Annotated in this window: 54 protein-coding genes and 1 tRNA gene (1 of these 55 running past the window's edge); 44 read left to right on the top strand and 11 right to left on the bottom strand. The window is 60.6% G+C overall.

What is annotated here, in order from left to right; genetic code table 11:
- From dnaG to queF, 6 genes are all read left to right on the top strand, one after another.
- On the top strand, positions 1-16 hold the 3' portion of the coding sequence (dnaG, locus tag ABIT12_RS00730) for a DNA primase (RefSeq protein WP_348044287.1). The gene continues 1,931 nt to the left of window position 1, outside the view; 16 of the gene's 1,947 nt are visible here — the last part of the coding sequence; its start codon lies off the left edge, out of view; the stop codon is at positions 14-16.
- Between the two features lie 183 nt (positions 17-199).
- Entirely contained in the window at positions 200-2,272 is a 2,073-nt protein-coding gene (gene rpoD / locus ABIT12_RS00725) for an RNA polymerase sigma factor RpoD (protein ID WP_348044285.1), read from the top strand.
- 102 nt (positions 2,273-2,374) lie between these two features.
- Positions 2,375-2,689 (top strand): DUF2442 domain-containing protein, encoded by a 315-nt coding sequence (locus ABIT12_RS00720; protein ID WP_348044283.1) that lies wholly within the window; start codon positions 2,375-2,377, stop codon positions 2,687-2,689.
- A gap of 3 nt (positions 2,690-2,692) precedes the next feature.
- Positions 2,693-2,986, top strand: a complete 294-nt coding sequence (locus ABIT12_RS00715) for an HlyU family transcriptional regulator (protein ID WP_348044281.1) — start codon at positions 2,693-2,695, stop codon at positions 2,984-2,986.
- Between the two features lie 91 nt (positions 2,987-3,077).
- On the top strand, positions 3,078-3,299 hold the full coding sequence (locus tag ABIT12_RS00710; protein ID WP_348044279.1) for a hypothetical protein: 222 nt from the start codon (positions 3,078-3,080) through the stop codon (positions 3,297-3,299).
- Positions 3,299-3,745, top strand: a complete 447-nt coding sequence (gene queF, locus ABIT12_RS00705; RefSeq protein ID WP_348044277.1) for a preQ(1) synthase — start codon at positions 3,299-3,301, stop codon at positions 3,743-3,745. The genes ABIT12_RS00710 and queF overlap by 1 nt, the downstream gene beginning before the upstream one ends.
- Before the next feature lie 5 nt (positions 3,746-3,750).
- Here the strand turns inward: queF and ABIT12_RS00700 are convergent, their stop codons facing one another.
- From ABIT12_RS00700 to ABIT12_RS00685, 4 genes are all read right to left on the bottom strand, one after another.
- Positions 3,751-4,788: an Atu2307/SP_0267 family LLM class monooxygenase gene (locus ABIT12_RS00700; RefSeq protein WP_348044275.1), complete on the bottom strand. Its 1,038-nt coding sequence runs from the start codon at positions 4,786-4,788 to the stop codon at positions 3,751-3,753.
- Positions 4,789-4,958: 170 nt separating this feature from the next.
- Positions 4,959-5,351 carry a hypothetical protein gene (locus ABIT12_RS00695; protein WP_348044273.1) on the bottom strand — a complete coding sequence of 131 codons (393 nt, stop codon included), beginning with the start codon at positions 5,349-5,351 and terminating at the stop codon, positions 4,959-4,961.
- Positions 5,352-5,754: 403 nt separating this feature from the next.
- A complete protein-coding gene (locus ABIT12_RS00690; RefSeq protein WP_348044271.1) occupies positions 5,755-7,866 on the bottom strand; it encodes an OmpA family protein in 2,112 nt (703 codons plus the stop codon).
- A gap of 182 nt (positions 7,867-8,048) precedes the next feature.
- Positions 8,049-10,271, bottom strand: coding sequence for an OmpA family protein (locus ABIT12_RS00685; protein ID WP_348044269.1), 2,223 nt, complete (start codon positions 10,269-10,271; stop codon positions 8,049-8,051).
- A 266-nt stretch (positions 10,272-10,537) separates the two neighbouring features.
- On the opposite strand from ABIT12_RS00685, the gene ABIT12_RS00680 reads away from it, so the two are divergent.
- Entirely contained in the window at positions 10,538-11,368 is an 831-nt protein-coding gene (locus ABIT12_RS00680) for a sulfite exporter TauE/SafE family protein (RefSeq protein ID WP_348044267.1), read from the top strand.
- A gap of 73 nt (positions 11,369-11,441) precedes the next feature.
- Here ABIT12_RS00680 and ABIT12_RS00675 read toward each other — a convergent pair whose 3' ends face one another.
- Complete coding sequence (locus ABIT12_RS00675) at positions 11,442-12,158, bottom strand: SIMPL domain-containing protein (protein WP_348044265.1); 717 nt, start codon at positions 12,156-12,158, stop codon at positions 11,442-11,444.
- A gap of 181 nt (positions 12,159-12,339) precedes the next feature.
- Here ABIT12_RS00675 and ABIT12_RS00670 point away from each other — a divergent pair, with 181 nt between their 5' ends.
- From ABIT12_RS00670 to ABIT12_RS00655, 4 genes are all read left to right on the top strand, one after another.
- Positions 12,340-12,705, top strand: a complete 366-nt coding sequence (locus ABIT12_RS00670) for a VOC family protein (protein ID WP_348044263.1) — start codon at positions 12,340-12,342, stop codon at positions 12,703-12,705.
- Between the two features lie 85 nt (positions 12,706-12,790).
- Positions 12,791-13,945: a fumarylacetoacetate hydrolase family protein gene (locus ABIT12_RS00665; RefSeq protein WP_348044261.1), complete on the top strand. Its 1,155-nt coding sequence runs from the start codon at positions 12,791-12,793 to the stop codon at positions 13,943-13,945.
- A 24-nt stretch (positions 13,946-13,969) separates the two neighbouring features.
- Positions 13,970-15,409, top strand: coding sequence for an aldehyde dehydrogenase family protein (locus ABIT12_RS00660; protein ID WP_348044259.1), 1,440 nt, complete (start codon positions 13,970-13,972; stop codon positions 15,407-15,409).
- On the top strand, positions 15,409-15,720 hold the full coding sequence (locus ABIT12_RS00655; RefSeq protein WP_348044257.1) for a hypothetical protein: 312 nt from the start codon (positions 15,409-15,411) through the stop codon (positions 15,718-15,720). Before ABIT12_RS00660 ends, ABIT12_RS00655 begins: the two co-directional genes overlap by 1 nt.
- 61 nt (positions 15,721-15,781) lie before the next feature.
- Here the strand turns inward: ABIT12_RS00655 and ABIT12_RS00650 are convergent, their stop codons facing one another.
- Entirely contained in the window at positions 15,782-16,228 is a 447-nt protein-coding gene (locus tag ABIT12_RS00650) for a hypothetical protein (protein ID WP_348044255.1), read from the bottom strand.
- Positions 16,229-16,352: 124 nt separating this feature from the next.
- On the bottom strand, positions 16,353-16,607 hold the full coding sequence (locus ABIT12_RS00645; RefSeq protein ID WP_348044253.1) for a TonB family protein: 255 nt from the start codon (positions 16,605-16,607) through the stop codon (positions 16,353-16,355).
- 50 nt (positions 16,608-16,657) lie between these two features.
- Between ABIT12_RS00645 and ABIT12_RS00640 the strand changes: the two genes are divergently transcribed.
- The 21 genes from ABIT12_RS00640 to ABIT12_RS00540 all read left to right on the top strand — a co-directional run bounded on the left by ABIT12_RS00640 (position 16,658) and on the right by ABIT12_RS00540 (position 37,664).
- Positions 16,658-16,861 (top strand): hypothetical protein, encoded by a 204-nt coding sequence (locus tag ABIT12_RS00640; protein ID WP_348044251.1) that lies wholly within the window; start codon positions 16,658-16,660, stop codon positions 16,859-16,861.
- 192 nt (positions 16,862-17,053) lie between these two features.
- Positions 17,054-17,758, top strand: coding sequence for a GntR family transcriptional regulator (locus tag ABIT12_RS00635; RefSeq protein WP_348044249.1), 705 nt, complete (start codon positions 17,054-17,056; stop codon positions 17,756-17,758).
- Positions 17,759-17,780: 22 nt separating this feature from the next.
- Positions 17,781-19,142 (top strand): mandelate racemase/muconate lactonizing enzyme family protein, encoded by a 1,362-nt coding sequence (locus tag ABIT12_RS00630; protein ID WP_348044247.1) that lies wholly within the window; start codon positions 17,781-17,783, stop codon positions 19,140-19,142.
- Between the two features lie 40 nt (positions 19,143-19,182).
- On the top strand, positions 19,183-19,509 hold the full coding sequence (locus ABIT12_RS00625; RefSeq protein ID WP_348044245.1) for an NIPSNAP family protein: 327 nt from the start codon (positions 19,183-19,185) through the stop codon (positions 19,507-19,509).
- A gap of 9 nt (positions 19,510-19,518) precedes the next feature.
- Positions 19,519-20,721: a mandelate racemase/muconate lactonizing enzyme family protein gene (locus tag ABIT12_RS00620; RefSeq protein WP_348044243.1), complete on the top strand. Its 1,203-nt coding sequence runs from the start codon at positions 19,519-19,521 to the stop codon at positions 20,719-20,721.
- Between the two features lie 32 nt (positions 20,722-20,753).
- Positions 20,754-21,800: a mannonate dehydratase gene (locus ABIT12_RS00615; RefSeq protein WP_348044241.1), complete on the top strand. Its 1,047-nt coding sequence runs from the start codon at positions 20,754-20,756 to the stop codon at positions 21,798-21,800.
- Between the two features lie 17 nt (positions 21,801-21,817).
- Positions 21,818-22,954, top strand: a complete 1,137-nt coding sequence (locus tag ABIT12_RS00610) for a lactonase family protein (protein ID WP_348044239.1) — start codon at positions 21,818-21,820, stop codon at positions 22,952-22,954.
- The gene (manD, locus tag ABIT12_RS00605; protein WP_348044237.1) at positions 22,951-24,162 is read left to right on the top strand and encodes a D-mannonate dehydratase ManD; all 1,212 of its coding nucleotides are present in this window, start codon (positions 22,951-22,953) and stop codon (positions 24,160-24,162) included. The genes ABIT12_RS00610 and manD overlap by 4 nt, the downstream gene beginning before the upstream one ends.
- Positions 24,163-24,172: 10 nt before the next feature.
- On the top strand, positions 24,173-25,330 hold the full coding sequence (locus tag ABIT12_RS00600; protein WP_348044235.1) for a mandelate racemase/muconate lactonizing enzyme family protein: 1,158 nt from the start codon (positions 24,173-24,175) through the stop codon (positions 25,328-25,330).
- 49 nt (positions 25,331-25,379) lie between these two features.
- Positions 25,380-27,230: a glucose/sorbosone family PQQ-dependent dehydrogenase gene (locus tag ABIT12_RS00595; protein WP_348044233.1), complete on the top strand. Its 1,851-nt coding sequence runs from the start codon at positions 25,380-25,382 to the stop codon at positions 27,228-27,230.
- On the top strand, positions 27,227-28,198 hold the full coding sequence (locus tag ABIT12_RS00590; protein ID WP_348044228.1) for a hypothetical protein: 972 nt from the start codon (positions 27,227-27,229) through the stop codon (positions 28,196-28,198). The genes ABIT12_RS00595 and ABIT12_RS00590 overlap by 4 nt, the downstream gene beginning before the upstream one ends.
- A gap of 453 nt (positions 28,199-28,651) precedes the next feature.
- Positions 28,652-28,969, top strand: a complete 318-nt coding sequence (locus ABIT12_RS00585; RefSeq protein WP_348044226.1) for a hypothetical protein — start codon at positions 28,652-28,654, stop codon at positions 28,967-28,969.
- Between the two features lie 27 nt (positions 28,970-28,996).
- A complete protein-coding gene (locus tag ABIT12_RS00580) occupies positions 28,997-30,442 on the top strand; it encodes an ABC transporter substrate-binding protein (protein ID WP_348044371.1) in 1,446 nt (481 codons plus the stop codon).
- A 72-nt stretch (positions 30,443-30,514) separates the two neighbouring features.
- Positions 30,515-31,513: an ABC transporter permease gene (locus ABIT12_RS00575; RefSeq protein WP_348044224.1), complete on the top strand. Its 999-nt coding sequence runs from the start codon at positions 30,515-30,517 to the stop codon at positions 31,511-31,513.
- Positions 31,514-31,522: 9 nt separating this feature from the next.
- Positions 31,523-32,428, top strand: a complete 906-nt coding sequence (locus tag ABIT12_RS00570) for an ABC transporter permease (protein WP_348044222.1) — start codon at positions 31,523-31,525, stop codon at positions 32,426-32,428.
- Positions 32,429-32,431: 3 nt separating this feature from the next.
- Complete coding sequence (locus tag ABIT12_RS00565; protein WP_348044220.1) at positions 32,432-33,484, top strand: ABC transporter ATP-binding protein; 1,053 nt, start codon at positions 32,432-32,434, stop codon at positions 33,482-33,484.
- On the top strand, positions 33,477-34,481 hold the full coding sequence (locus ABIT12_RS00560; RefSeq protein ID WP_348044218.1) for an ABC transporter ATP-binding protein: 1,005 nt from the start codon (positions 33,477-33,479) through the stop codon (positions 34,479-34,481). Before ABIT12_RS00565 ends, ABIT12_RS00560 begins: the two co-directional genes overlap by 8 nt.
- A gap of 65 nt (positions 34,482-34,546) precedes the next feature.
- Entirely contained in the window at positions 34,547-35,518 is a 972-nt protein-coding gene (locus ABIT12_RS00555) for a mannonate dehydratase (RefSeq protein WP_348044216.1), read from the top strand.
- A complete protein-coding gene (locus ABIT12_RS00550) occupies positions 35,515-36,357 on the top strand; it encodes an NAD(P)-dependent oxidoreductase (protein ID WP_348044214.1) in 843 nt (280 codons plus the stop codon). Before ABIT12_RS00555 ends, ABIT12_RS00550 begins: the two co-directional genes overlap by 4 nt.
- 36 nt (positions 36,358-36,393) lie before the next feature.
- Positions 36,394-36,891 (top strand): 2,4'-dihydroxyacetophenone dioxygenase family protein, encoded by a 498-nt coding sequence (locus tag ABIT12_RS00545; protein ID WP_348044212.1) that lies wholly within the window; start codon positions 36,394-36,396, stop codon positions 36,889-36,891.
- A gap of 14 nt (positions 36,892-36,905) precedes the next feature.
- Complete coding sequence (locus ABIT12_RS00540) at positions 36,906-37,664, top strand: SDR family NAD(P)-dependent oxidoreductase (RefSeq protein ID WP_348044210.1); 759 nt, start codon at positions 36,906-36,908, stop codon at positions 37,662-37,664.
- Between the two features lie 16 nt (positions 37,665-37,680).
- Here the strand turns inward: ABIT12_RS00540 and ABIT12_RS00535 are convergent.
- Both ABIT12_RS00535 and ABIT12_RS00530 read right to left on the bottom strand, forming a co-directional pair.
- Positions 37,681-37,756: transfer RNA gene (locus ABIT12_RS00535), tRNA-Ile, on the bottom strand.
- A gap of 47 nt (positions 37,757-37,803) precedes the next feature.
- Positions 37,804-38,838, bottom strand: coding sequence for a substrate-binding domain-containing protein (locus ABIT12_RS00530; protein WP_348044208.1), 1,035 nt, complete (start codon positions 38,836-38,838; stop codon positions 37,804-37,806).
- 256 nt (positions 38,839-39,094) lie between these two features.
- On the opposite strand from ABIT12_RS00530, the gene ABIT12_RS00525 reads away from it, so the two are divergent.
- The 6 genes from ABIT12_RS00525 to ABIT12_RS00500 all read left to right on the top strand — a co-directional run bounded on the left by ABIT12_RS00525 (position 39,095) and on the right by ABIT12_RS00500 (position 45,382).
- Positions 39,095-40,129 carry a Gfo/Idh/MocA family oxidoreductase gene (locus ABIT12_RS00525; protein ID WP_348044206.1) on the top strand — a complete coding sequence of 345 codons (1,035 nt, stop codon included), beginning with the start codon at positions 39,095-39,097 and terminating at the stop codon, positions 40,127-40,129.
- Positions 40,130-40,141: 12 nt separating this feature from the next.
- Positions 40,142-41,074 (top strand): sugar phosphate isomerase/epimerase, encoded by a 933-nt coding sequence (locus tag ABIT12_RS00520; protein ID WP_348044204.1) that lies wholly within the window; start codon positions 40,142-40,144, stop codon positions 41,072-41,074.
- A gap of 74 nt (positions 41,075-41,148) precedes the next feature.
- Positions 41,149-42,408 carry an extracellular solute-binding protein gene (locus tag ABIT12_RS00515; protein WP_348044202.1) on the top strand — a complete coding sequence of 420 codons (1,260 nt, stop codon included), beginning with the start codon at positions 41,149-41,151 and terminating at the stop codon, positions 42,406-42,408.
- Positions 42,409-42,467: 59 nt separating this feature from the next.
- Positions 42,468-43,376, top strand: coding sequence for a sugar ABC transporter permease (locus tag ABIT12_RS00510; RefSeq protein ID WP_348044200.1), 909 nt, complete (start codon positions 42,468-42,470; stop codon positions 43,374-43,376).
- A gap of 1 nt (position 43,377) precedes the next feature.
- Positions 43,378-44,268: a carbohydrate ABC transporter permease gene (locus tag ABIT12_RS00505; RefSeq protein WP_348044198.1), complete on the top strand. Its 891-nt coding sequence runs from the start codon at positions 43,378-43,380 to the stop codon at positions 44,266-44,268.
- A gap of 43 nt (positions 44,269-44,311) precedes the next feature.
- Positions 44,312-45,382: an ABC transporter ATP-binding protein gene (locus tag ABIT12_RS00500; protein ID WP_348044196.1), complete on the top strand. Its 1,071-nt coding sequence runs from the start codon at positions 44,312-44,314 to the stop codon at positions 45,380-45,382.
- Positions 45,383-45,390: 8 nt separating this feature from the next.
- Here ABIT12_RS00500 and ABIT12_RS00495 read toward each other — a convergent pair whose 3' ends face one another.
- Both ABIT12_RS00495 and ABIT12_RS00490 read right to left on the bottom strand, forming a co-directional pair.
- Positions 45,391-46,002 (bottom strand): LysE family translocator, encoded by a 612-nt coding sequence (locus tag ABIT12_RS00495; RefSeq protein ID WP_348044194.1) that lies wholly within the window; start codon positions 46,000-46,002, stop codon positions 45,391-45,393.
- A 190-nt stretch (positions 46,003-46,192) separates the two neighbouring features.
- On the bottom strand, positions 46,193-47,134 hold the full coding sequence (locus ABIT12_RS00490; protein WP_348044192.1) for a nucleoside hydrolase: 942 nt from the start codon (positions 47,132-47,134) through the stop codon (positions 46,193-46,195).
- A 128-nt stretch (positions 47,135-47,262) separates the two neighbouring features.
- Here ABIT12_RS00490 and ABIT12_RS00485 point away from each other — a divergent pair, with 128 nt between their 5' ends.
- From ABIT12_RS00485 to ABIT12_RS00460, 6 genes are all read left to right on the top strand, one after another.
- The gene (locus ABIT12_RS00485; RefSeq protein WP_348044190.1) at positions 47,263-48,528 is read left to right on the top strand and encodes an AI-2E family transporter; all 1,266 of its coding nucleotides are present in this window, start codon (positions 47,263-47,265) and stop codon (positions 48,526-48,528) included.
- A gap of 95 nt (positions 48,529-48,623) precedes the next feature.
- Entirely contained in the window at positions 48,624-50,486 is a 1,863-nt protein-coding gene (locus tag ABIT12_RS00480) for a monovalent cation:proton antiporter-2 (CPA2) family protein (protein ID WP_348044188.1), read from the top strand.
- A 101-nt stretch (positions 50,487-50,587) separates the two neighbouring features.
- Positions 50,588-53,065, top strand: coding sequence for a glycogen/starch/alpha-glucan phosphorylase (locus ABIT12_RS00475; RefSeq protein WP_348044186.1), 2,478 nt, complete (start codon positions 50,588-50,590; stop codon positions 53,063-53,065).
- Between the two features lie 102 nt (positions 53,066-53,167).
- A complete protein-coding gene (gene glgB / locus ABIT12_RS00470; RefSeq protein WP_348044184.1) occupies positions 53,168-55,363 on the top strand; it encodes a 1,4-alpha-glucan branching protein GlgB in 2,196 nt (731 codons plus the stop codon).
- A 53-nt stretch (positions 55,364-55,416) separates the two neighbouring features.
- Positions 55,417-56,688, top strand: coding sequence for a glucose-1-phosphate adenylyltransferase (gene glgC / locus ABIT12_RS00465; RefSeq protein ID WP_348044182.1), 1,272 nt, complete (start codon positions 55,417-55,419; stop codon positions 56,686-56,688).
- Positions 56,685-57,671 (top strand): glycogen/starch synthase (locus ABIT12_RS00460; protein WP_348044180.1); only part of this gene is annotated, 987 nt, incomplete at its 3' end. The genes glgC and ABIT12_RS00460, both read left to right, overlap by 4 nt.

Genomic DNA, 57,671 nt, shown 5'->3' with positions numbered 1-57,671 from the left:
GACGCGCAGTTTCTAAGAAATTTCTTAGGACCGGCGCGTACGCGCGATTTTGCGTATGGCGATATGCGCAGCACCGAAACGAACCGATAGGCGAGCCGCGCGTTAACCGTTGCTTTACCAAACCTTTACCTTGCCTTGAGCTATCCCCATTTATGACCTTACCGGCGCCCGGTCGCTAACGGGTCCCGAGGAGCACCAGATGGCCACTAAGGCAGCTACCAAGACCCCAAAAGATGCCGAGAAGCCCGAAGCAGGCGCGCCGGCCGCGGAAGCGACCAACGATAGTCCGTTACTCGACCTATCCGATGCTGCCGTAAAAAAGCTCATCAAGGTCGCCAAGAAGCGCGGCTACGTGACCTATGAAGAACTCAATGCCGTGATGCCATCGGAGGAAGTGTCCTCCGAGCAGATCGAAGACATCATGTCCATGTTCTCGGACATGGGCATCAATGTGGTTGATGAAGACGAGGTCGAAGAGACCGAAGTCGAAAAGGACGAGGAAGAAAGCCAGGAACTGGCGCCTTCGACCGGCAGCGCCGTTGCGACCACGTCCAACACCAAGGCTGGTTCTGACCGAACCGACGATCCGGTTCGCATGTATCTGCGCGAAATGGGCTCGGTCGAGCTGTTGTCGCGCGAAGGCGAAATCGCCATCGCCAAGCGCATCGAGGCTGGTCGCGAGACCATGATCGAAGGCCTTTGCGAGTCGCCGCTGACTTTCCAGGCTATTATCATCTGGCGCGAGCAGCTGGCTCAGGGGGAAATCCTGCTGCGCGACATTATCGACCTGGAAGCGACCTATGCTGGCCCCGATGCCAAGCAGGCCGCGCCAAATCCTGAAATGATGCATTTGAACGCGGCTCCCAAGATGGAGAGCGTGGTCGAAAAGCCAAAGGCGGCGCCAGTTGCCCGCCGTGCCGGTGGCGACGAGGACGACGATTATGTGCCCGAAGAGCCGCAGGCTCCGCAAGACCCGGTTGCAGATGATGATGATGACGAGTTCGAAAACGCGCTGTCGCTGTCAGCGATGGAAGCCGAGCTGAAGCCTCAGGTCGTTGAAACCTTCGATCGCATCGCCGAAGCCTATGGCAAGATGCGCGTGATGCAGGACCGTCACGCTGAAGACCGTGCGGTCAATGTCAGCGCCTCGGATGCCAAGAAACTCGATGCGCTGCGCACCGATGTGATCGCCGACGTGAAGTCGCTGTCGCTCAACACCAGTCGTATCGAAAGCCTGGTCGAGCAGCTCTACGACATCAACAAGCGTCTGGTGCGTACCGAAGGGCGCCTGCTGCGGCTGGCCGAAAGCTATGGCGTCAAGCGCGAAGCGTTCCTTGAAAGCTATTATGGCTCCGAGCTGAACCCAGCCTGGGAAGCCGGTTTGGCAACCCATGCCGGCAAGGGCTGGGCAGAATTTGCCAAGCGCGAAGGCGATACCATCACCGAGCTGCGTGGCGAAATCGGCACGCTGGCGACCGAAACCGGCCTCGATATCGTCGAATACCGCCGGATCGTGCACAAGGTGCAGAAGGGCGAACGCGAAGCTGCGATTGCCAAGAAGGAAATGGTCGAGGCCAACCTGCGTCTCGTGATTTCTATTGCAAAGAAGTACACGAACCGCGGCCTGCAATTCCTTGATCTGATTCAGGAAGGCAATATCGGCCTGATGAAGGCCGTGGATAAATTCGAGTATCGTCGCGGCTACAAGTTCTCGACCTACGCGACCTGGTGGATCCGCCAGGCGATCACCCGTTCGATTGCCGATCAGGCGCGCACCATCCGTATTCCGGTGCACATGATTGAAACGATCAACAAGATCGTCCGTACGTCGCGGCAGATGCTGCACGAGATTGGCCGTGAACCGACGCCGGAGGAGCTGAGCGAAAAGCTGCAGATGCCTTTGGACAAGGTCCGCAAGGTGCTCAAGATCGCCAAGGAACCGATCTCGCTCGAAACCCCGATCGGGGACGAGGAAGATTCGAACCTGGGCGATTTCATCCAGGACGTGAATGCGATCCAGCCAATCGATGCCGCGATCCAGTCCAACCTGCGTGAAACCACGACGCGCGTGTTGGCCTCGCTGACGCCGCGCGAAGAACGCGTGCTGCGCATGCGCTTTGGTATCGGCATGAACACCGACCATACGCTCGAAGAAGTCGGCCAGCAGTTCTCGGTGACCCGCGAACGTATCCGTCAGATCGAGGCGAAGGCGCTGCGCAAGCTCAAGCACCCCAGCAGGAGCCGGAAGCTGCGGAGCTTTTTGGATAACTAGCTTAGACAGGATGTCACCCCGGCGGAGGCCGGAACCCATCCTGAAATTTCAAGATGGATACCGGCCTGCGCCAGTATGACACCGTGGTGGGCTGGTTCTGCGATGATCGACAAACCAGTTCGCCTCAAGCTCACCGCCATTCGGGCCGTCGTGCCCTTCAAGCTGGTGGTGACCTTCTCCGATGGGTCTAGCGGTGCGTTCGATGCGGCGCAGATGCTGGGGGAGCGGGGCGAGGGGACGGAGCCGTTACGGGATCGGCGCTATTTCGCCAAGGTCGAACTGGCCAATGGCACGCCGACCTGGCCGAACTATTTTACGCTGTCGCCCGAATGGCTGCGTGAGGAAATGCATAGGCGCGGCGAGCTGGTGTTGCCGCTGCCGGTGCGCACCAGGCGCCCGGTAAGAGGCGAGGAGTAGACGATGTCGTTTTTGAAGAAGCTGTTTGGTGGTGGTGAAAGCAAGCCAAAGACGGAAGCTGGCGATGTGGTGCTGGGCGAAGATGCCTATAAGGGCTTCACCATCAAGGCGATCCAGATGCGGGTTGGCAGCGAATTGCAGCTGGCGGGCCTTATCGAAAAGGATATCGCGGGCGAGCTGAAGATCTATCGTTTCGTGCGCGCCGACCGGATGTCATCCAAGGACGACTTGATCATGCTGGCGCTGGGTAAAGGCCGCCAGATCATCGATGAGCAGGGCGTCGGAATTTTCAAATAGGCCTTAGGGCCGATCAAAATCATGCAGGCGATGAAGCCGGTAGCACCATCTGGGTCTGCCGCTGTCGTGCTGCCGATATGGAGTAAGTCTCATGGCCAAAAAGCCAACTGCGCGCAGTGAATTCGTGATGTTCGACGTGATCTATGAAGATGGCAGTCAGCGTTCCAACCGCAAGGTCGACGGCAATCTGCTGGGTGGCCTTGACGGCGACGACGCGGCACGGACGGCGATCATGGATCAGGACCGGGCGATTTCCGAGAAGTCGGGTCTGCCGCCATTGCAGATCAAGACGATCCGGCGTTCGGGCAAGTAATGAGCGATTTGCAGCTTGGGCGCAGTGTCGAGGCCCCACAGCATCCTGAGAATGCTGTGCTCGATCCGGTGCCCAATCCGCATCCCGACATTCGCTACGTTGCGCGCTATGTGGCGCCGGAATTCACCTCGCTGTGCCCAGTGACCGGGCAGCCCGATTTCGCGCATCTGGTGATCGATTATGTTCCCGATCAGTTTCTGGTCGAGTCCAAATCGCTCAAGCTCTACCTGACCTCATTCCGCAATCACGGCGCCTTCCACGAAGGCTGCACCATCGATATTGCCAAAAAGATTATCGCTACGATCAATCCGCACTGGCTGCGCATCGGTGGCTATTGGTATCCGCGCGGTGGCCTGCCGATCGACGTGTTCTGGCAGACTGGTGCGCCACTTGAAGGTGTATGGCTACCGGATCAGGGCGTGGCGCCGTATCGCGGACGCGGCTAGATCGATCAGGCCCGTGGCAGCGCCTTGTCAATGGCCGGTTTGACCACCGTTCCATACAGCTCGATTGCCTTCATCACCTTATCATGGGGCAGGGTTCCGACGCTGAGTTGCAGGCCGAAGCGGTCGTGCTTGAACCATTCGTGCTGCAGCAGGATCTTGTCGATAATCTGCTGCGGTGAGCCGATGAAGTAGGCGCCCTGGGGCTGTGTGCCGGCTTCGAACTGGGCGCGGGTGCCCGGCAACCAGCCGCGTTCCTTGCCGATGCGGCTCATCGCTTCGTGGTGGGCCGGGAAGGCGACGTCCAGCGCTTCCTGGGTGGTTTCGGCAATGAAGCCGTGCGAGCTGATACCGAGCGGTGTGGCCTGATCCTTGCCGACGCGCTCCAGCGTTTCGCGATAGAACTTAACCAGTGGCTCGAACTGCCTGGGCATGCCGCCAATGATGGCGATCATCAGGGGCAGGCCATAATAGGCCGCGCGCGCCACCGAATTGGGCGTGCCACCAACAGCAATCCACAGCGGCAGCGGCTGCTGGATTGGTTCGGGGTAAATGGCGATCCCGTCGATCGGCTTGGTATGGGCACCGCCCGGCCAGGTGACCTTGCCGCCTTCGCGGATTTTGAGCAGCAGTTCGAGTTTTTCCTCGAACAGGGTGTCGTAGTCGTTCAGGTCGAGGCCAAATAGCGGGAAACTCTCGATGAACGAGCCGCGTCCGGCCATGATTTCGGCGCGGCCATTGGAGAGCAGGTCGAGCGTGGCGAACTGCTGATAGGCGCGGATCGGGTCTTCGGAACTCAGCACGGTGACGGCAGTGGACAGCCGGATGGATTTGGTGCGGGCCGCCGCGGCCGCCAGAATGGTCACCGGGGCGGTGGCGACGAAGTCGGGCCGGTGGTGCTCACCTAAACCGTAGAAATCCAGGCCGAGCTGATCGGCCAATTCGATTTCTTCAAGCAGGTCCCTGAGCCGCTCGGCTGGGCTTTGCAGCCTGCCGCTAAAATGCTCGACGGTATTTTCAGCGAAGGAATAGAGCCCGAGTTCCATAATTGACCTCTTGTTTGCAGCAACACATGGCCTCAGGCGGGACGCTGATCAAGACGGCACACCGCTGTAACCTTGGCCAAACCGCAGACAAGAAAGAGCCCCGGCGGGGCAGCCGGGGCTCAGGGACGGTGCTGCAGAGGGAGGGGCCGCAGCATCGATTTAGTCAGGACTTACTGAACGGCTGGAGCCGGGGTGGCCGCAGGAGCCGCGGTAGCAGGGGCCATTGAGTCAGCCGGTGCAGTGGCCGGAGCTGTAGCAGGAGCCGTGGTATCGGCTGGTGCTTCAGTCATCGGCGCAGCAGCTGGCGCAGTGGTATCAGCCGGAGCTGTTGTCATTGGGGTCGTCGGTGCTGCTGGATCGGCTGGCGCCGTCACCGCTGGGGTGTTGTTCACATCAACCGAAGTCGATGGACCAGAATTGGCCGAAAATACCAGATAACCGATGGCCAGCAGAGCCAGGACTACAATAATTCCGACGAACCACGCAGTACCGCTGCTTTCGCGTGCGTAAACCGTGCGGTTGCCGTCGTTAGTATAGACGGTATCGCGTTCAGGGATTGCCATGATGTCGCTCCTTTGTTTCACCGTATGGCAAAGAAACGCGGAGTTTCAGGAATCGTTCCCGGAAAATTTACTGAGCAGGGCGCGTGGAAATTGCCTTCAGGCCCAGATATTTAGGGGGTCTTGCCGGGGTGCCAGCGCAATATATCCAAATATTTTTTGCTCGAAAATGGCCAAATTGGCCCGTGGGTGGGCGATATTGGATTGGTGGTTGTCGTGTTGCGGCGGCGGTTGGGGGCAGCGTGTCCATCGCCTCAGACGCTGGCGAAATCGAAGACGATGAACACGCGCGCGACTTGTCAGCTAAACCACGTTTTGGCCAACACACCTGAGCAGCATCGCCAAAAAATTGTGCCACCGCATCCCCCATATGAGGGATGCGGAGCGTCATTTATGGTTATTTTCGTTAGTTTGACGCGAAATATGGCGAGACCAGCGGCGTGATCCGCCGGATCGTGACCCGGCGGTTCTTTGGTTCGTCGGCCTGCGTGCGGACGCGCAAGTAGCGTTCGCCGTAGCCTTGGGTCGCCAGATTTTCTGGCGGGACGCCATAATAGTGGGTCAGAATACGGGCAACCGAGGCTGCGCGCTGGTCCGACAGCACCAGATTGGCCTGATCCGAGCCCGGCGCGTCGGTATGGCCTTCGATCAGGAAGGTTTCAGCCGGGTTCTCCTCCAGCAGGGTCAGCATGGCGTCGGCCAGTTTTTCCAGTGCATTGATCTGGTTGCGCGAGAGCTTGGAGGCGCCGCTGGCAAAGTTCAGATTGCCCACTTCCAGGCGGCGCACGCTATCGCGCAGGCGAGCCGAGCGTTTGACCTCATCGATGGAATAGAGACGGCGAACTTTTTCCACGGGCGGCTGGCGGAAGAACAATGAGATTTCGTCCTCGTCAGCATAATACCAATCCATCACGTAATCGCGCAGCGAGATATTGAGGCGAAGCACCGGCAGGTCGTCGCCCGGATCGCGCCAATTTTCGAGCTGGTCGTAATAGCTGGGGTCGAAATAGGCGAACACGTAGGTTTCGCCATAAGGGTCAGTGCGATAGCGCTCCAGAATGTTGCCGTACTGGTCGCGCACCGTGACCACTTCCGTGCCATCGTCGCGATAGACAGTTTCGCGGAAGCGGTTATCGCCGATCTGGTCGAATTGGTAGTTGCTATCGTCGCCAAAAATCCGGTCGCGATCGGCAGCTGAGTTGTTGATCACGTAGGTGTTGTTCACCTCATAGACGTAGGTGTTATTCACCGTGGTGTTGTTGACCGTCGTGTTGGTGACGTTGGTCTGGTTGATAATGGTGACGTTGGCCGGCGGAGTGATCGGCGGCGGGGCGTCGAGCACTTCGGCATTTTCACCGCTGGCCGCGACGATTTCCTGGGGCGTGACACGCGCGGCGATGCTGGCATCGGCATCGTCCTGCGGCAGGGTCTCCTCGGTAATGACCGGCACGCTTTCATCGACAACCGCGTCCGGATTTTCCTTGGCCGCATCGGTCAGCGGGGCGGCATCGTCACCCTCGGCCACCGGCTCGGTTGCATTGAGCAGTTCTTCGGGCTGAGTATCGGCGTAGGGGTCTACCTCGGGCTGAGCGATCAGACTTTCTGGTGGGTCCTGGGTCGTCGTGTTCGGCTCGGCAGTGTCATCAGTCGTTTGTGGCGTGGTCTGGTTGGCCGTGCACTCTTCGGCGGTCGTGAAACCGGCGTCGATGCATTCCTGGCTCAAGTCGGTGGCTGGAGTTGTGACTTCTTCGCTTGTGACTGGTTGGTCTGGATCGGCGACCGGCACGGTCTCGGTATCATCCGCCGGGGTATCGGTTTGCTGCAGGAAATCGTTGCATTCGTCGGTCGTCGTGTAGCCGGCGTCCAAACATTTCTGGGCGACTTCGTCCGAGGTGGCGGGTTCATCGGTGGTCGGCTGTTCGGTCGTTGTATCGTCGGTCACCGGAACATTCTGATCCTGAGCTGGGTCATCGGCCACCGGGTCCTGCACAACAGGCTGTTCGGAAACCGGATCTTGTTCCGCCGGCTGATCCTGTGCAGTCGGTTCGTCGCCGGGTGCGCTCAGGCTTTGTAGATAGCTGTCGCAGTCGGCGGTCCCGGTGTAGCCGCCATCGATGCAGCGCTGGTCAACATCGTTCTGCGCGGGCGGCTCCTCGGCAGGGGGGTCTTGCACGACCGGTTCGTCGACCGGGACGTCTTCGGCAGCTGGCTCGTCCTCGACCGGGGCCGACAGGCTTTGCAGATAGCTGTCGCACTCGGCAGTGGTGGTGACGCCCGCGTCAACGCATTCCTGCGCGACATTGTCCTGCTGCGGGGGTTCCTCGGCGATTGGCTCCTCGGGAGCAGGCTCTTCGGCGACGGGTTGTTCTGGAGCGGGCTCCTGCTGGGCAGGCGCTTCGGCGGGCGGCAGGGTTTGCAGATAGGCGGCGCAATCCTCGTAGGTGACGAGTTCAGCATCGATGCAGCGCTGGTCCAGTTCGTCCTGCGCCGTAGCAGGCAGCGCGCTGGAAAAGAACATGCAGCAGACAAGGAGAAGCCAATGGCGCAGGTGCATGCTGAAGTGTTCCGGGACGATAAATCTCGGCGCAGCATTAACGAATTTTAATGTGAGCGGTAGGGCCTTCTTGCGCTCATCGTAAATTTGACAAAGCAAAAGGGCCGGGCAAATGCCCGGCCCCTTCATTTGGCGCTTTATAGCTTCTAGTTCGAAGCCAACGGGGTCACCAGCGGCGTAATGCGGCGGATGGTGACACGGCGGTTTTCGCGTTCCGCCAGATCGGTGCGGATCTTGAGATAGCGCTCGCCATAGCCCTGGGTGGCCAGGTTTTCCGGCGGGATCTGATAGAAGTCCGTCAGGATGCGGGCCACGGTTGCAGCGCGCAGATCAGACAGTTGCAGGTTCTTGATCTCGCTGCCCACGGCGTCGGTATGGCCTTCGATCAGGAAGGTTTCGGCGGGGTTGGTGGCCAGCAACTGCTTCATCGCCCCGGCGACCTTGCTGAGCGAACTCACCTGGTCGCGGCTGATGGTTGCAGCGCCTGAGTCAAAGGTCAGGCCACCAACTTCGAGACGGCGCACGCTGTCGCGAATACGGGAAGAGCGCTTGACCTCGTCGATCGAGTAGAGCCGAACAACCTGTTCAACCGGCGGCTGACGGAAGAAGGTTTCGACGCCATCCTCATCGGCATTCTGCGCATCCAGCACATACTCGTTGACCGGGATATTGAGACGGAGGGGAGGCAGGTCCTGACCCGGATCGCGCCACTCGAGCAGATCCTGGTCGTAGCGATCATCGAAATAGGCCAGCACGTGTTCGCGGCCATCGGCATCGATGCGCGAGCGGCGCAGGATGTCGCCGTTGCGGTTGCGCACTGTGATGACCTGGGAGCCATCGGCACGGGTGATGGTTTCGCGGACGCGGCCATTGGCGAGGTTTTCGTAGAACACCTCGTCCTGGCCATTGCTGTCGATAAAGCGGTCGGTATCCTGGCCGCGATTTTCCACGATCAACTGATTGCCGACCTGGAGCACCACCTGGGTCTGGGTGACGTTGTTCTGCGTCACATTGGTGGTGTTGTTGGTCGTGTTGTTCGTGGTGGTATTATTCGTGTTGTTGGTGACGTTGTTGACCACATTGGTCTGGTTCACGATCGTCACGTTCTGCGGCACTTCCTGGGGTGCGATATCCTGCACCTGTACCGACTGACCCTGTTCGGCAGTCAGCGATTCCTGTGCAGCTTCCGGAGCAACCAGCTTGGCCTGCGAGGCCGCATCGGATTCCGGAGGTGGTGCAAGGGGTTCTTCCGCGGCAGCTGGAGCAGCAACAGCATTGGCGTCTGCGGGGGCCGCTTCAATGTCCTTGGCGCTATCGAGCACGGGAGCAACCTGCTCCTGCGTGATGCCCTTGGGCAGGTTTTCGATCACTTCGGTCGGCTGCGCGGGCAGCTGATCGAGCGGGATCGCTGCCGCCGCCGGGACTTCCGGCAGGGTCAGGCCATAATCGGCAAGACAGGCGGCGATATCGGGATAACCGAACGGGGCGCAGAGGGCCTCGATCTGTGCCTTGGCCGCAGCGATATTGGCGTCGGCAGCGGTACGATCGCCACCAGCGTTGATCTCGGCCACGGCGGCATTATAGGCGTCAACCTGGGCCTGCAGGCCGGCGCTGATGTCAGCATTCTCCGGGGCCGGCTGATCAGCGGGTGCAGTTGGTACGGCAGCGGGCGCCACAGCAGCAGGTTCTGCTGCTGGTGCAGCAGCGGGCTGTTCGACAGGAGCGGGGACATCCTGCAACTTTACGCCATAGTCGGCCAGGCAGCTTGCCAGGTCACCATAGCCCGCGGTGGTGCAGAGTGCTTGCATCTGGGCTTTGGCGGCGGCGATATTGGCTTCGCCGGTCGCACCGTCGCTACCGGCAGCGAGGTCTGCGATCGCGGCATTATAGGCATCGACCTGGACCTGAAGGTCCGCAGTGATGTCGACAGCCGCTGGCGCGGGAGCAGGTTCCGGCTCTGGAGCCGGTGCCGGTTCTGCTGCCGGTGCAGGTTCAGCGGCGGGCGCGGGTTCAGCAGTAGGGGCCGGCTCAGCTGCTGGCGCAGGTTCTGCCGCAGGGGCCGGTTCTGCAGCAGGGGCCGGTTCTGCAGCAGGGACCGGTTCTGCCGCAGGGGCAGGTGCCGCTGCGGGTGCAGGCGCCGCAGCCATGGCGGCGACGCAGTCGTCGACGCTGGTATAGCCGGCGACGATGCATTGCTCGGTGAACGCGGCGGTCGCGGTTTGCAGCGCGGCGGGATCACCGGCGGCCTGAGCGGCAATATAGGCCTGGTAGGCCACGACAAGGCTATCGTTCTGTGCCCATGCCGTCATCGGAGCCAGGGCCATCAGGCCAAGGCTCGTGCCGGTGAGCAGCCAATTTCGAAAGCGCATTGTTTTTTCCTTTTTGTCGAATTGGACAATCGCACACAGCATCATGGTGCAATTCTGAATGGCATATGAATGGGGTGTTAATCGCGCGACCGGCGCGTTTGTCCCCCTAATCCAGCAACTCCGGGCCCCTGCGAAGGTTCCGCCACCTCCCCAAGATGAGCTTGGCCAACAGATGATGGCGCGAATGCGGCGGCAGGCTGCTGGCGCGCCATCGCCACTCATGGCAGGGTGAGGAAAATTACCACCAAGAAGACTGGAATCGCCTGATGGATTGGGGTGCAATCGTCGCCTACTGGCCGTTCGTGCTTGGGCTGATGGTGACGGGCCTATTCTCGGGCATTTTTGCCGGACTGCTCGGTATTGGTGGTGGCGCCATCATCGTGCCGGCGCTATCGAGTGCGCTGGCCTGGCTGGGGTTCCAATCAGACGTCACCATGCATGTTGCGGTCGGCACCTCGCTGGCGATCATCATTCCCACTGGCATCATGAGCGCGCGGGCGCATTTTGTGCGTGGTGCGCTCGATATTGCCACGCTCAAGCTCTGGGTGCCGTTCATTGTTGCCGGGACGCTGATCGGCGGGGTGATGGCGGGGTATTTCTCCGGCGATGCCTTGCGCATCGTCTTTGCGGTGATGGCGTTCGTGATTGCCATCAATATCGTCTTCTCGTTCCAGACGCGGCTGATGGGCCATCTGCATGGCTCGAAAACCACCAACCGGGTTTCGGCGTTCGTGGTGGGCTATATTTCGGCGCTGATGGGGATTGGTGGCGGGTCGCTGAGCGTGCCCACCATGGTGGCTTTTGGGGCGCCGATCCACCGCGCCGTCGGCACGTCAGCGGCGCTGGGCGTTGCCATCGCCATTTCCGGCGCCATTGGCTACGTGCTGTCGGGCTGGGACGTGGCGGGGGTGCCGCCGCTCAGCCTAGGCTATATCAATCTGGTAGCCTTGGTGCTGGTGGCGGTGCTGGCGGCGATCTGTGCGCCGATTGGCGCGGCACTGGCGCATCGTCTTGATCAGCAGACGCTCAAATATGTTTTCGCAGCGTTTCTGACATTTGTCGGGCTGAACATGCTGTGGAAGGTGTTCGCGGGATAAGGGTTGGTGGGGGACGGTTGACTACGACGGGCCGCCCCCACCTCCCAAGCCCCCCAATAAAGAGGGGAACCGGTTATTTAGATTGATCGAGTTCCCATTGGACCGAAACGTTGACTCCGAAACTTAGTTCCCCAGCTTCGACAGGAACAGCATCGCTCTGTGGCGCCGCGGCCATTGCCTTGGCCATATAGGGCTGTGGTTCGGAATATCCAGTGCTCTCGGCAATAGAAACAATGGTCTCCAGCTTGGCGCCGGCGGCGGTGGCGTAGAGGTCGGCCTTGTCGTGCGCATTGGCAAAGGCCTGCTTGCGCGCCTCGTCATAAAGCTTGGACGGATCGGCGACCGTGAAACTGACGCCATTGATGGTGTTGGCACCCACGGTCACGGCACGGTCGAGTACGCTGCCCAACGAGGACAATTCGCGCACTTTGACGGTGACCGAATTGGAGACCTGGTAGCCGGTGATCTTGGGCGGCAGCGAATAGCCGTTGGCGTCCTTGGCGTCGGAATAAACGTAGTTCGGGTTCACCGAAAACCCAGAGGTCTGGATATCCTTGGCCTGGATGCCGGCTCCTTTAAGCGCGGCAATCAATTCGGCCATGGCCTTGGTGTTCTGATCCAGTGCATCGCGGGCAGTTTCGCCCTGCGTGGTGACGCCGGAGGTGACGAAGGCGGTGTCCGGCGCTGCCGTGACTTCGCCGTGGCCATCGATGGAAATGGTGCCAGCCAGCGCGGGGCTAGCGAGGGCGGCGAGCAGGGCGAAGGGGGCAATTGCCAAAAGCGGACGCATAGATGTCTCCAAGTGCTAGGGCCGAATGGCCCGTGATTGAGGTGATAAAAGGGCGAAACTGAACCCAGCTTGAACGATGTGATCGGTCGGTCACAGGTTTGACGAACCAGCGCGACAGTTCCTTGGGTGGGTGGACAAAAAATCTTTACAAGGCCAATTGGTGCGATCTGAGGGGCCAGCCATGCCGACGTTGAACAAAGTCATTGCTTTCGCACCGACCACCGATGCAGGGCGGGCGCCGGATTTCTACCAGCGTATTCTTGGCCTCACTTTGGTAGAACAGAACGGCTTCGCGCTGGTGTTTGACGTTGGCGGGGTGATGTTGCGCGTCACCATCGTTGGGGAATTGACACCGCGACCGTTCACTGTGTTGGGCTGGGTGGTCGGGGATATAGAGGCCAGCATTGATGCGTTGGTCGACCGGGGCGTGGTGTTTCTCGACTATGGCATGGGGCAAGACCGGCGGAAAATCTGGACTGCTCCCAGCGGCGGACGCATTGCCTGGTTCCAGGACCCGGATGGCAATGTGCTGTCGCTGACCGGCTAGTGTTCGACTTTAGTTTGGGCCGTTTTGCTGGACACGGGGCGAGCCCGCCTGTTAGTTACCGGCGCCTGGTTGTATGGGAGCCGCCGTGACCAATTCTGTCATTCCAAGCCAAGGTATTCTGCTCGGCCGGGCCCGTGTGCCAGGATTTGCCTATCCGCGCGTGGTGACCGTGCGAGATGGACAGGTGGTGGATATCACTCAGCCGGGTGCGGCGCTGGTGCGCGATATCTGTGAACACGACGACGCGGCCGAATATGTGCGCAGCGCGCTCGGCAATATTGTCGGTTCAGTTGACGCGGTTGTGGCCAACAGCTGGGCCGGTACGCTCGATGCGGCCCAGCCATCGCTACTATCGCCGATCGATCTGCAGGCGATCAAAGCGTCGGGCGTGACCTTTGTGGTGTCGCTGCTGGAGCGAGTGATCGAAGAACAGGCACGGGGCGACAAATCGCGGGCAGATGCTTTGCGCGGCGAGATTTTGGCGCTGATCGGCATGGACCTGAGCGAGCTGGTGCCAGGCTCCGAGACCGCAATGAAGGTCAAGGAAGCGCTGATCGCCAAGGGTGTGTGGAGCCAGTATCTCGAAGTGGGGATAGGGCCAGACGCGGAGATTTTTACCAAGGGCCAGCCGATGAGTTCGGTGGGCTTTGGCGCCGATGTGGGCCTACATCCTGTATCGAGCTGGAACAATCCGGAGCCGGAAGTGGCGCTGGTGGTGACGAGCGCCGGCACGATCATCGGCGCGACCTTGGGTAATGACGTGAACCTGCGCGACGTAGAAGGCCGCTCGGCGCTGTTGCTGGGCAAGGCCAAGGATAATAATGCGTCAGCATCGCTGGGGCCGTTCATCCGGCTGTTCGACGGCGATTTTACGCTTGAGACGATCTCGGCTGCCGACATTGGCCTGACCGTCAGCGGCGAGGATGGGTTCGAGCTGGTCGGCAAATCCTCGATGAGCCAGATTTCGCGCACCCCCGCCTCGCTGGTGGCGGCGACCATCGGGCGGCATCATCAATATCCGGATGGGCTGGTGCTGTATCTGGGGACGATGTTTGCGCCGGTACAGGATCGCGGCGGGGCCGGAAAAGGCTTCACCCACAAGATAAATGATGTGGTCTCGATCTCGACACCGGCGCTGGGTACCCTATCTAACAGAGTACGCCTCTCAACCGAGTGTCCGCCCTGGAGCTATGGCGCCAGCCATCTGCTGCGCGACCTCGCCACTGCACACCTTCTCTGACTGAATTCATCAAAGGCTTTGATCATGACCGAATTGCACAAGAACCTCATCAATGGCGAATGGGTGGGTACCGACGGCGCTGAAAATATCAACCCGTCCAATACCGCCGAAGTGGTGGGGCTCTACGCCCGGGCCACCGCCGAAGAAACCAAGCAGGCGATTGCGGCCGCCAAGGCGGCGTTCCCGGCCTGGTCGCGTTCGGGCATTCTTGAGCGCCATGCCATTCTGTCCAAGACCGCGCAGGAAATCCTGGCGCGCAAGGCCGAACTGGGCGAACTGCTGAGCCGCGAAGAAGGCAAGACCCTGCCGGAAGGCATCGGCGAAGTGACCCGCGCGGCGCAGATTTTCGACTTCTTTGCTGGTGAAGTGCTGCGCCTGGGCGGCGAAGTACTGCCGTCGGCCCGTCCAGGCATCGGTGTGGAAATCACCCGTGAGCCGATCGGCGTCATCGGCATCATTACGCCATGGAATTTCCCGATCGCCATTCCGACCTGGAAGATGGCTCCGGCGCTGGCCTATGGCAATACCGTGGTGATCAAGCCGGCCGATCTGGTGCCGGGCTCGACCTGGGCAATCGTGGATATCCTCAAGCGTGCCGGCCTGCCCAATGGCGTGGTCAACCTGGTGATGGGCAAGGGTTCGGTCGTCGGCCAGACCATGCTGGATAGCAAGGACGTCACTGCGATCTCGTTCACCGGTTCGGTGGGTACGGGAAAACGCGTCGCTGCCGCGTCGATCGAACACAATCGCAAGTTCCAGCTGGAAATGGGCGGCAAGAACCCGACCGTCGTGCTCGATGACGCCGATCTCAAGATCGCCGTCGAATCGGTGGCGCAGTCGGCATTCTTCTCGACCGGCCAGCGTTGCACGGCCTCGTCGCGCATCATCGTCACCGAAGGTATCCACGACAGGTTCGTGGCGGCTCTGGCCGAACGTGCGGCGGGCCTCAATGTCGGCCATGCGCTGGAAAAGGGCGTCGATATCGGGCCAGTGGTGGATGCCAGCCAGCTCAAGCAGGACACCGATTACATCGCCATCGGCAAGGCCGAAGGCGCAAAGCTGGTGGCCGGCGGCGAACTGGTGAAGCGCGGCACGGAAGGCTTCTTCCTGCAGCCGACGCTGTTCACCGAGACCAACAACCAGATGCGCATTTCGCGCGAAGAAATCTTCGGGCCAGTGGCTTCGGTCATCCGCGTCAAGGACTATGAAGAAGCGCTGCACGTTTCCAACGACACCGAATTCGGCCTGTCGGCTGGTATCGTCACGACCTCGCTCAAGTATGCCACCCACTTCAAGCGCAATGCGGAAGCGGGCATGGTGATGGTCAACGTGCCGACAGCCGGTGTGGATTTCCACGTGCCGTTTGGCGGCCGCAAGGGCTCGTCCTATGGTTCGCGTGAGCAGGGCACCTATGCCAAGGAATTCTTCACCGTGGTCAAGACCGCCTACACGGCTGCCGGCTAATGGTGGACGGCGACAGCAAATCGGTTGATCAGCTCGTATCAGAGCTGATCGCCACCGGGACGATGAGCGAAGAGACCGTTGCGGAATTGAACGGTTATTTGGCCGCGTCGCAGGCCGGAACGCTTGATCCGGATGATCTGGCCTATCTGCGGGCGTTTTATGCCCGCATCATGGATGCGCCGGTGGAAGACGTTGTTGCCGACGAGGCGCCACAAGATATGCGGGCGGAGTTCGCAGCGATGCTGGAGCGGGCCGAGAAGGCCGAGGCGGAAGTTGCGCGGTTGACCGCGTTGCTGGCTGAGAAGGCTTAGTCCTAACCACAGTCCGTCGCTCTCGGGCTTGACCCGAGGGTGACCATCTGGGTGGGTTACGTCAGTTATTGATCGCCGTCACGGCCCAGTACGTCTTCGAACAGGCGTCGTTGTCGCAGATATTGGACATCCAGACCGCACCATCGGCGATCATCACGCCTTCGGCGTTGACGAACAGATCCTTGAAATCTTGGCTGCGGATGGCTTCCTGCGTCTGGGGGGCGAGCAGGCTGTCGAAGTTTTCAGTGAACGTGTCGGCGGTATCGACATCATAGGTTTCGCCATTGGCGTGGATGGTGATCGGGAAGGCGACGAGGTCAGCAAAGCTGGCGTGGTCGTCGAGCAGGAAGGCATCCTGCAGCTTGCCGAAAAACTCGCCGAAACCGACCGAGTCGCCCTGCAGATTTTCGATCTGGTCCATGACCTCTTCTTCAGATGCAGCCAGTGCCGGCGCAATCAGGGTGGCGGCCAGAACGAGGCTCACGCCAAGCATCGATAGTCGAAACATCCAAGTTATCTCCCATTGGCCGGGCGTGTCCCGGCTTGTCCAAGTCCCGGCGGACCGGTGATTTGAGCGCAGTATATCTGCGTCTTTCACCGTGGACGAGGGGGATCGCGGCCCGCGTGTTGGTTTAGCGCGTGAACGCCAGCGGCACGGTGAACGCCCATTCGCTGCGGTTCGCGCCTTGGGGAATAGGTGGAAACGGCGCGGCCCGCACCACGGTATCAAGGCCTGCCTGGTCGATTGGGGCATTGTCGGAGGATTGCACGATGCGCATGCCGGACGGTTGGCCGGCAGAGGAAACCACGAACTGCACCTGCACTTCGCCGGAGCTGTTACCAGTGCCGCGCGGAAAGCGCAGGGCGCGGCGGAGTTTGCCGACCACCTGGCTGGGATAGCGGACGTTATATCGCGCCGACGATTTCGCAGGGGCAGGTGGTTGCCGATGGCGCCGCCGAGGCGTTCGCCACGGTCGATCTGTTTGCCAGCTGCAAGCCGCAGAGCGGCGTGTTCGAGGGTACGGAAATCACCGCCGGCATCGACAACCTGTTCAACGCTGATTACCGCGAAAACCTTGCCGGCTACCGCTCGTTCGGGCGCACCTTCAAGGCGACGCTGGCCAAGCAGTTCGGCTACTAGGACCTGCATCAATCCAATACAAGCGGCGCGGGTCACTCCGCGCCGTTTTGCTTTTAGGGACCGGGGCATCGGCGGATGAAATTCGGGAAAAGCGAAACGCGTCCGTCAACAACGATAATATCATACATTATTTTAGATTTTTAGCGTGCGAAATGGCTTGGCTTGGCCCTTGAAGACCTCTAGAACGTCACCATGAGCGATAGCACCCTCATCATCAGTCCGGTTGAAGCGGCCATCGATCAGCCGGGCAGCGTCTATGAACTGATCCGCGAGGATATAATTTCAGGCCGTCTGGAGCCCAGTGCGCGGCTCAAAATTGCCGATCTAGCCGAGCGCTATGGTACCTCGACAAACCCGGTTCGCGAGGCATTGCAGCTGTTGCGCGGCGAGGGTTTCGTGATCATCGAGGCCAACCGCGGCGCGCGCGTGGTGGCCATCGATGCGGCCTTTGTGCGCGACATTATCGAGATCGAAGTGCTGATCGAGCCGGCGCTGACCAAGTGGTTCGTGTCGATCGTGACGGACGCCGACATCGCCGAGCTGGAAGCGGCCCAGAACGATATCGAGACGCTCAACTTCAGCGATGCCAAACGCCACGGGGAGCTGGATACACGGTTTCACCAACTGATCTATGACCGCCATTATAACCGCCATGCGGCCGACCTGTGGTGGAAGCATCGCGAGATTTTGCGGGCGATCAGCCGCCGGTTTCCAACCTCGCTCAGCCGTCGCATGGCGGTGTTGAGCGAGCATCGCGAACTTATCGCCCGTATCCGCGCGCAAGACGCCGAAGGCGCAGCCGCGGTCGTGGCGCGCCACGTGGAGGGATCTGGTCGACATATTATCGAGCAGATGGGTGTTGCCAGCCGGAATGGAGTGCGCAAGCGGCCGGCATAGACGTTTTTAGGGAGAGGTATTGATGACGACCACATTGGGGGCCGCCGAGAGTATCGAAAGCTATGTCCGCACCGGCTCGCGGCCGAGCGACCTGCGCATTACCGATTTGCGCGTTGCCGAAATCGTCGGTGCGCCGTTCACCTCGGCCCTGATCAAAATTTATACCAATCAGGGCATTGTCGGCCTGGGCGAAGTGCGGGATGGCGCCAGCGCGACCTATGCACTGATGCTCAAGAGCCGGCTGATCGGCGAAAACCCCTGCGATGTTGACCGGCTGTTCCGCCGCATCAAGCAATTCGGCGGCCATGGCCGGCAGGGTGGGGGCGTATCGGGGATCGAAATCGCGCTGTGGGACCTGGCCGGCAAGGCCTATGGTGTGCCGATCTACCAGATGCTCGGCGGCAAGTTCCGCGACAAGGTGCGGGTCTATTGTGACACCGACGCCGAAAAGCCCAGCGGCACCGATACCGGCAAGCGGCTCAAGGCGCGCATGGATATGGGGTTCACCTTCCTCAAGATGGATCTGGGCCTGATGCAGGTCGCCTATATCCCGGGCGCCGTGGTTGCCCCGGCGGGCTCGCTGGAAAGCTACCGTTCCCATCCCGAGCGCGGTCCAGTCAAAAGCATGGACGACCGGCGCGCCCGCAACGCCGTCTATGACGTTCACAACGTGCGCCACCCGTTCAGCGGGTTGCACTTTACCGACAAGGGCATCGACCTGCTCGAGCAGTACATCCACGAAGTACGTGAGGTGATCGGCTACGAAATTCCGCTGGCGATCGACCATGTCGGCCACATCTCGCTGCAGAACGGCATCAGGCTGGCGCGGCGGATCGAAAAATACGTACCGGCCTGGCTCGAGGACGTCATTCCCTGGCAGTACACCGACCAATATCGGCAGTTGCAGGAAGCCACGACGGTGCCGATCTGCACGGGCGAGGATATCTATCTGCGCGAAGGCTTCGAGCCGCTGCTCAAATCCGGCATCTCGGTGATCCATCCTGACCTGTTGACCTCGGGCGGGATTCTGGAAACCAAGAAGATCGGTGATGCGGCGCAAGATCATGGCATCGCCATGGCCATCCACATGGCGGAAAGCCCGATTGCCGCGATGGCCGCCGCCCATGTTGCGGTGGCCACGGAAAACTTCATGGCGCTCGAATATCACAGCGTCGAGGTGGACTGGTGGGACGATATCGTCACCGGCCTGCCCAAGCCGCTGGTCAAGGACGGCTTCATCGAAGTGCCGGACAAGCCAGGCCTGGGTATCGACGACGTGGTCGACGAAGTCATTGGCCAGCACTTGCAGGACGGGGCCAAAGGCATCTGGCTGCCGACCGATCAATGGGACCAGGAATATTCCTGGGACCGCACCTGGAGCTAAAGGCTCCGGCGATTGAACACGCAAAATTACAGGACGAGCGATGATTTATGAGCTGAGAATCTACGAATGCCTGCCTGGCCGGCTGCCGGCGCTGCTAAAGCGCTTCAACGACCATACGCTCAAGCTGTGGGACAAGCACGGCATCCGCCAAGCGGGGTTTTTCACCACGATGATCGGTGAGAGCCACCAGCGGCTGACCTATTTCGTCGCCTGGGAGTCGCTGGCCGAGCGCGAGGTGAAATGGGCAGCCTTCGGCTCCGATCCGGACTGGCACAAGGCGCGCGACGACTCCGAGCGGGACGGACAGATCCTGAGCAATATCAGCAGCCAGCTATTGTCGCCGACCGCCTTCTCATCGGTGAAATAGGGGGGCGCCATGAAGATCACCGATCTGCGTTGCGCGGTCATCGGCAAGCATCCCATCGTGCGCATCGTCACCGATGAGGGTCTCTACGGGCTGGGCGAGGTTGAATATACCAAGACCTATCTCAAGCCATTCGTGCTGCATTTTCGCGACGCGCTGATCGGGGAAGACCCGACCGATGTCGAGCGGTGCATGCTCAAGATCCGCCAGCGTGGCTCGTTCAAGCCTTATGGCGCGGCGGTCAGTGCCATTGAGCATGCGCTGTGGGACATTGCCGGTAAGGCGGCCAATGTGCCGGTGTACAAGCTGCTGGGCGGCAAGGTGCGCGACCAGGTGCGGGTTTATAACGGGTCGATCCGCCAGAAGCGGACGGGCGACCGGCCGGAGGATTATGCAGCCGACGTCAAATGGATGATGGAGCAGAAGCAGAACTTCTTCATGGTCAAGCAGGGCATCAGCTTCCATTCCAACATGAAGGACAGCATCGACGACTTTCACTACGGCCCGCGCCAGAGCAAGGCCGGCTATCACGGCGCCATGGACCAGGGGCAGATCTCCGAGCACGGGTTCAACCACATGCTCGATTGCGTCCAGGCGATGAAGGAAGTGCTCGGCGACAAGGTATCGCTGGCGCTCGATTGCGGGCCGGGCTGGTTCCTGCCCGACGCCATCCGCTTTGCCAATGCGGTGGAGAAATACAACCTGATGTGGCTCGAGGACATGCTGACCGGCGACTATGTGCCGTGGGTCAATCCGCAGGCTTATCGGGAGCTGACGCTATCGACGACGACACCGATCCATACCGGCGAGCAGATTTATCTGCGGCACAATTTCAAGGAACTGATCGAGACGCAGGCGGTGCGCGTGATCGGGCCAGATCCCGCCGATATCGGCGGTATTGCCGAACTGAAATGGGTGACCGAGCACGCCTATATGCATTCGATCATGATGGCGCCGCACGGCACGGCCAACGGGCTGCTGGGGCTGGGGGCGCTGATCAATGTCTGCGCCACGCTGCCGGCGAACTACATCGCCTTCGAGTATCCCAGCGCTTCGGACCCGTGGTGGGAGGACATCGTCATCGGCCTGCCCAAGCAGATCGTGAAGGACTCCATGGTCGACCTGCTGGAGGCGCCCGGGCTCGGGCTGGATATCGATGCCGAGGGCGCGAGGAAGTATCTCAGCGAAGAGGACAAGGGGTTCTTCGCGCCGTAGGCCCTAGTAAACAGACCGAGGGATAGACGAGCATGGCGATCCGAGTTGCAGTTGGCCAGTTTCACGATTTGAGCGAGGAGCGCTTGCGCTTTGCGGCCCAGATCGGCGCGACCGGCCTGCAGATGAACAATCCAACCCTGCCGGGCGATGCCCGGTGGGAGCAGGCGGATGTTCGGGTGCTGGTCGAGCAGGTCGAGGCGGCTGGGCTGACGTTTGAGGCGATCGAGAACGTGCCGACCCATTTTTATCACAAGGCGATGATGGGGCTGGAGGGGCGCGACGAGCAGATCGAGAACTATCAGGCCACCATCCGCGCCGTGGCGCGGGCCGGCATTCCGGTGCTGGGGCTGCATTTCATGCCCAATTCGGTGTGGACCACCAATCGCGGGCACACGAGGGGCGGGGCGACGGCCCGCCAGTTCGACATGGCGGTGGTCGAGGCCAATATCGACAATCTGGACATGCTGCGCTCGTTCATGCCGACCACACTGGGCCGGGCGTCATCGATGCCGCTGTTCGGCAAGGATGGTCCGATGATCACAGAAGAGCAGATGTGGGCCAACTACAGCTATTTCATGAACGCGGTGCTGCCGGTCGCCGAAGAGGAAGGACTGAAGCTGGCGCTGCATCCCGATGATCCGCCGGTGCCGATGCTGGGTGGGGTGGCACGGCTGTTCTACAGGCCAGACAATTTCAAGAAGGCTTATGACCTGGTCGGGCGCTCGGAGGCGTGGACGCTCGACCTGTGCCTGGGTTGCTGTTCAGAAATGGTTGGCGGCAAAGCCAATGTCACCGAGATGATCGAGTTCTTCGCGCCCAAGGGCCGGATTTCCTACATCCATTTCCGCGACGTGCAGGGCTCGGTGCCGAACTTTACCGAATGCTTCATCGGCGACGGCAATTTCGATCCTGCCGAGGTCGTCGTGCAACTGGCACGGTTGGGCTTTGACGGCTTTCTGCTCGACGATCACGTGCCGAAAATGGATGGCGACAGCGACTGGAACCATCGCGGTCGCTCCCACGCCATTGGCTACATGCAGGGCCTTGTCCGCATGGCCGAGTTTTTGAAGGCCGCCTAGAGATCACTGGAGTTTTTATGCCGTCTGTCTTGTTCTATGTCGGAAGCGTCAATCGCGGCATTGGCTATGTGGCCAAAGCGGCCGGCAAGGGCATTGCGGCGTTTCGGCTCGATCTTGACAGCGGCACGACCGAGTTGCTCGGCGTGACCGAGGGCGTCGACAATCCGACCTTTGTGCAGGTGTCCAGTGACGGCAGATCGCTGGCGGCCGTCAGCGAGGTTGATGGCTGGAATGAAGGGCTGGTCACCGGCTACGCTATCGATGCGGACACAGGGGCGCTCGAATATCTGTCCAAGCAGCCGACGCGGGGCGACTACACCGCCCATCTGGGCCATGATAACTCGGGCCGTTTTGTCGGTATTGCCAATTATGGTGGCCTGCCGATCACGGCGAAGCCCAACCGGTCGATCGCCATTTATCCTCGCGCGGAAGACGGCACGTTGGGATCGCTGGTTGCCGAGGCCACTCATCTTGGCAAGGGTTCGGTCACCGGGCGGCAGGATCGTCCGCATGCGCACTGCATCGCCTGGACGCCCGACAATCGTTTCGTCGTCATTGCCGATCTGGGGATCGACAGGCTTGTGGTCTATCGCTTCGATGGTCAGACCGGGGCTTTGTCGGCGCATGGGGAAACCGTGCTGCCGCCGGGCTCGGGGCCGCGGCATTTGCAGTTTCACCCGACCTTGCCCTGCGCCTATCTGGTCAATGAACTGAGCTGCACCCTGTCCAGCCTGGCATTTGACGCAAGTCTTGGCGCCTTCGCGGTGCTGGCCAGCACGTCGACGCTTCCGCCCGGTGAGCATAACGGCAGTTCGGCATCTGCCATCGCCATTGCCGGTGGTGGCAAGCACCTGTTCGTCGGCAATAGAGGCCATGACAGCGTTGCGAGTTTTGCCATCGACCAGACGACGGGGATCGCCCGGTTTATCGACATCACTCCATCTGGCGGTCATATCCCGCGCGATTTCGCGTTCGATCCAACGGGGCACGTGCTGGCCGTCGCCAATCAGGAAAGCAACCGCATCAACCTTTTCCGCTACCAGCCCGAAACCGGCGCTCTCGTGCCGCTTGGGGAGCCAATCCAGACCGGTTCTCCCACGGCCATCGCCTTCCACCCCACGGTCCGTAAAGAGACCTCGAGGACGTCGCCATGAAGATCAAGGACATCAAAGTCATCGTCTGCTCGCCGGGGCGCAATTTCGTCACCGTCAAGATCATCACCGATGAGGGGCTGCATGGCGTTGGCGACGGCACGGTCAACGGGCGCGAACTGGCGGTCGCATCCTATCTTGAGGACCACGTCGCGCCCTGCCTGATCGGCATGGACCCAATGCGGACCGAGGATATCTGGCAATATCTCTACAAGGGCGCCTATTGGCGGCGCGGGCCGATCACCATGGCGGCGATCGGGGCGATCGACATGGCGCTGTGGGACATCAAGGCCAAGGCCGCCAATATGCCTCTGTACCAATTGTTGGGTGGCCGATCGCGCGACAAGGTGATGGTCTACAAGCATGTCGGCGGGCTGGATATTTCCGAAGTCGCCGAGGGCGTCATCGCGCTACGGGAGCAGGGGCTGGATGCGATCCGCGCGCAGGTGGCCATACCCGGGCTGCCGCCGATCTATGGCACCGGCGCTTCAACCGACCAGGATGCGCTGATCAACAAGCGCGTGGCGCCGCATGAAGAAGTCTGGGCGACGCACAAATACTTGCCGCTGGTGCCCAAACTGTTCGAGAAGGTGCGCGATGCGGTGGGCTGGGACGTTCACCTGCTCCATGATGTGCATCACCGGCTGACCCCGATTGAAGCGGCGCGGCTGGGCAAGGATCTGGAGCCATTCCGGCTGTTCTGGCTCGAAGACCCGATTCCTGCCGAGTTGCAGGAGGGTTTTCGGATCATCCGCCAGCACACGACCCAGCCGATCGCGGTGGGCGAGGTGTTCAATTCGATCTACGACACGCACACGCTGATCACCGAGCAGTTGATCGACTATGCCCGTGTCACCTCGGTGCATGCCGGCGGCGTGACCGGGCTCAAAAAGATTTTCGATCTGGCGGCGATCTATCATGTCCGCTCGGCCTGTCACGGTCCGCAGGACGTGTCGCCCATCGCCATGGGCTGCAATATCCATGTCGATGTGGCCATTCCCAATTTCGGCATCCAGGAATTCTCTGGCTACACCGAGGCGATGCACGACGTGTTCAAGTGCGCGTGGAGCTATGACCGTGGCTATCTGCAACCGGGCGAACAGGCCGGCCATGGCGTCGATATCGACGAAGCGCTCGCGGCCAAGCATCCCTATCAACAGGCTTATTTGCCAATCGCCCGTCTGCAAGACGGCTCGATGACGAGCTGGTGAGGACAGGCCCATGAAAATCACGGCAATCAAACCCTATCCCGTCTGGGTCGGCCATCGGAACCAGTTGATCGTCAAGATCGAGACCGATGAGGGCCTGTTCGGCTGGGGCGAAAGCGGGCTTTCCGGGCGCGAAAAGGCGGTGGTTGGGGCCATCGAGCATTTTCGCGAATTTTTGATCGGACGCGATCCGATGGCGATCGGGGCGATCTGGCAGGAGCTGTATCGCAGCCAGTATTTTGAAGGTGGTCGGGTGTTGCTGGCGGCGCAATCGGCGATCGACATTGCGCTGCACGATATCAAGGGCAAGGCGCTGGGCGTGCCGGTCTATCAATTGCTGGGCGGCAAACAGCGCGATGTTATCCCAACCTTTGCCTCGACCGGTTCGATCAATGGCGAGGAGACGCTGGATGCGGCGCACGCCCTGACAGAGCGCGGTTGGTCGACCATCCGGTTTTTCCCGGCGGCTTGGGACGAGGACGCTGGCATTTTCGAGCCGCGGGAGTCGATCGGCAAAACCGCCAAGTTTTTGACCATGGCCCGCGAAGCGCTGGGCAACGAGGTGGTGCTTGGGATCGATTATCACCATCGGCTGTCGGTGGCAGAGGCGGCGAGTTTTTGCCAGAAGATGCCTTCCGGCACGCTGGATTTTCTTGAAGAGCCGATCCGCGACGAGACGCCAGAAGCCTATGAAGCGCTGCGCCGGCTGACCAATGTGCCATTCGCCATTGGCGAGGAGTTTGCCTCGAAGTGGCAGTTCCTGCCGTATATCGAGCGCGATATCCACCAGTTCAACCGGCTCGACCTGTGCAATGTCGGCGGCTTTACCGAGGCGATGAAGGTCGCCGGGTGGAGCGAGGCGCATTATGTCGATCTGATGCCGCATAATCCGCTCGGCCCGATCTGCACCGCCGCGACCATCCATTTTTCGGCGGCGGTGGCTAACTTTTTTGCGCTCGAAGTGCGGGCCAATGCCACCGATCTCTATTCCGGATCGCCGACTGCCGAGATGTTCCCGCAGATGCCGATGCTGGAAGGCGCCGTGTTCAAGGTGCCCGACGGTCCGGGACTAGGCATTGAGGTCAATGAAGTGGCGTTGACGGCGGCGAGCTTCAAATTCTGGGAGGCGCCGCATCTGCGGCGTCGGGATGGATCGATAACCAATTGGTAGCGTGAACGAGGGACGCCGGAGCAACCGGCGCTTTTGGGAGGTTCTTGAGATGAAACATCAGATCGCACTTGCCCTGACCTTGCTGTCCATGGCGGTTCCGGTTTTGGCGCAGGATACGCCCGATGCCGTGGTGGCCGGCACTGTGCCGTTTGAAATGAAGGTGCTGACTAGCGGTCTGGAAGGCCCATGGGAGCTGACCTGGGGACCTGACAATTATCTCTGGGTGACCGAACGGACAGGCGGTCGGATCGATCGGATCAACCCCGTCGATGGCAGCAAGACGACGCTGATCGATATCGATGACGTGTCGGCTCCGGGCGGGCAGGATGGTCTGCTGGGGCTGGCGCTGCATCCCGATCTGCTCAAGGGCGTGGGCTCGGATTATGTGTTTACCGCCTATACCTATGTCGATAAGGCGCGGGGCGCCGATCCGGTGGTGACCGATCCGGCCAGCCCGTATCGGTTTCTTTATACCAAGATCGTGCGGCTGACCTACGACACGGCCAGCAATACGCTGAAAGACCCGGTGGAACTGATCGCAGGGCTGCCGGCGAGCAATGACCACAATTCGGGTCGGATGAAAATCGGGCCGGACGGCAAGCTGTATTACACCATCGGCGATGGCGGCAAAGACCAGTTGGGCAACTGGTGTATTCCCATCGAGGCGCAGCGGCTGCCGACGGCGGCCGAACTGACGGCCAAGGACTACATCGCCTATCAGGGCAAATCCCTGCGGCTGGAGCTGGATGGCTCGATCCCGGCTGACAACCCGCAGATCGGCGGGGTGGTGAGCCATGTGTTCACCTATGGCCATCGCAACATGCAGGGCATCGACTTTGCGCCCGATGGCACGCTTTACGCATCCGAGCAGGGGCCAAAGACCGATGACGAGGTCAATATCCTGGTGCCTGGCGGCAATTACGGCTGGCCTCATGTTGCCGGTTTCCGCGACGACAGGGCCTATCAATACGCCCGCTGGAAGGATGCGATGACGCCGTGCGAGCAGTTGCAGTTCTCCGACATTACCGTCGATCCTTCGGTTCCGGTCGAGAACGAAACCAGCTGGACCGAGCTGATGCAGGCGCCGCTGGCGACGCTGTTCACCGTTCCGAGTGACTGGAATTTTACCGACCCGACCTGCAATGGCGTGGACTTCATCTGTTGGCCGACGGTGGCTGCGTCCAGCATCGAAACCTATATGCCCAAGAGCGGCGGTATTCCCGGCTGGGAGAATTCGCTGATCGTGACGACGCTGAAGCGGGGCTCGATCTATGTGTTGCCGTTGGCGGCGGATGGCAAAACCTTGCGTGGTCCAATCGCGCGGTATTTCCAGTCGGAAAACCGGTTCCGCGATACCGCGTTCAGTCCTGACAAGAAGACGCTATACGTCGCCACCGATCCCGGCGGGCTTGCGGAAGCGCTGAAGGGCGGGACAACGACCACGATGCAGAACCCGGGATCTATCCTGGTGTTCAGCTATACGGGCAAAGCGGCGACTGCCACGGCGCCGGAGGCAGATGCGACGGTTGCTACCGCTGATATTGCCGCCACCGGCACGCCGCCGGTATTTACGGAGGCGCAAGCGGATCGCGGCAAGATTGCCTACAGTTCCAACTGCGTTTCCTGTCATGGCCAGAACCTGATCAGCGCCACTTATGGCACGCCATTGGCGGGGCCGTATTTCACCGCGCATTGGAGCGGCAAGAGCGTGGGGGCGCTGTATCGCAAGGCGCATGACACCATGCCGCCATCGCGCCCGGCAACACTGCCAACCAGCGATTATGCCGACATCGTCGCCTATATCCTGTCGGTCAACGGCGTGGCGGCGGGAGCGGCTGAAATGCCGGCCGATCCGGCGGCGCTCGATGGCATGACCATTCCGGCGAGTGCGGTTCAATGAGCGAACACCGGCTCACATGGGCGCATGGCGAGGCGGTGGTGCTGACCACAGCCGCGGTATTAGCCGATTGCCGGTTTGATGTTTCCGGCAAGTCGTTCCGGCCGTTTGCGCGGGCGCCTTGGATGGGGACCATCACCGACCGGTCGATCATCGGGCATCTGCGCGAACTTGGGGGGGATTTCGTCTGCGTGCCGATGGGTTCGGGTGGACCAGCGCCCGACGCGCCGCCGCAATGGGCGAGTTTGATGGATCGGCCCAGTGACTGGCCGGTGCATGGGCCGGCGGCCGATGAGGAATGGACTGTCGTTGCGGCTGGCTCGTCGGCAGTGACGTTGGCACTGGACTATCCGAACACATCGCCGGTGCGGCGTCTGGAGCGCACCGTTGCGGCGCGCGCAGATGCGCCGGCGCTTGATTTAACACTGACAATTTTTGCGCGTCGCGCAGCGTCAATTTCGGTGGGGTTGCATCCGATCTTTCGCCTGCCGGAGCAGGCGGGGCGGTTGCGGCTGGAGGCTGATTTCGATTTTGGATTGGTCCATCCGCGTCAGGTTGCCGGCGAGCAGGAATTTTCCAGCCTGGCGGCAGTGCCTCAGGGTGGTGGCCTCGTCGATCTGAGCCATCCGCCGCTGGGGGCCCAGAAAAATCTGAACGTACAGCTATGCGGCATGCGCAGTGCGGTTAGGGCGACGTGGCTCGACGAGGGCTGCGGCATCGTGCTGGACTGGGATCGGGCGCAACTGCCCTCGCTGCAGATATGGCATACGGACCGCGGCATGGAAGGTGCGCCCTGGCACGGACAATATCGTGGCCTCGGCCTGGAGCCGATTGCTGCAGCCTTTGATCTGAATGACGCCATCTCGACCGGCGCCAATCCGATCAATCAACGGGGGGTCGCCACCGCGATCGATCTCGACCCCCAAAAACCCACCATCATCCGCCACAGCGTGGCGGCATTTTCGAGCTGAAGGAGGCGCGCACCGATCACTTTTCTGCCGGTTGTCCCGAGATTTGCAACGATACAGTTTCGCGCGTTGACTTGGGATATTTTGCCGTTTAATCATTGATGTTATAATAATAAATCCGGGTTGCCTCGCTGGCGCTAGCAACACTGGATCGGAGGAGCGTCAGGTCGGATGTCACGTGCAAAAATGTACGTAATATCTGACACTACAAATGCTAGTTACTATTAAAATAGATTGATCTTTTGAACGGTTGTTCGAAGGCAGGCGAATTTTTGACGTCGCTATAGTTAAATTTTGTAAGAAAAAATTATGATTTACTGATCCGTCATGTCGATTTCATGGCCGAGTGAGCGGTGCCAATGGAAAGGTTGGAGGCCGCGCAGGGACAGTGAGTTGTGAGCCGGTTCGACGCGGAAGCGTCTCAATACACTGACGAACAAGGGAGAGAGTTGTCACATGATAAAATTCAAATTCGCTACGGCCCTGGCAGTGCTTGCACTGACTTTGGCGCCGGTTGCGACGTTCGCGCAGGATGCTGCGCCCGTCGCCGCCACTGAAATCGTACCGGCCAGTCCGTTGCCGGAATTGCCGCGCAACGAGACGGTCATTCTGGGTTGGGGCGTGTCGGGCGGCTCGTCCATCGGCACCACCAATCCGTGGGTGCTGCCTGGCTATACCCATCAGGAAGGCAACAACCTGATGTGGGAGCCGCTGATGTATTTCGGTATCTACAAGAACGATTACATCCCGTGGCTTGCCGACAGCATGGAGTAGACCGACGCCACATTCACCACGCTTGAGATCAAGCTCAATGCCGGCGCGAAGTGGTCCGATGGGACGCCCGTGACCTCCAAGGACGTGGTCTATACGTTCGAAGGGCAGATCAAGTACGACACCTTGCCCTACCACATCCAGTTTGCCGACCAGGTGGCAAGCGTCACTGCCAAGGACGACCTGACCATCGAGTTGAAGTTCAAGGCACCATCGCCACGCTTCAAGTTCGAAGTGCTGACCGAAAAGTTCGATACGGGCATTCCGATCGTGCCGGCCGGTTATCTGTCGGGACAGGCTGATCCGACCAAGGCTCCGGGTCGTAACGACATCCCGCATTCGGGCCCGTACGATATCGTGGCCTGGAACACCAACCAGAAAATCTACAACCTGCGTGAAGACTGGTGGGCCGTTAAGGCCGGCCGCATGGCCGAACCTGCGGTCAAGCGCGTCGTCATCGTCAATATTCTCAATCAGCCGATGGATACCGTCGCCCAGCGCATCGTCAACAACGAGTTCGACTCGTCGGTGGATATGCGGGCCCAGATCATCGGCAACATCCTGCAGCAAAATCCGGAAGTTCAGTCATGGACGGGCACCGAGTCCCCCTATGGCTATCTCGACTGGTGGCCCAACTCGCTGTGGATGAACGACAAGCTCGAGCCCTATAGCGATCCGAACGTGCGCAAGGCCATCAGCCTCGCCGTCAACCGCGATCAGATCAACGAAGTGCTCTATGAAGGCGCGGCGATCGCCACGATCTATCCGTTCCCGCTCTATCCTAACCTCAAGGCATTTGCCGACTCGCCGGAAGTGAAGGCCGAAGAAGCTAAGTACGAACCCGGCAAATACGATCTGGACGAAAGCGCCAAGCTGATGGAAGGCGCTGGCTGGGCCAAGAATGGCGATGGACTGTGGGAGAAGGATGGCAAGACGTTCGACGCCACCATCCAGGCGTTCGAAAACATCCACGGTGACATCGCGCCGATCCTGGCGGAAATGCTGCGCCAGGCCGGTTTTGACTCCAACGTGAACTTCGGCACCGACGCCTACCAGAACATGGTCGACGGCAAAGCCGGCCTCTACATGTTCGGCCATGGCGCCAGCCTGTTCGACCCGTTCGAAGCACTCAACCTGTTCCATGGCAAGTATAGCAATGCCATCGGATCGTCTGCCGGCAACAACCGGTTCTCGCGCTACGCCAATCCTGAATACGACGCGCTCCTTGATGCCATCGCACCGCTCGACTCGAGCGATCCGAAGTTCATCTCCGGTGCCGCCAAGGCTTTGGGTATCTACTGGCGCGACACCATCGACGTCCCCGTGATCCAGTGGTTGCATCGTATTCCCTACAACAACCACTTCTGGAAGAACTGGCCGTCCTCGACCAATGTTGGTCTGGGCACGAACGGCGCCTTCTGGGCTCACACCGGCATGCTGGTGATTACCGGGCTGCAGCCTTCGGGCGCGAAGTAACCAAGACTGCGAGGTGCGCTCTGCTGGAGCGCACCTCCACCCTGCAGGCCAGACCTATCGGGAATTAGTCCATTGAACATCAAGATCATCGTCAAGCGCCTGCTGTTTTTCGTGCTGGTCGTCTGGGCTGCCTCGACCATCGTATTTTTTATTCCGCGCCTGTCATCGCGCAACGCTATTCGCGAGCGTTTTGGTGAACTGGCGCGATCGGGTGGGTTTTCCCCCGGCGATATCGAAAAGCTGATTGCCTCGATGCAGCAGCAGTTTGGCCTCGATAAGCCGATGCTGGAGCAATACTGGCAGTATCTGGGCAATATCATGCGGCTCGATTTCGGCTATTCGCTCTCCAAATACCCCACCACGGCGACCGAAGTGATCGCCCAGGCCTTGCCTTGGACCATTGGCCTGCTGCTGGTGACCACCGTGCTCAGCTTTGTCATCGGAACGCTGCTTGGCGCGGTTGCGGCCTGGCCTAAGGCGCCGAGCTGGCTGCGCGGCCTGGCGACACCGTTCATCCTGTTGACCGGGGTGCCGCCCGTGATCATGGGCATCCTGCTGCTGTTCTTCATCGGTTTTCGCCTCAAGTGGCTGCCGCTTGGCGGCGCCTATTCGGCGGGTATCGTGCCGGTGTGGTCGTGGTCGTTCTTCCTCGATCTGATGGAGCACCAGATCCTGCCCGCTCTGGCATTGATCCTGGGTTCGGTGGGTGGCTGGGTGCTGTCGATGCGCGGCATGGGCATCACCATTCAGGGCGAAGACTATGTCAATTTTGCCGAGCACAAGGGTCTGACCGGCGGACGGATTTTCAGGGATTATTACCTGCGCAATGCCCTGCTGCCGCAGGTGACCGGGCTGGCGCTGGCGCTGGGGACCGTCATTACCTCGGCGGTGATCGTGGAGGGATTGTTCGGTCTGCCGGGGATCGGCACGGCGCTGAACCTGGCGATCCGCGCCAACGACTTTCCGGTGATCTACGGCATCGTGATTTTCATCACCATCGCCATCGCGGCGCTGATGACCATCCTCGAGTTCGTTTACCCGCTGCTCGATCCCCGCATTCGGGCCAATTAGGAGCGCATCGTGGCAAATATCACCATGCCAACGGACGACCAGAGCGTCCGCCAACCCGGCACCGCCGTGCTGATCCTGCGCTATTTGCGCCGCAACAAGGGGCTGGCGCTAGGGGTCATCATTCTGCTTGCCCTGTTCCTGTTCACCGTGATCGGGCTGCTGGTCATCAATCCCAAGCACGCCTATCCACTATCGGCCGGCCTCAAGCAGCCACCGAGCCTGAAGTATCCATTCGGGACCGATTTCTTTGGCCGTAACCTGCTGGCGGCGATGGTGGTCGGCATGTGGCAGACCGCGCTGATCGGCCTGCTGGCCGGCGGTATCGGTACGCTGGTCGGCGTCGTTCTGGGCTTCACATCGGCCTATTTCGGTGGCTGGATCGACTCGACGATCCGCACCATCTGCCAGATTCTGACGCCTATCCCGGTGCTGCTGATCCAGGTGGTGGTGGCCGGTTCGCTCGACAAGCGCGATGTGACCATTTTCACCATGGCGCTGATCGTGGCCATGCTGGCGTGGATGGGACCGACACTGGTGATCCGCGCCCAGGTGATGACCATGAAGGAGCGGCAATTCGTTGCCGTCGCCAAGCTGTCGGGCGTCAGCGACATGGGCATCATCTTCCGCGAAATTTTGCCGAACCTGCTACCGTTCATCGCCGCTGCCTTCGTGGGGCAGGTGTTTTCGGCGGTGTTTGCCTCATTCTATCTGGCCGTTCTGGGCCTTGGGCCGCTGCGCGAACCGCTGCTGGGCAACATCATCTGGTCCGCACAAAGCCAGGGAGCGTTCTTCAATGGCTGGTGGTGGTGGCCGCTGGAGCCTGCCTTCGCGATGATCCTGATTTTGGGTGCGTTGGCGCTGGTCAATATGGGCCTCGACGAACTCGCCAATCCCCGCATACGCAAGTCGGAATAGACAATGATGATGGACACAACCGCCACCGGCGCACAGACCGGCTCGCGTAATGCCACGGCAGCATATGATGCGGGCAGCGCCAAATCCGTGCTGCAGGTCAAAGGGCTCGAAGTTACCTATTATACCGATCTGGGCCGGGCCAAGGCGCTTGACGATGTCAGCTTTACCTTGGGCGCCGGCGAAAAGCTCGGCATGGTGGGGGAATCGGGCTCCGGCAAAAGCACCATGGCGCTGGCCATGATGCGGATGATCAAGCCGCCGGGGCGCATCGAAGGCGGCAGCGTCATCATCGATGGCACCGATCTGATGGCGCTGGATGACGAGGACATGCGCCGGGCTCGCCTGAGCAAAATTGCCTATATTCCGCAGGGCGCGATGAACTCGCTCAATCCGGTGACGCGGATCGGCGCGCAGATGATTGACGCGATCAAATCGCATATGCCGGGCGAAGGCCGCTCGGCTATCCTGGATCGCTGCATGCATGCGCTGGCTTCAGTTGATCTGGATTCAAGCGTCTTCCGCATGTACGCCCACGAACTCTCCGGCGGCATGAAGCAGCGCGTCTGCATTGCCATCGGCATTCTGCTCGAGCCCAAGGTGATCATTGCCGATGAGCCGACCAGTGCGCTCGACGTGGTGACCCAACGCCAGGTGATGGAAACCATTGATCGGGTGCAGGACCAGATCAACGCCGCGGTGATCCTGATCGGCCACGATATGGGGCTGATGGCGCAATTCGTCGACAAGGTTGCGGTGATGTATGCGGGGCGCCTGGTCGAAGTGGCCAGCGTGCGCGAAATGTTCACCGAGCCGAAGCACCCCTATTCGCAGGCGCTGATTTCGAGCCTGCCGAATCTGGATAACAAGGGCGTGTTCCAAGGCATTCCGGGGCTGGCGCCATCGCTGTTGCGCCTGCCCAGTGGCTGCGCTTTTCACCCGCGCTGTCCCCATGCGGAAGAACTGCAACGCACGGTACGACCGGAGCCGGTGACGCTGGAAGGCGGGCGAACCGTGACCTGCCACCTCTATGCCGAGGAGGCCCAGCGCCATGGCTAACCTGCTCGAACTCAAGAACGTCTCCAAGGTCTATCAGCGCGGCATCATCAGCCCGCATGCCAATATCGCGTTGCGCGACATTTCACTGACGCTGCGCGAAGACGAGCCGACGATCATGACGGTGGCGGGCGAAAGCGGCAGCGGCAAGACCACGCTGGCCATGCTGCTGCTTGGCTTTATTACGGCAACGACCGGCCAAATCCTGTATCGCGGGCAAAATATTGCCGGCCTGGTCGGCAAGGACCGGATGGCTTACCGCCGCGAAGTGCAGGCGGTGTTCCAGGACCCGTTCGCCGTGTTCAACCCGTTTTATACCGTGGATCACCTGCTGACGGTGCCGATCAAGCGGTTCAAGCTGGCCCGCAACAAGACCGATGCGCGCAATCGCATGGAGGAGGCGCTGACCGCCGTGGGGCTACGGCCCGAAGACATTCTGGGGCGTTTCCCGCATCAGCTTTCGGGTGGACAGCGGCAGCGCATCAATGTGGCGCGGGCGCTGCTACTCAAGCCGCGGCTGCTGATCGCCGACGAGCCGGTGTCAATGGTGGACGCATCGCTGCGCGCCAACATTCTGGAAACGCTGCGCAATTTGCAACGCGACCATGGCGTGTCGATCATCTACATCACCCATGACCTGACAACCGCCTATCACATCGCCAAATCCATCATCGTGCTGTATCGCGGCGGGGTGATGGAGGCGGGTGATGTCGATGCGGTGATCAAGTCGCCGCAGCACCCCTATACGCAGTTGCTGGTCGATTCCATCCCATGGCCGAATCTCGACCAGCGATGGGGCGAACGGCCGATCATGGTGCGCGAAAGCGACAGCGTCAGCACCGGGTGCCCGTTCCGGGCGCGCTGTCCGGCGGCAATGGACATCTGCAAGACCAGACCGCCGCTGTACCAGCTCAATCCAAGCCAAGCGGCGGCGTGCTACCTGCACGACAAGCAGCCCCAAATCGTGGCCGAGCGGCTCTCCGAACTGCTGCCGGCCTGATCCGCCATCCATGCGTATGCGCGGCAGCCAATCGCCGCGCGCCTGACTTTTGTGAGTGAGGTCTGATGCTCGAAATAGCCGAATTCATTTCGCCAACGCCGTCGCCGGTGTGGAAACTTGCGTTGCAGGCCGGTGTCAATCTGGCGGTGGGCGGATTGCCGTTCGACAGCTTGCGCCCGGGCGAAAGCGTTGGCGATCTGGCGCCGCTGCAGCGGATGAAGCAGGTTTACGAAGAGGCCGGTTTCAAGCTCGTGGTGATCGAATCGCGGCCGCCGCTTAACAAGGCCAAGCGCGGACTGCCGGGACGTGACGAGGAGATTGCGGTGGTCTGCACCCTGCTCGAAAGCATGGGCAGACTGGGCATTCCGGTGTGGTGCTACGAGTGGATGACGGACTTCAACTGGGTGCGCACCAATATGGCGACGCTATCGCGCGGCGGCTCGGTGGTTACCAGTTTTGACCTCAACGATGTGCCCGCCGACCTGACGAAGGAGCCGCCGATCGACGAGGAGGCGCTGTGGACTAATCTCGAATATTTTTTGCGCAAGGTGCTGCCGGTCGCCGAGCGGGCAGGGGTGAAACTGTCGATGCACCCGGACGATCCGCCACTGTCGCCCATTCGCGGCGTCGGTCGCATCATACGCTCGATCGAAAATTACCAGCGCCTGATCGAACTGGTGCCCAGCCCGATGAACACGATCACCCTGTGCCAGGGCAATTTCACACTGATGACCGACGATCTGCCGCGCGAAATCCGCAAGTTTGGCCAAAAGATTTCCTTCATCCACTTCCGCGACGTGCGCGGCGTACCGGCCAAGTTCGAGGAAACCTGGCACGATGCCGGCAAGACCGACATGCTGGCGTGCATGCAGGCCTATCGCGACATCGATTTCGACGGCGTGCTGCGGCCCGATCACGTGCCCACAGTGGAGGGGGACAGCAATGCCCATGCCGGTTATTCGGCATTCGGGCGGCTTTATGCCATCGGCTATATCCGCGGCCTGCGGGAAGCGGTTTACCACGGAAACGCCCAATGAAGATTGCATTGACGGGAGCAAGCGGCCGCGTCGGTCGCGCCATCGCCGCACTTGCCGTGGCGCAGGGGCACAGCGTTGTCGGGCTTGACCGGGTTCCCCGGCACGAAGGGCTGCAGCCGGAGGTCGGTTTCATCGAGGCGGAGATGGACGACTATGACCGGCTGGTTGCGGCCTTCGCCGGCTGTGACGCGATGATCCATATGGCGGCCATTCCAAACCCCGGCCGGCAGCCGGACCATATTGTCCACAACAACAATGTGGTGGGTAGCTACAACGCGCTGCGGGCGGCCGCCGAAAACGGCATCATGCGCGTCTGTCAGGCCTCGAGCGTCAATGCCATCGGCCACGCCTATAGCCGCCGGCCACACTACGCGTTTTTTCCGCTCGACGAGACGCACCCGAACTACAGCGAAGATCCATACAGCCTGTCAAAGTGGATCTGCGAGCAACAGGCCGATGCTTTCGCGCGGCGCTACGAAGGCCTGAGCATTGCCAGCATGCGGTTTCACTACGTGGTGCCGGAAAAGGCCATGGCGACGGCGGTCTATCCCGCCGAAGGCCCCAATGTGGACAAGCATCTGTGGGCGTGGACCAACACCAATGCCGCCGCAGATGCCTGCCTGCGCAGCTTGCAGGGCAGGTTTTCGGGCCATGAGGTGTTCTATATCGTCTCGCCCACCACTACGGTCGAGGTGCCCAGCCTTGAGCTCGCCGCGCGGTATTTCCCTGAGGTTCCTATCGTTGGGGATTTAACTGGCTTACGCAGTTTTTTCAGCTCGGCGAAGGCGGAGCGCCTGCTTGGCTGGGACCACGATGCGGCGATGCGGGATGCGCAGTAGCTGCACGGCCCGGCGCCAATTTTTCAGGAGATCTCGATGTATCAGAACATGTTCGGCTCGGCCCATCCACTGGCGCCCAGCGAAATTGCCGTACCGGCAGTGCCCGAGGACGAGCGGGTCTGGGTGCCGCAGGCCAGGGACGTGTGGTTTCGGCCGCTGATGCTCAATACGCTGGCGGGGCAATGGTGCAACCTGTTGCGGGTGCGGCGCTCCGGCGTGCTGTCGCGCCACCTGCATCCCAATCCGGTGCATGGCTACGTGATCAAGGGGCGCTGGTTCTACAAGGAACACGATTGGGTTGCCGAAACCGGCTCCTATGTGTTCGAGCCGCCCGGCGAAGTGCATACACTGATGGTCCCCGAGGACTGCAGCGAGATGATTACCTTCTTCAACATCACCGGCTCAATGGTCTATCTGGACGAAAACAATAAGCATATCGGCTACGAGGACGTGTTCACCAAGATCGACATGTGCCGGGCGCACTATGAACAGGTGGGACTGGGTGGCGGGTATGTCGACCAGTTCGTCCGCTGAAGGGACGGAGCTTGATGGCAGATAGCCTGGACTATCAGTGGGCCTCCGGCTGGTTTGGCGATGCGCGGGTGTTGGTCACCGGCGGAACCTCGGGCATCGGTGCTGCGGTGTCGCGGGCCTTTCTGCGGGCAGGGGCTATGGTGACCGCGGTGGGGGTCGCGCAGGCCGAGGCCGACCTGCTGGCGGGCGACGTCGATTTTGCCAAGGCCAGGCTCGCACTGCTCGATGTGCGCGATATCGAGGCGGTCAACGCGCTGATGGCGGGGCTGCCCGCTTTGGATATCCTGGTCAATTGCGCCGGCATCATCCGGCGTGGCGATGAGCTGGACCCGGCGGTTTTCGACATGGTGGTCGACGTCAACCTCGGCGGCACCATGCGTTGCTGCACGGCGGCGCGACCGCTGCTGGCAGCGTCTGGTCGTGGCGCCATCGTCAATCTGGCCTCGATGCTGTCGATCTTCGGCGGCGGCCTGGTGCCGGGCTATTCCGCCAGCAAGGGCGGCATTTCGCAACTGACCAAGTCCCTCGCCATCGCCTTTGCAGCCGATGCGATCCGGGTCAATGCCGTGGCGCCGGGATGGATCGCCACCCCGCTGACGCAGGCCCTGCGCGATGACCCGGCCCGCTCGGACCCGATCCTGGCGCGCACCCCACTGAAGCGCTGGGGCAGCCCTGAAGATGTCGCCAGCGCGGTGCTGTATCTCTGCTCGCCGGTCGCGGCGTTTGTGACCGGAACAACGCTGGTCGTTGATGGTGGTTATTCGATCAGCTGATAGCGCCGATGTGTGTTGGTGGGCCCACCAGGACTCGAACCTGGAACCAGACCGTTATGAGCGGTCGGCTCTAACCATTGAGCTATGGGCCCCGGCCGCCTCAATAGCAGGCGGATAGGGCATGTCAAATTGTTCCAGATCAGCGGTGTAAGCCGGTGTCGCTTTCGCCTTCGACCAGTTCCAGCGGCCAGAGCATGTGGACTTCACCCTGGGGATAAAGTGCCTGGAATTCGGGCATGGTGGCCAGCAGCGATTCTGCCACGGCAATGCCCAGTGCCTGCAGGGAGAGGCGGAAACAGGTGAGGGTGGGTGACAGGAACCGCGATTGCGGGGACTCGCGAAAGCCGATCACGGCGATATCGCGTCCGGCCTGTAGTTTGGCTTCGTTGAGGCGACGATAGACGCCGATGGCCATCAGTTCATAGACCAGCATCAAGGCGGTGGGTCGGTTGGGCATGCGCAACAATTGGTCGGCGGCCAGATAGCCGCCTTGCTCGCTCGACTTGGCGTGGATCACCAGGTCCGGGTCAAACGGGATGCCATGACGTTGCAGCGCCGCTTTATAGGCTTCGAGGAAGACGAAGCCCAGATTGATGTCACTGGGTGGAACGGCGACGGCGATGCGGCTGTGCGATTGAGCCACCAGACGATCGACACCGAGATTGGCGACGCCTTCGAAATCCAGATCGATCCAGGGATGGCTGTCTCCGGCGCCGGAGCGCCCCAGGCTGATGAACGGGATTTTGGAACGCGACAGGAAATCGAGGCGCTCGTCGTGGCGCTGGGTCGAGGTCAGGATCATGGCATCGACCAGCCGGCGGCCAACGATGCGCTGGACATAGCTGGCGGGGTTTTCATCGGTCGAGCAGGGCAGCACGACCAGATCGAGATTGTGCCGGGCCAGTGCGCCCTGCACCCCATCCATCAGGCCAAGAAAGAAGTTGTCGCTGTTGGCGGCAGTTTCGGGGCTGGTTTCCATCATCAGCCCGATCACCCCGGTCGAACCCTTGCGCAGCGCGCGGCCGGATTGATTGGGCACGTAGCCGAGTTCTGCCGCAGCGGCGAGAACGCGCTTGCGGGTTTCCTCATTGACGTCCGGTTTGCCATTGAGCGCGCGCGACACCGTGCCGATCGACACATTGAGATGCTGCGCGAGGCGCCTGATGCCCTTCATCGAAACTGCGCTCCCCCAAACGTCATCGCTGACGCGCCGATGAACCACCCTTTGGCATGAAACCCAAGGCAAATATAGGGGCAGGACCGACAGGCCCCGGTTATGGGTCAGCAATGGTGACCTGAAACGTTTACGAACCCCTATTGACACATGGAACGGGGCAAATATAATCTCGTAAACGTTTACGGATCAATCCGCCCGAATGCCGCAGAGACGGCTTTGGCGGGAGTATTCTTGATCCGTCGGGAGGTTTTATTTGTCATTTCGTGCGGTTCTTGCCGGTTGCGGCGGTATGTCCAAGGGTTGGCTAACGGCAATTGCCGAAAGTCCATTGGTCGGTGGGCGTGTGGAGATTGTCGGGTTGGTCGATCTCGATCTGGCGACGGCCCAGGCGCGTGCGGCCGAGTTTGGGCTGAGCAATGCGGTGATCGGCACCGATCTTGATACGGTGCTGTCCCAGACCAAGCCTGACCTACTGTTTGATGTTGTCGTGCCAGTGGCGCGTCGCGCCGTCGTCGAGACCGGGCTGCGCCATGGTTGTCATGTGCTGAGCGAAAAGCCGATGGCCAATTCGTTGCAGGATGGCAAGGCGCTGGTCGAACTGGCCGCCAAGGCAGGGCGTATCCACGCCGTGGTGCAGAATCGTCGATTCATTGCCGGTGTGCGCCGGATCAAGCGGCTGATCGAGAGCGGAGCGCTGGGCGAACTTAGTTCGCTCAATTGCGATTTCTTTATCGGCGCCCACTTCGGCGGTTTCCGCGACGAGATGGAAAATCCGCTGCTGCTGGATATGTCGATCCACACCATGGATGCAGCGCGCTTCATGGCCGGCAAGGTGCCGGAGGCGGTGTATTGCCTCGAAACCAATCCGAAGGGTTCCTGGTACGCCCATGGCGGTGCCGCCAATGCGATCTTCGAATTTTCCGACAATGTGGTGTTCAACTATCGCGGCTCGTGGTGTGCCGAGGGTGCCACGACGAGCTGGGAATCGGCGTGGCGGATCATTGGTTCCAAGGGCACGCTGGTCTGGGATGGCGCTGACCATTTCGAGGCCAAGGTGGTTGCCAACGACACCGGGTTCCAGCGCGAATTGCGCGTTGCCGACGTGCCGGAGCCGGCCAATGACGCGCAGACCCATGGTCATGCCAGCGTTTTGGCCGAGTTTCTCGATGCGATCGAAACCGGGCGCAAGCCCGAGACCGACAACTCCGACAATATCAATAGTCTGGCGATGGTGTTTGGCGCGATCGAAAGCGCCAAGGGCCGCCGCCGGGTCGAAATTGCAATCTAAGGAATTTCAGCAGTGACGAACGCAGCCAAATCCATCCGCATCGGCACCATGATCAGCGCCTCGGGCGGCAACTCCGCCGAACGTATCGGGCAGTTGGCCGATATGGGCTTTGAAAGTTTCGAGCCGTTTTTCTGGCAGACCACCAATGGGCAGGACCTGGCGGAGCTGGGCAAGCGCTCGCTTGCCGCAATTGGCGACCGCGATATCGAAATCAACACGCTGGGCATGTTCGGCAATCCGCTCGAAGAACAGGCGATGGACCTGGAAACCCTGCAGGGCTGGAAAGACTGCATCGACAACGCGCACCATTTCGGCGCCAAGACCATTGCGGGCTTCACCGGCCGCATTCGCAACAAGCCGCTGACCGACAGCCTGCCGCGCTACAAGCAGGTATGGAGCGAACTGGCCAAGCGCGCAGCCGACAAGGGCGTGCGGCTGGCGTTCGAAAACTGCGCCATGGATGGCAACTGGGCGACCGGCGACTGGAACATCGCGCATAATCCCGACGCCTGGGAGCTGATCTTCAACGAGACACCGGACGACAATATCGGGCTCGAATGGGAGCCCTGTCACCAGATGGTCTATCTGATTGATCCATTGCCCCAAATTCGCAAATGGGCGCACAAGTTTTTCCATGTGCACGGCAAGGACGCCACGATCCGTTGGGAAGTGATCAAGGAACACGGCATTTTCGGCAAGGAAAAGTTCGTATTCATGCGCACCCCGGGCTTTGGTGATACCAACTGGACCGACGTGATTTCCGAGCTGCGGCTGGCTGGATATTCCGGCTCGATCGATATCGAAGGCTGGCACGATCCGGTCTATCGCGACGCGTTGGAAATGACCGGGCAGGTCCATGCGCTCAACTATCTCAAGCACTGCCGTGGCGGTGACTTTGTAAATCTGGCCGCAAACTATGAGGGGGGCGACCCCTCTCTAGCCTGAGCCGATGAATGAGTGGTGTCGTCTCATAAAGTTACGACACATCAACCGTGCGAACGCACGTAGGGAGGACGACAATGAAACTATCAACTTTGGCCCTGGCGCTTGGCGCTATGGTGCTCACTGGTGGCGTGGCGCACGCCCAGGACAAGACGTTCAGCGTATGGTGGTTCGAGGATCCTGCAAGCGCGCAGGGTACCGCCTGGACCAAGGCTCTTGAAGAATTCAAGGCTGCGCATCCGGATGTCACGGTGAACTTCGAGCAGAAGACGTTTGCGCAGCTGCAGGCTTCGGGCAGCATGATCCTGAATTCGGATCAGGCTCCGGACGTTTTGGAATACAACAAGGGCAATGCCACCGCCGGCCTCGTTTCCAGCCAGGGCCTGCTCACCAACCTCGACGACTATGTGACGTCGCAGGGCTGGGACAAGATCCTCAACGAAGGCGACTTCGTGCTGTCCAAGTATGACGACAAGGGCATCTATGGCTCGGGCCACGTCTGGGGCATCCCGGCCAATGGCGAATACGTCTCCGCGTTCTACAATATCGACGCGTTCGACAAGGCTGGCCTGAAGGCTCCAACCACCATCGCCGAGTGGGAAGCCGACATGGACTATTTCCAGAAGCAGGGCACAACCCCGCTGGCTCTGGGCGCCGGTGACACCAGCGGCCAGCATTTGCTGGCGTCGCTGGCCTACACCAAGGCTGACGATACCTGGGTGCAGAACTATCAGGGCCTGAAGGCTCCGCTTGATGGCGCGCCTTTCCTGTATGCTGCCCAGACGCTGCTCGACTGGGTCAGCAAGGGCTACATCAGCAAAGACTCGACCGGCATGAAGGACGATGACGCTGCGCTGCTGTTCATGTCCGGCAAGTCGCCGATGTACGTCTCAGGTACCTGGAATCTGGGCAAGTTCAGCTCGACGATCAAGGACTTCAAGTGGGGCCAGTTCGTGATCCCGACCGCCAAGTACTCGGTGGGTTCGACTGGTAACCTGTGGGTTATTCCAGCGGGCGCCAAGAACCCTGATCTGGCTGCAGAATGGATCAGCCTGACGCTGTCGCCGAAGTACCAGACCGAACTGGCTAACGCCGGTGGCGTGGCGATTGCAGCCGATCCGGCTTCGATCACCGATCCAGTGGGCAAGAACGCCGTGACGGTGTTCAAGCAGATCTCGGACAACAATGGTCTGGGCTTCTACCCTGACTGGCCGGTTCCGGGCTTCTATGACACGCTGAACCAGAAGGACAGCGGCCTGTTCCAGGGCACCCTGACCCCAGAGCAGTTCGTCGATGAGATCAAGAAGGTCTATGACGACGCGCAGGAAAATCAGTAAAATCTGAGCTTGCCGGACCGCGCCGGAAAGGTGCGGTCCGGTACCTTGTGGAGGGGACGATGACGGATTCTAACAATTCTGCCACCGAAGATCGGCGCAGTTACTACTTCTACTTGATACCCGGCGCCGTCGGCTTCCTGGCGATCGTCTTGATCCCGCAAATCGTCAATTTCGCATTGAGTTTCACCGCCTGGAAAGGCGTCGGCCTACCCCGTTTTGTGGGTCTGCAAAATTATCTGAAGCTCCTGACCGACGTCCAGTTCTGGGGGTCGATGCAACATACCTTGCTGTTCATCATTTCGATGACGATCATTCCGGTGATGATCGGCTTAGTGTTGGCGGCGTTGCTGTTTGACTACGTTCGCGATGAGTTCGGTGAGACGGCGTCCAGCATATTTCGCGCCGGCTTTTATCTTCCGCAAATTCTGCCGGTAACGGCTGCGGGTGTGCTGTGGGGCTGGATTCTGAGTCCCGTCGGCGTCGCTAATACTGTTCTGAAGGCCATTGGCCTGGGCGGACTGGCACAAAACTGGATCGGCGATGCGACCTTTGCGCTGGCGGCGGTGTCGCTGGTGATCGTCTGGATCCAGGTGGGCTATTGCCTCGTGGTGTTCATGGCTGGCCTGTCGCGCATTGATCCGGCGCTTTACGAGGCCGCCGAACTGGATGGCGCCGGTTGGTGGCAGCGGCTGATTACCATTACCATTCCGCTGCTGGCTCCCGAAATTTTCGTGGTGGTGCTGACAACGCTGATTGCGGCGCTCAAGGTGTTCGCACCAATCTTCGTCATCACTGCCGGCGGACCGGACAATGCGACCCTGGTGCCGTCCTACCTGACGTATTTTCACTTCTTCACCACCCAGCGCGTTGGCTATGCGGCATCGATAGCTGTGGTGCAGACGGTGCTGACCGTCGTCCTTGCCGTGATTTTCCTGAGGTTCCAGGCCAGCCAGGAAGGGAAGTCCTGAAATGAGTGATGCAACCCTGACGACGGCGCCCGCCGCAAGCGGAACCGATGATACCGATTACAATCGTCCACGGCGCAGTCCCTTCCGGTGGCTGGTGCTGCTGCTCGTAACCTTCATGCTGCTGCTGACGCTGTTCCCGTTTCTGCTGGCGATCGTTAACGCGATCAAGAGTGGCGTCGATTACGCTCGAAACGGGCCGCTCTCCATTCCGACAAGCCTGGATTTCAGTGCGCTGGTCTATTTCTGGAATCTGTCCGATTTCGGCCGGAAACTGGCCAACAGCACGATCATCAGTCTCGCCGTGTCGCTGCTCGGCGTGCTGATCAGCCTGCTGAACGCCTATGCCATCGGCATCGGCCGGGTCAAAGGCTCGCGCATTTTCCTCGTCGTGCTGCTGCTGGGCATCATGGTGCCGCAGGAATCTATCGTTTACCCGCTGTATTACATGGCCAAGGCAACCGGGCTGTATGATAGCCAACTGGCCGTGATTATCGTGTTTGCGGTGCTGCAGAGCGCTTTCGGCACCTATCTGCTGACGTCAGTGCTGCGCAGTTTCCCCAAGGAAATCATCGAAGCAGCCGAGATGGACGGGGCCAATCGCTGGCAGGTGTTGTGGCAGGTCGTCGTGCCAGTGCTGCGCCCATCGCTGATGGTGGTTGGCACGTTCTTTTTCATCTGGACCTGGAACGAGTTCCTGATCCCACTGGTGATGCTGGTGTCCAACAATAACCAGACCGTTGCCGTGGCGATGGGGCTGACGCGCGGGCAGAACATGTCCGACCCCACGTTCCAGGCAGCAGCGTCGCTGCTTGGTATCGCACCGACCCTGATCTTCTTCCTGATCTTCCAGCGCACGCTGACGCGCGGCGTGGTGGTGGGAGCGGTCAAATGATGCCACACGCCACAATTATCCTGCCTGTTATTGGAGCTCACACATGAGCGAAACCCAGATCGAGCTGACCAACATCAACAAGCACTACGGCACCTTTCATGCGCTCAAGGATATCAACCTGCGCATCGAGAAGGGCACCTTCGTAGCGCTGGTAGGGCCTTCGGGCTGCGGCAAGTCCACGCTGCTGCGCTCGCTGGCAGGGCTGGAAAGCATTTCCGGCGGCGCCATCCGCATTGCCGGCGAAGTGGTCAACCAGGTGCCGCCGCGCAAGCGCGACGTGGCAATGGTGTTCCAGTCCTATGCGCTCTATCCGCATATGAAGGTGGCCGAGAACCTGACCTATTCGCTGCGCCTGCGCGGCGTGTCCAAGGCCGATGCTCGCAAGGCGGCCGAGGAAATAGCCACCACGACAGGGCTGACCGGCCTGCTCGACCGCTATCCGCGCGAACTCTCCGGCGGGCAGCGCCAGCGCGTCGCCATGGGTCGGGCGATTATCCGCCATCCCAAGGCGTTCCTGTTCGACGAACCGCTATCGAACCTTGATGCAGCGCTGCGCGTGCAGATGCGCAAGGAAATTCGTGCGCTGCACGACCGGCTCGGGGCGACCTCGGTCTATGTGACGCACGACCAGATCGAAGCCATGACCATGGCCGACTATGTAGTGGTCATGCGTGACGGGATCATCGAACAGCAGGGCCGTCCGCTGGAGCTGTACGATACGCCCGCCAACAAGTTCGTTGCGGGGTTCATCGGGTCTCCCGCGATGAACTTCGTAACGGGCACCATTGCCGCCAGCGGTGCGGATGTGGTGCTCGATCTGCCCGACGCTCCGGTTGTGGCGCTGGGCCGCCAGGCTGACCCGGGGCGCAAGGTTCTGGTCGGGCTGCGGCCCGAGCACCTGAGCCTGGTGCCGTTGGAACAGGCCAGCATCAAGGTGCCGGTGCTGGTGGTGGAGTCCACGGGGTCGATGACCTATGTGACCACCGACACCACCCCACAGTTGACCCTGGTCGAACAGAGCCGCAGCGATATCAAGGCGGGCGATAATGTGGGCGTGCGGATCGAGCCGCACCATATTCACCTGTTCGACGGTGCGACTGAAAAGGCGATTTAAGCCTTAGTTCAGTGCTGAAACACCACAAGACCAGCCGCCGTCGCCATCATAGCGCCGGCGGTTTTGTTCAGGCGGCCCAGCGCCTTCTGGCTGCGAAACATGTCGCGGGCGGCGGACGCCAGCAGGGCATAGCCGCAGCCGATGATCAGCAGCACCGCCACGACGATGAAGGTCAGTTCGGCAAAAGCCAGCGGGTTCATCTTGTCGAGCGGGATCACCGTGGGCAGGATGGCGAGATAGAACACGATGGTCTTGGGATTGCCCATGGTCAGTGAAAAACCGGCGAGGAAGGTTTTGAGCCAGCCTTCGCTGCGCGGCTTCATCTGCTCGGCGCCCGGCTTGGCGGTCCAGAACCTGTAGGCGACGTAGAGCAGGTAGGCGGCACCCGCGAAGCGGATGACGATAAAGACCGGCCCGAATACATGGGCGATGGCCGCAAGGCCAAACACCGCAAAAACAAAATACACCAGGTCGCCGGCCAGAATGCCCAGCACCATGGGGAAGGCGCCCTTGAACCCGCCACCCAGGGCTCGGGCCACGACGGCGGCTACGCCGGGGCCGGGGACCAGCACGGCAATGGCATAGGCAGCGGTAAAGGTGAGGAGGGTGATGGGGTCCATTTGACGTATCCGATGGAGTGAGGGGCGGAAACTACGCTGGGTTTGGGAGAATGGCTAGATACGCTCTGCGTACCGGCCTCCCTCGCCCCTTGAGGGGGAGGGGTTGTCACCGCAACCGCTGACACAAGAAAAGACCCCTCATCCGCCCTTCGGGCATCTTCTCCCTCAAGGGGAGAAGGAAGAAGAAGATTTAAGGCAACCGCGCCAACCGTTCTGTCAGCAGCTTGAAGAACCCCTCGGCATTGCCGTTGCGCAGGTAATTGGCGTTTCGCACGCGGCCAGTGACATGCCAGTAATCCACCACGGTCATACCCACGGTCAGTTCGCTGGCGGTTTCGATGGCGACGTTGCAGTGGCGGCCTTCGAACAGTTCGGGCTTGAGCAGGTAGGCAATCACGGTGGGGTCGTGTAGCGGCGCACCGTCCCAGCCGTATTTTTCCAGGTCAAAGGTTTCCGAGAAGGTCAGCATGGCGTGTACGGCGGCGCCGGTCTTGTTGCCCAGTGCCTTGATGGCGTCGAGACGGGGCGGGGTCGACTGGATCTGATGGGTGACGTCCAGTGGCAGCACTGTGATGGGGGCGCCGCATCGGAGCACCACGTCGGCGGCTTCGGGGTCGACATAGATGTTGAATTCGGCGGCCGGGGTGATGTTGCCCACTTCAAAATAGGCGCCGCCCATCATGACGATTTCGGCGATACGGTCGGCGATCGCCGGCTGCTTGATCAGCGCCATGGCGATATTGGTCAGCGGTCCCAGCGTGCAGAGGGTGATGGTCTTGGATTCGGCCGCCATCAGCGTGTCGATCAGGTAATCGACGCCGTGCTGGGCTTCGAGTTTCTTGGCCGGTTCGGGCAGGTCGGGGCCGTTGAGGCCAGTGTCACCATGGACGTGCTCGGCCGTCACCAGATGGCGGCGCAGCGGGCGGGAGCAGCCGGCGTAGACCGGCACTTCGACGCGGCCCGACAGTTCGACGATCTTGAGCGCATTATTGGCATTGTGGTGCAGGCCGACATTGCCCGCGACGGCGACAATGCCCAGCACATCAAGCTCTTCGCGCGAGGCCAGCGCCAGCAGGATGGCGACGGCGTCGTCCTGGCCGGGATCGGTGTCGATGATGATTTTACGGGGCATGGTTGATCCTCCAGGTGATTTGCACCGATGATAGCGAGTGTGACCGGCGCGGTCGACACTTGCCATCGTGCATCGGCAAAGGAACGTTTACGGCATCGCCTCGTTTGTGACCGAGGAGATTTCCGATCATGGCCAAAACTGCAACCCGCTTGCCCCGCGTGGCCGTCATCCCCGAGGTGGTGGACAGCCAGTTCGAACGCATTCTGGGCAATGCGGCCAAGGGCTCGATGGTGCTTATCGGCCTGGTCGTCCTGCTGGTGGCGCTCGAAGTGGGCAAGGTCATCCTGGCGCCGATAATGCTGGCAATCGTGATTGGCCTGATGTTCGGCCCGGTGGCCGATCGGGTCGAGCGTTTTGGCGTCCCCCCGGCATTGTCTGCGGCTGTTGTGGTGCTGATGCTGATCGGGGTGATTGTGGGTGGCATGCTGCTGTTTGCAGTGCCGCTGTCCGAATGGGTGGCACGCGGGCCGTTGATTTGGGAGAAACTCAAGGCGGAACTGGATAACTGGCAGGCGCCATTGCAGGCAATTGGCTCGTTCCAGCAACAGCTTACCGGAATATTCGGCAATTCCAGTTCAATGGCGGTTACGGTTGAAGATGGCGGTCCGGTGACCAGTATTGCGTTCCTGGCGCCAGCCATTGCGGCGCAGGTGCTGATCTTTCTGGCGAGCCTGTACTTCTTTGTCGCCACCCGCAACCACATCCGGATTTCGGTGCTGTCGCTGTGTATCAGTCGCCGCGTGCGCTGGCGCACTGCGCATATTTTCGAGGACGTCGAGCATCGCGTATCGCGCTTCCTGCTGTCGATCACCTTCATCAATGCCTGTGTCGGCATCGCGGTGTCGCTGGCGATGTGGGCTATCGGCATGCCCTCGCCAGTCCTGTGGGGCGCGCTGGCGGCGGTGCTCAACTACATTCCCTATGTCGGGCAGGGCGTCATGGCGGTGGTGCTGGTGGCGGTCGGCCTGGGCACGCAGACCGGGCTGGAACATATCCTGCTGCCGGTTGGCTGCTATATGGCGATCAACTTTATCGAAGGTCAGCTGATCACGCCGCATTTCATCGGGCGTACCATGACGCTCAATCCGTTCGTGATTTTCCTGTCAATCACCTTCTGGCTGTGGGCGTGGGGGCCGGTGGGTGGGCTGGTGGCCGTGCCGTCACTGCTGATCGTTACTTCGATTCTGGATCATGCCCTGCCACGCAAGCAGTTGATGCCGAGCAAGCCGATTCGGCGGACGCGCAACATGACTGATCGTGAGGCACTGCTGGCCAATGCGGCGGCGGTGATCCGCGAGCAGGCTCAACAGTCCGCCGACGACGCCGATGCGAAAAAATCCAAACTCATTCCACCCGATGGCACCGCGCCAAGCGGCGTTGAAGCTCCGGCGTGACACTGCCCTGCGCTGTGCTTGCTTGACGCGCCGTTTTGTAACCGAACAATGTAACCGTGTGCCGCAGCGACGTGGCAGCAGGTCGGGGACGGTCAGTGGCGGGTGAAGTTATTGCGCAGGGCGCCGAGGCGGTGAGCCACGGCATCAATCTGGTGCCGGTGGTGGCGCTGTTGGCGGCAGGGGTTATTGCCGTACCGCTGTTCAAGCGGCTGGGGTTGGGTTCGGTGCTGGGCTATCTCGCTGCCGGGCTACTGCTCGGACCTTCGGGCATTGGATTGATTCGCGATCCCAGCGCGGTGTTGGCCTCGGCCGAACTCGGCGTCGTGATGTTCCTGTTCATTATCGGGCTGGAAATGGAGCCCGCCAAGCTGTGGGCGCTGCGAAAGCAGATTTTTGGGCTGGGCGTGTTGCAGGTTGCCGGTTGCGGCGCGGTGTTGACCGGCGTCGGGGTGCTGCTCGGGTTCTCGCCGGTGGTGTCGTTTATCTTTGGCATGGGTTTCGTTTTGACGTCCACGGCCATCGTCATGCAAATCCTGGGTGAACGGGGCGAGTTGACCACCGATGGCGGGCAGAAAATCGTCTCGATCCTGCTGCTGGAAGACCTGGCGATCGTGCCGCTGCTGGCAATCATTGCCATTTTGGCGCCATCGACTGGCGACGAAAGCCTGCTGGAGCGCTTTGGCAGCATCGGCATTGCGTTGGGCGCCATCGGCCTGCTGATTTTCCTCGGACAGCGGATCATGAACCCGCTGTTTTCCATTCTGGCCTCGGTCAAGCAGCGGGAAGTGATGACGGCGGCGGCGCTCTTGGTGGTGCTGGGTGCAGCTTTGTTGATGCAGGTCAGCGGCCTGTCGATGGCGATGGGTGCATTTCTGGCCGGCGTGCTGCTGTCGACCTCGACCTTCCGGCATCAGCTGGAGGCCGATGTCGAGCCGTTCCGCGGCATTCTGCTCGGGTTGTTTTTCCTCGCCATCGGCATGTCGCTGGACCTGACCATCGTTGCCGACAACTGGCGGATCATTGTTGTTGCGGTGGTCTGCTACATGATCGCCAAGGCGCTGGTGATCTATGGGATTGCGCGGGCACTGAAATCGGATCACCGGGAAGCGCTGGAGCGCGCCGTTTTGATGTCGCAGGGCGGCGAATTTGCCTTTGTGCTCTACACCACTGCGGCCACCGCTGGCCTGATCGATGCGCCGACCAATGCGATCTTTACCGCCACGGTGATCATTTCGATGGCGATCACCCCGTTCTCGATCATCGCGCTGCGCTATGTGCTGCCGAAAGCAACGCAGTCGATGGTGGGTGTCGAGGTTGCCGAAGGGCTGAACGAACGCATCCTGGTCATCGGCTTTGGCCGGTTCGGCCAGATCACCAGCCAGGCTTTGCTGGGGCAGGGCCATCGCCTGTCGATCATCGACAATGACACCGACATGATCCGCGTCGCGGCGCAGTTCGGCATGAAGGTATATTATGGTGATGGCGCACGGCTCGATATTCTGCATGCAGCGGGCGCGGCCAACGCCGATCTGGTCCTGATCTGTATCGATGACAAGGTCGCCGCCACGCGTATTGCCGAACTATTCCGCACCGAGTTCCCATTGGTCAAGGTGATGGCGCGTGCCTATGACCGAGTCCATGCCATCGAGCTGATCAAGGCCGGCGTCGACTACCAACTGCGCGAAATGTTCGAATCGGCAATCGTGTTTGGTGGTGAAGCAATCCGGATATTGGGTGCTGCCGAAGACGAGGTCGAAGCCGTGCTTGACGGGGTACGCGAACGAGACCGGCTGCGGTTCGAGGGACAGTTGCTCGACAATTCCGATCCGCTCGATCTGGCGCGCAGCCTTTTGCTCAGGAACGCTGCCGATCAGGCGCGTGAAGGCGGCGTGGACTTGGCCCCGGCGCAAATCGAGAAATCGGTTGCCGATGCCGTCATCCCGCCACCGCAAACCTGATCCGCACGGCTCCAAAAGTTTAAGGGCTTTCAACTGCATAAATTAAGTGCAAGACTGCTCGAACTGAGGGGAATACATCGTCATGAAACCTGGATTGCGAAATGCCGCAACAGCCGATCGTTTTCGACGCCCCTACGCCAGAGCCTCGCGCCACTACCGTTGAGGCTATTCAGGCCGAAATCCTTGAACGGCTGATCTATTCGGTCGGTAAAGACCCTATTGTTGCCCGTAAGTATGACTGGCTTGCCGCCACCATCCTGACGGTGCGCGACCGTGTGATGGATCGCTGGATGGAGTCATCCAGAGAGACCTGGCGCACGTCGCAGAAGCGCGTCTATTACCTTAGCCTCGAGTTCCTGATCGGTCGCCTGATGCGCGATGCGATGAGCAATGTTGGGCTGATCGAACCGGTGCGCGACGCGCTCAAGAACCTCAATGTCGATCTGGGCGACCTGATCAACCTCGAGCCCGATGCGGCTCTGGGCAATGGTGGCTTGGGCCGGTTGGCGGCGTGTTTTCTTGAATCGATGTCCTCGGTCAAAATCCCGGCCTATGGCTATGGTATTCGCTATGTGCATGGTCTGTTTCGGCAGGAAATGAGCGAAGGGTGGCAGGTTGAGCTGCCCGAAGAATGGTTGGCGCACGGCAATCCGTGGGAATTCGAGCGGCGCGAAAGCGCCTATGAAGTCGGCTTCGGCGGCGCCGTGGTGCCGGTGACCGATGCGGATGGCAAGGTGCGCCAGGAATGGCGCCCGAACGATCACGTTCTGGCCGTTGCCTTCGATACCCCGATCGTCGGGTGGCGCGGGGCGCGGGTGAATACGCTGCGCCTGTGGTCGGCCCAGCCGATCGATCCGATCCTGTTGGACAAGTTCAACTCGGGCGACCATATCGGCGCGCTGGAAGAAAGCTCCCGCGCTGAAGCGATCACCCGCGTGCTGTATCCGGCTGACGCCACGGCGGCAGGCCAGGAATTGCGCCTACGGCAGGAATTCTTCTTCTCGTCGGCATCGCTGCAGGACATTGTTCGGCGGCATCTGCAGCAATATGGCGATCTCGGCTCGCTGCCGGACAAGGTGGCGATCCATCTCAACGATACCCATCCGGCGATTTCGATCTGCGAGTTGATGCGCATCCTGATCGACGAGAATGGCATGGAATGGGCGGCGGCCTGGAAGCTCTCCAAGGGCGTGTTTGGCTATACCAACCATACGCTGCTGCCCGAGGCGCTGGAATCGTGGCCGGTGGCACTGCTGGAGCGGCTGTTGCCGCGCCACATGCAGATCATTTACGCGATCAATGCCGAGGTTTTGACGGAAGCGCGGGTGCGAGCCAAGTTTACCGAGGGCCAGATCGCCAATGTGTCGCTGATCGACGAAAACGGCGGTCGGCGCGTGCGTATGGGGCAACTGGCGTTTGTCGGTTCGCATTCGATCAACGGCGTTTCGGCGCTGCACACCGAACTGATGAAAAAGACGGTGTTCTCCGACCTGCACAAACTCTACCCGGACCGCATCAACAACAAGACCAATGGCATCACGCCGCGACGCTGGTTGATGCAGTGCAATCCCGGGCTTACCAAGCTGATCACGGAGCGGATCGGACCGGAATTCCTCGACAATATCGATCTGCTGCAGGGCCTGAATGCCCATGCCGACGATCCGACGTTTCAGGAACAGTTCGTTGCGGTCAAGCAGGCCAACAAACAGCGGCTGACCGGGCTGATCAAGGACCGGATGGGCATTACCGTTTCGCCCAATGCGATGTTCGACGTGCAGATCAAGCGCATCCATGAATACAAGCGTCAGTTGTTGAACATCATCCAAGCCGTTGCTGAATATGATGAAATTCGGGCGCATCCGGAACGCGACTGGGTTCCGCGCGTTAAGATCTTCGCGGGCAAGGCGGCGCCGGGCTACTGGAACGCCAAGCTCATCATCAAGCTGATCAACGACGTGGCCAAGACCATCAATAACGACCCATCGGTGCGCGGCCTGCTCAAGGTGGTGTTCCTGCCAAACTACAATGTTTCCCTGGCCGAGGTCATCGTGCCTGCCGCGGACCTGTCCGAGCAGATTTCGACCGCCGGCATGGAAGCATCGGGCACGGGCAACATGAAGTTCATGGCCAATGGTGCAGTGACCATCGGCACCATGGATGGTGCCAATGTCGAAATGCACCATGAAGTGGGCGAAGAAAACATCGTCATCTTCGGTTTGACTACCGAGGAAGTGAACGACAAGCGCGCCCGCAGCGAAGTGCCGCGTGCCGCAATCGATGCGTCGCCCCGGCTCAAGGAAGTGCTGGAATCGATCAGTTCCGGCGTGTTCTCGCCGGATGATCCCAACCGGTATCGGGATCTGATCGGCGGGCTCTATGACCATGACTGGTTCATGGTGGCGCGCGATTTCGAAGCCTATTCGGCGGCACAGGCCAAGGTGGACACTATCTGGGCCGATACACGCCGCTGGAACGCCATGGCGATCCGCAACACGGCCCGGGTTGGCTTCTTCTCGTCAGACCGGACAATCCGGCAGTATGCCGAGGACATCTGGGGCGTGAAAGTGCCGAACGCCTAGACGATTATAGGGCCTCGCCGTTGCGAGCGGTGAGGTCCGAAGCGATGCGCATCCCAGGGGTGGGGTGTGCGCAGCGTGTTATTTTGGTGAGGGGAAGCGCGTTTGACCAAGGAAAACTGGCAGGCAGATATCAGGGAAGTTGAAGCAATTGTGGGTGGCCAGCACGGCAATCCGTTTGCATTTCTTGGGCTGCAGAATATCGACGACCAATTCGTGCTGCGTGCCTTTGTTCCCAATGCTGAAATGCTGACGGCGTTTACGCTCGACGGCAAGGAGCTCGGCCATCTGATTCCGCGCCACAAGGCCGGGTTCTTCGAGGGCAAGGTCAAGATCGAGCAGCAGCAGCCGATCCGCTACCACGCCAAGAATGCCGGCGGCGAATGGGATGTGTACGACCCCTATAGCTTCGGCCCGGTGCTGGGCCCGATGGATGATTATTACATCGGTGAGGGCAGCCATTTGCGGCTGTTCGACAAGCTCGGCGCCCACGAGATGGAATTCGAGGGCATCCACGGCACGCATTTTGCGGTATGGGCGCCCAATGCGCAGCGCGTCAGCGTCGTCGGTCCGTTCAATGATTGGGACGGCCGCCGCAATCCGATGCGCAAGCGCTACGATACCGGCATCTGGGAAGTGTTCGTGCCGGTGCTGGGTACCGGGACCATCTACAAATACGAAATTTTGGGTCCAAACGGCGAAGTTCTGCCGCTCAAGGCCGATCCGTTTGCGCGCCAATCGGAACTGCGCCCGAAGAACGCTTCGGTGGTGCCGGATCCGACGCCATTCAAATGGACCGATGCCAAATATATCGAGGAGCGCGGCCAGCGCGATTGGCGCCGCACGCCGATGTCGATCTATGAGGTGCATCTGGGGTCATGGCGGCGCCGTCCCGATGGCGGGTTCCTGACCTATGATCAGCTTGCCGAGCAGTTGGTGCCCTATGTGGCCGACATGGGTTACACCCATATCGAGCTGTTGCCGATCACCGAGCATCCGTTTGATCCAAGCTGGGGCTATCAGCCGGTCGGCATGTATTCGCCCACCGCGCGCCATGGCGATCCGGCGGCGTTTGCCCGCTTCGTCGATGCCGCGCACGAGGCCGGTCTGGGCGTTATCCTGGATTGGGTTCCGGCCCATTTTCCGACCGATGAGCATGGTCTGGCTCATTTCGATGGCACCGCGCTTTATGAACATGCCGATCCGCGGCAGGGGTACCATCCGGACTGGAACACGGCGATCTACAATTTCGGCCGCAAGGAAGTGGTGTCCTACCTCGTCAACAACGCCTTGTACTGGCTGGAGACATTCCATCTCGACGGGCTGCGCGTCGATGCCGTGGCGTCGATGCTGTACCTCGATTACTCGCGCCAGTCGGGCCAGTGGGTGCCCAACAAATTTGGTGGCAACGAGAATATCGAGGCGGTGGAGTTCCTGCGCCGCGTTAATACCGAGGCCTATCGCCTACATCCCGGCACCATGATCATTGCCGAAGAATCCACCTCATGGCCGGGCGTCAGCCAGCCAGTGCATACTGGTGGGCTGGGGTTCGGGTTCAAGTGGAACATGGGCTTCATGAACGACACGCTCAAATATATGAGCCGTGAGCCGGTGCATCGTCGCTTCCACCACAACGACATGACCTTTGCTGCCATATACGCCTTTTCGGAAAACTTCGTGCTGCCGCTCAGCCACGACGAAGTGGTTCACGGCAAGGGTTCGCTGATCGACAAGATGACGGGCGATGACTGGCAGCAGTTTGCCAATCTGCGCGCCTATTACGCGTTCATGTGGGGTTTCCCCGGCAAGAAGCTGCTGTTCATGGGCCAGGAATTTGCTCAGCGTGAAGAGTGGGCCGAGGCCAAGGCGCTCGACTGGTGGCTGCTCGACGCCGGTATGCACGAGGGCGTGCGGCGGCTGGTGACCGATCTGAACACCGCCTACCGGCAGTTGCCGGCGCTGCATGCCCGCGATTGCGAGCCTGAAGGGTTTGAGTGGATCATTGGCAATGACCACGCCAACTCGGTGTTTGCCTGGGTGCGCCGCGCGCCGGGCGAGGATCCGGTGGTGTGCGTCTCCAATTTCACGCCAGTGCCACGCGAGAACTATACCATCCCGATGCCGGTCGCCGGCAAATGGGTGGAGCGGATCAATACCGATGCCGGTTGGTATTCGGGGTCCAATACAGGCAATCAGGGCGTGGTGACGGCGCTGGAAGGCAAGGGCGGGCATTGGCCGGCTTACGCCAATCTCTATCTGCCACCGCTGTCGACGCTGTTTTTGAAATTCGAGCCGGATTGATCCGGTATCGGTGCACAGACCCGGATTAATCCGGGCACTATGAGGAGGGTATAATGGCTGACTATAGAGTTCCATCACCGCTCGCACGCGAGGCCATGGCCTACGTCCTCGCCGGTGGCCGCGGGACACGACTGATGGAATTGACCGACCGGCGCGCCAAGCCGGCGGTGTATTTCGGCGGCAAGTCGCGCATCATCGATTTCGCGCTGTCCAACGCCATCAATTCGGGCATTCGCCGTATCTCGGTGGCGACGCAGTATCAGGCGCACAGCCTGATCCGCCATCTGGGTCGTGGCTGGAATTTCCTGCGCACCGAGCGAAACGAGAGTTTTGACGTGCTGCCGGCCAGCCAGCGCGTCAAGGAAGACATGTGGTATGCCGGCACTGCCGATGCGGTGTACCAGAACATGGACATCATCGAGGATTATGGTCCGCGCTATATCGTGTTGCTGGCGGGCGATCATATCTACAAGATGGACTATGAAATCATGCTGCGCCAGCATGTGGACACCGGGGCCGACGTGACCATCGGGTGCCTGGAAGTGCCCCGCATGGAAGCAGCGGGTTTTGGCGTGATGCATGTCGATGGCCGCGACCGGGTGATCGATTTTATCGAAAAGCCCAAGGACCCGCCTGGCATTCCGGACAAGCCGGACATGGCGCTGGCTTCGATGGGCATCTATGTGTTCGAGACGCGGTTCCTGATGGAACAGTTGCGTCGCGACGCCGCTACAGAAGGCTCCAGCCGCGATTTCGGCAAGGACATCATTCCCTATATCGTCAAGAACGGCACTGCCTGGGCGCACCGCTTCACCCGCTCCTGCGTTCGTTCCTCGAAAGAAGAAGTGGCCTACTGGCGCGACGTTGGCACGATTGATGCTTACTGGAAGGCTTCGATCGATCTGACCGACATCAATCCACAGCTCGATCTTTACGATCGCGATTGGCCGATCTGGACCTTCGCGGAGATCACGCCACCGGCCAAATTCGTGCACGATTTCGAAGGCCGCCGCGGCTCCGCCGTCAACTCGCTGGTCTCCGGAGACTGTATCGTGTCGGGCGGTGCGCTGGACCGGACGCTGTTGTCGACAGGCTCTCGCGTTCACTCGTATTCCGAACTGCATGAAGCGGTGGTGCTGCCGTACTGCACCGTCAATCGCGGTGCCCGCCTGCGAAAGGTTGTCGTCGACCGGGGTGTCGTCATTCCGGAGGGCCTCGTCGTCGGAGAGGATCCGGAGTTCGACAAGAAGTGGTTCCGCCGAACCGATGATGGGGTGACGCTGATTACACAGCCGATGCTCAATCACTATCAGGCGAGCAAATGATCGAAATCGTCTCGGTCACGTCGGAGGTCTACCCGTTGATCAAGACGGGTGGGCTGGCCGACGTGACAGGTGCGTTGCCGCGCGCCCTTGCGGATCACGGCGTGAACGTGCGGACACTGGTGCCGGGCTATCCGGCGGTCATGAGCGCGCTCGAAGGCGAGACAACGCTTGCGTCCTATGCCGATTTCTTCGGCGGGCCGGCGGCGCTGATCGCCGGGCGGGCGAAGGGTCTCGATCTGATCGTCCTCCAAGCCGATCATCTGTTTGATCGCCCCGGCAATCCCTATCTGGGGCCCGACCGGAAAGACTGGCCGGACAATTGGCGGCGTTTTGCTGCCCTAAGCTATGCCGGTTATGAAATCGGGCGCGGGGCGGTGGATGGCGCAACGCCGGACATTCTGCACTGCCACGATTGGCAGGCGGGGCTGGTGCCTTCTTACCTGCGGTTCAACGGCGGAAGCCGCGTGAAGACCATCCAGACGGTTCACAACATCGCGTTCCAGGGCCTGTTCGGCTGGGACATTTTCAACGAGCTGCGACTTGATTTTCGGGCGGCTCGCGAAAGCGCGGTCGAGTATTACGGGCAGATAAATTATCTCAAGGCGGGCCTGCAGATTGCGGATGCGATCACCACGGTGAGCCCGACTTACGCCCTCGAAATCAAGACGCCGGAATACGGCATGGGGCTTGAGGGCATCCTGCGGTCGCGGGCGGACGTGCTGGTGGGGATCACCAACGGTATCGACGATCGGGAGTGGGATCCGCAGCTGGATCCGACCCTCCATACGAATTTCGGCCACAACAGCACCGATCAGCGCCAGGCAAACAAACGTGCGTTAGAACTACGCTTTAGCCTCGACGACACACCGGGGCCGCTGTTCGCCGTCGTCAGCCGGCTGACGCGGCAGAAGGGGCTCGACATGCTGGTGGAGCATGTCGATACGCTGGTCTCAATGGGCGCCAAGCTCGTCGTGCTCGGATCC

This window comes from Devosia sp. (genome assembly GCF_039927955.1).
Taxonomy (GTDB): Bacteria; Pseudomonadota; Alphaproteobacteria; order Rhizobiales; family Devosiaceae; genus Devosia.
The sequence above is the reverse complement of the archived record's forward strand: the minus strand, read 5'-3'. Positions and strand labels throughout refer to the sequence as shown.

Coding starts and splice junctions, on each gene's coding strand:
- rpoD (WP_348044285.1), top strand. CDS start 200: ATGGCCACTAAGGCAGCTACCAAGACCCCAAAAGATGCCGAGAAGCCC.
- ABIT12_RS00720 (WP_348044283.1), top strand. CDS start 2,375: ATGATCGACAAACCAGTTCGCCTCAAGCTCACCGCCATTCGGGCCGTC.
- ABIT12_RS00715 (WP_348044281.1), top strand. CDS start 2,693: ATGTCGTTTTTGAAGAAGCTGTTTGGTGGTGGTGAAAGCAAGCCAAAG.
- ABIT12_RS00710 (WP_348044279.1), top strand. CDS start 3,078: ATGGCCAAAAAGCCAACTGCGCGCAGTGAATTCGTGATGTTCGACGTG.
- queF (WP_348044277.1), top strand. CDS start 3,299: ATGAGCGATTTGCAGCTTGGGCGCAGTGTCGAGGCCCCACAGCATCCT.
- ABIT12_RS00700 (WP_348044275.1), bottom strand. CDS start 4,788: ATGGAACTCGGGCTCTATTCCTTCGCTGAAAATACCGTCGAGCATTTT.
- ABIT12_RS00695 (WP_348044273.1), bottom strand. CDS start 5,351: ATGGCAATCCCTGAACGCGATACCGTCTATACTAACGACGGCAACCGC.
- ABIT12_RS00690 (WP_348044271.1), bottom strand. CDS start 7,866: ATGTTCTTTTCCAGCGCGCTGCCTGCTACGGCGCAGGACGAACTGGAC.
- ABIT12_RS00685 (WP_348044269.1), bottom strand. CDS start 10,271: ATGCGCTTTCGAAATTGGCTGCTCACCGGCACGAGCCTTGGCCTGATG.
- ABIT12_RS00680 (WP_348044267.1), top strand. CDS start 10,538: ATGGATTGGGGTGCAATCGTCGCCTACTGGCCGTTCGTGCTTGGGCTG.
- ABIT12_RS00675 (WP_348044265.1), bottom strand. CDS start 12,158: ATGCGTCCGCTTTTGGCAATTGCCCCCTTCGCCCTGCTCGCCGCCCTC.
- ABIT12_RS00670 (WP_348044263.1), top strand. CDS start 12,340: ATGCCGACGTTGAACAAAGTCATTGCTTTCGCACCGACCACCGATGCA.
- ABIT12_RS00660 (WP_348044259.1), top strand. CDS start 13,970: ATGACCGAATTGCACAAGAACCTCATCAATGGCGAATGGGTGGGTACC.
- ABIT12_RS00655 (WP_348044257.1), top strand. CDS start 15,409: ATGGTGGACGGCGACAGCAAATCGGTTGATCAGCTCGTATCAGAGCTG.
- ABIT12_RS00650 (WP_348044255.1), bottom strand. CDS start 16,228: ATGTTTCGACTATCGATGCTTGGCGTGAGCCTCGTTCTGGCCGCCACC.
- ABIT12_RS00635 (WP_348044249.1), top strand. CDS start 17,054: ATGAGCGATAGCACCCTCATCATCAGTCCGGTTGAAGCGGCCATCGAT.
- ABIT12_RS00630 (WP_348044247.1), top strand. CDS start 17,781: ATGACGACCACATTGGGGGCCGCCGAGAGTATCGAAAGCTATGTCCGC.
- ABIT12_RS00625 (WP_348044245.1), top strand. CDS start 19,183: ATGATTTATGAGCTGAGAATCTACGAATGCCTGCCTGGCCGGCTGCCG.
- ABIT12_RS00620 (WP_348044243.1), top strand. CDS start 19,519: ATGAAGATCACCGATCTGCGTTGCGCGGTCATCGGCAAGCATCCCATC.
- ABIT12_RS00615 (WP_348044241.1), top strand. CDS start 20,754: ATGGCGATCCGAGTTGCAGTTGGCCAGTTTCACGATTTGAGCGAGGAG.
- ABIT12_RS00610 (WP_348044239.1), top strand. CDS start 21,818: ATGCCGTCTGTCTTGTTCTATGTCGGAAGCGTCAATCGCGGCATTGGC.
- manD (WP_348044237.1), top strand. CDS start 22,951: ATGAAGATCAAGGACATCAAAGTCATCGTCTGCTCGCCGGGGCGCAAT.
- ABIT12_RS00600 (WP_348044235.1), top strand. CDS start 24,173: ATGAAAATCACGGCAATCAAACCCTATCCCGTCTGGGTCGGCCATCGG.
- ABIT12_RS00595 (WP_348044233.1), top strand. CDS start 25,380: ATGAAACATCAGATCGCACTTGCCCTGACCTTGCTGTCCATGGCGGTT.
- ABIT12_RS00590 (WP_348044228.1), top strand. CDS start 27,227: ATGAGCGAACACCGGCTCACATGGGCGCATGGCGAGGCGGTGGTGCTG.
- ABIT12_RS00585 (WP_348044226.1), top strand. CDS start 28,652: ATGATAAAATTCAAATTCGCTACGGCCCTGGCAGTGCTTGCACTGACT.
- ABIT12_RS00565 (WP_348044220.1), top strand. CDS start 32,432: ATGATGATGGACACAACCGCCACCGGCGCACAGACCGGCTCGCGTAAT.
- ABIT12_RS00560 (WP_348044218.1), top strand. CDS start 33,477: ATGGCTAACCTGCTCGAACTCAAGAACGTCTCCAAGGTCTATCAGCGC.
- ABIT12_RS00555 (WP_348044216.1), top strand. CDS start 34,547: ATGCTCGAAATAGCCGAATTCATTTCGCCAACGCCGTCGCCGGTGTGG.
- ABIT12_RS00550 (WP_348044214.1), top strand. CDS start 35,515: ATGAAGATTGCATTGACGGGAGCAAGCGGCCGCGTCGGTCGCGCCATC.
- ABIT12_RS00545 (WP_348044212.1), top strand. CDS start 36,394: ATGTATCAGAACATGTTCGGCTCGGCCCATCCACTGGCGCCCAGCGAA.
- ABIT12_RS00540 (WP_348044210.1), top strand. CDS start 36,906: ATGGCAGATAGCCTGGACTATCAGTGGGCCTCCGGCTGGTTTGGCGAT.
- ABIT12_RS00530 (WP_348044208.1), bottom strand. CDS start 38,838: ATGAAGGGCATCAGGCGCCTCGCGCAGCATCTCAATGTGTCGATCGGC.
- ABIT12_RS00515 (WP_348044202.1), top strand. CDS start 41,149: ATGAAACTATCAACTTTGGCCCTGGCGCTTGGCGCTATGGTGCTCACT.
- ABIT12_RS00510 (WP_348044200.1), top strand. CDS start 42,468: ATGACGGATTCTAACAATTCTGCCACCGAAGATCGGCGCAGTTACTAC.
- ABIT12_RS00505 (WP_348044198.1), top strand. CDS start 43,378: ATGAGTGATGCAACCCTGACGACGGCGCCCGCCGCAAGCGGAACCGAT.
- ABIT12_RS00500 (WP_348044196.1), top strand. CDS start 44,312: ATGAGCGAAACCCAGATCGAGCTGACCAACATCAACAAGCACTACGGC.
- ABIT12_RS00495 (WP_348044194.1), bottom strand. CDS start 46,002: ATGGACCCCATCACCCTCCTCACCTTTACCGCTGCCTATGCCATTGCC.
- ABIT12_RS00490 (WP_348044192.1), bottom strand. CDS start 47,134: ATGCCCCGTAAAATCATCATCGACACCGATCCCGGCCAGGACGACGCC.
- ABIT12_RS00485 (WP_348044190.1), top strand. CDS start 47,263: ATGGCCAAAACTGCAACCCGCTTGCCCCGCGTGGCCGTCATCCCCGAG.
- ABIT12_RS00475 (WP_348044186.1), top strand. CDS start 50,588: ATGCCGCAACAGCCGATCGTTTTCGACGCCCCTACGCCAGAGCCTCGC.
- glgC (WP_348044182.1), top strand. CDS start 55,417: ATGGCTGACTATAGAGTTCCATCACCGCTCGCACGCGAGGCCATGGCC.